This window comes from Bacteroides propionicigenes (assembly GCF_018390535.1).
Classification (GTDB): domain Bacteria; phylum Bacteroidota; class Bacteroidia; order Bacteroidales; family Bacteroidaceae; genus Bacteroides; species Bacteroides propionicigenes.
Genome location: NZ_JAHBBW010000002.1, coordinates 461374 through 519044, shown reverse-complemented (window position 1 = coordinate 519044; position 57671 = coordinate 461374). Strand labels below are relative to the sequence as shown.

54 protein-coding genes and 1 riboswitch (2 of these 55 only partly in view) are annotated in these 57671 nt (G+C 51.7%); of the genes, 25 read left to right on the top strand and 29 right to left on the bottom strand.

What is annotated here, in order from left to right; all coding sequences use genetic code 11:
* The 7 genes from KG118_RS05100 to KG118_RS05070 all read right to left on the bottom strand — a co-directional run.
* Positions 1 to 526, bottom strand: the 5' portion of a protein-coding gene (locus KG118_RS05100; RefSeq protein WP_004293571.1) for a hypothetical protein. The gene continues 41 nt to the left of window position 1, outside the view; 526 of the gene's 567 nt are visible here — the first part of the coding sequence; the start codon lies at positions 524 to 526; its stop codon lies beyond the left edge, outside the window.
* Positions 516 to 1409 (bottom strand): hypothetical protein, encoded by an 894-nt coding sequence (locus KG118_RS05095; protein ID WP_004293574.1) that lies wholly within the window; start codon positions 1407 to 1409, stop codon positions 516 to 518. Before KG118_RS05095 ends, KG118_RS05100 begins: the two co-directional genes overlap by 11 nt.
* Positions 1406 to 2338, bottom strand: a complete 933-nt coding sequence (locus KG118_RS05090; RefSeq protein ID WP_004293575.1) for a hypothetical protein — start codon at positions 2336 to 2338, stop codon at positions 1406 to 1408. Before KG118_RS05090 ends, KG118_RS05095 begins: the two co-directional genes overlap by 4 nt.
* Complete coding sequence (locus tag KG118_RS05085) at positions 2331 to 3008, bottom strand: hypothetical protein (RefSeq protein ID WP_004293576.1); 678 nt, start codon at positions 3006 to 3008, stop codon at positions 2331 to 2333. The genes KG118_RS05090 and KG118_RS05085 overlap by 8 nt, the downstream gene beginning before the upstream one ends.
* A gap of 110 nt (positions 3009 to 3118) precedes the next feature.
* On the bottom strand, positions 3119 to 3442 hold the full coding sequence (locus KG118_RS05080; protein ID WP_004293577.1) for a hypothetical protein: 324 nt from the start codon (positions 3440 to 3442) through the stop codon (positions 3119 to 3121).
* Between the two features lie 5 nt (positions 3443 to 3447).
* The gene (locus KG118_RS05075; protein ID WP_004293578.1) at positions 3448 to 3735 is read right to left on the bottom strand and encodes a hypothetical protein; all 288 of its coding nucleotides are present in this window, start codon (positions 3733 to 3735) and stop codon (positions 3448 to 3450) included.
* A gap of 51 nt (positions 3736 to 3786) precedes the next feature.
* The gene (locus KG118_RS05070; RefSeq protein ID WP_004293579.1) at positions 3787 to 8556 is read right to left on the bottom strand and encodes a hypothetical protein; all 4770 of its coding nucleotides are present in this window, start codon (positions 8554 to 8556) and stop codon (positions 3787 to 3789) included.
* Between the two features lie 91 nt (positions 8557 to 8647).
* Positions 8648 to 8835, top strand: a riboswitch (cobalamin riboswitch).
* Between the two features lie 157 nt (positions 8836 to 8992).
* Here KG118_RS05070 and KG118_RS05065 point away from each other — a divergent pair.
* The 9 genes from KG118_RS05065 (at position 8993) to KG118_RS05025 (ending at position 20544) form a co-directional block, all read left to right on the top strand.
* Positions 8993 to 9952 (top strand): DUF4465 domain-containing protein, encoded by a 960-nt coding sequence (locus KG118_RS05065; protein ID WP_004293580.1) that lies wholly within the window; start codon positions 8993 to 8995, stop codon positions 9950 to 9952.
* 56 nt (positions 9953 to 10008) lie between these two features.
* The gene (locus KG118_RS05060) at positions 10009 to 11817 is read left to right on the top strand and encodes a PKD-like domain-containing protein (protein WP_004293581.1); all 1809 of its coding nucleotides are present in this window, start codon (positions 10009 to 10011) and stop codon (positions 11815 to 11817) included.
* A gap of 1 nt (position 11818) precedes the next feature.
* Positions 11819 to 13945 (top strand): receptor L domain-containing protein, encoded by a 2127-nt coding sequence (locus KG118_RS05055; RefSeq protein WP_117917428.1) that lies wholly within the window; start codon positions 11819 to 11821, stop codon positions 13943 to 13945.
* A 71-nt stretch (positions 13946 to 14016) separates the two neighbouring features.
* The gene (locus KG118_RS05050) at positions 14017 to 15087 is read left to right on the top strand and encodes a glutaminyl-peptide cyclotransferase (protein WP_004293583.1); all 1071 of its coding nucleotides are present in this window, start codon (positions 14017 to 14019) and stop codon (positions 15085 to 15087) included.
* Positions 15087 to 15584 carry a transposase gene (locus tag KG118_RS05045; protein WP_004303978.1) on the top strand — a complete coding sequence of 166 codons (498 nt, stop codon included), beginning with the start codon at positions 15087 to 15089 and terminating at the stop codon, positions 15582 to 15584. Before KG118_RS05050 ends, KG118_RS05045 begins: the two co-directional genes overlap by 1 nt.
* Positions 15581 to 17638, top strand: a complete 2058-nt coding sequence (locus KG118_RS05040) for a TonB-dependent receptor (protein ID WP_004293585.1) — start codon at positions 15581 to 15583, stop codon at positions 17636 to 17638. Before KG118_RS05045 ends, KG118_RS05040 begins: the two co-directional genes overlap by 4 nt.
* A 24-nt stretch (positions 17639 to 17662) precedes the next feature.
* Positions 17663 to 18802, top strand: a complete 1140-nt coding sequence (locus tag KG118_RS05035; protein WP_213388365.1) for an ABC transporter substrate-binding protein — start codon at positions 17663 to 17665, stop codon at positions 18800 to 18802.
* Positions 18803 to 19783 (top strand): FecCD family ABC transporter permease, encoded by a 981-nt coding sequence (locus KG118_RS05030; RefSeq protein ID WP_004293587.1) that lies wholly within the window; start codon positions 18803 to 18805, stop codon positions 19781 to 19783.
* Entirely contained in the window at positions 19780 to 20544 is a 765-nt protein-coding gene (locus KG118_RS05025) for an ABC transporter ATP-binding protein (protein ID WP_004293588.1), read from the top strand. The genes KG118_RS05030 and KG118_RS05025 overlap by 4 nt, the downstream gene beginning before the upstream one ends.
* 85 nt (positions 20545 to 20629) lie before the next feature.
* On the opposite strand, the gene KG118_RS05020 is transcribed toward KG118_RS05025, so the two are convergent.
* The 4 genes from KG118_RS05020 to KG118_RS05005 are packed head-to-tail and all read right to left on the bottom strand — an operon-like array spanning position 20630 to position 26793.
* On the bottom strand, positions 20630 to 21940 hold the full coding sequence (locus tag KG118_RS05020; RefSeq protein WP_004293589.1) for a hypothetical protein: 1311 nt from the start codon (positions 21938 to 21940) through the stop codon (positions 20630 to 20632).
* A gap of 6 nt (positions 21941 to 21946) precedes the next feature.
* Positions 21947 to 24214 (bottom strand): hypothetical protein, encoded by a 2268-nt coding sequence (locus tag KG118_RS05015; RefSeq protein WP_004293590.1) that lies wholly within the window; start codon positions 24212 to 24214, stop codon positions 21947 to 21949.
* 3 nt (positions 24215 to 24217) lie between these two features.
* On the bottom strand, positions 24218 to 25906 hold the full coding sequence (locus KG118_RS05010; protein ID WP_004293591.1) for a hypothetical protein: 1689 nt from the start codon (positions 25904 to 25906) through the stop codon (positions 24218 to 24220).
* Positions 25903 to 26793, bottom strand: a complete 891-nt coding sequence (locus KG118_RS05005) for a hypothetical protein (RefSeq protein ID WP_004293592.1) — start codon at positions 26791 to 26793, stop codon at positions 25903 to 25905. Before KG118_RS05005 ends, KG118_RS05010 begins: the two co-directional genes overlap by 4 nt.
* An 81-nt stretch (positions 26794 to 26874) precedes the next feature.
* On the opposite strand from KG118_RS05005, the gene KG118_RS05000 reads away from it, so the two are divergent.
* Complete coding sequence (locus KG118_RS05000; RefSeq protein ID WP_224200102.1) at positions 26875 to 28065, top strand: toll/interleukin-1 receptor domain-containing protein; 1191 nt, start codon at positions 26875 to 26877, stop codon at positions 28063 to 28065.
* Positions 28066 to 28074: 9 nt separating this feature from the next.
* On the opposite strand, the gene KG118_RS04995 is transcribed toward KG118_RS05000, so the two are convergent.
* The 5 genes from KG118_RS04995 to KG118_RS04975 all read right to left on the bottom strand — a co-directional run bounded on the left by KG118_RS04995 (position 28075) and on the right by KG118_RS04975 (position 34870).
* Positions 28075 to 29400 (bottom strand): hypothetical protein, encoded by a 1326-nt coding sequence (locus KG118_RS04995; protein ID WP_004293594.1) that lies wholly within the window; start codon positions 29398 to 29400, stop codon positions 28075 to 28077.
* Positions 29391 to 30368 carry a DUF6046 domain-containing protein gene (locus KG118_RS04990; protein ID WP_004293595.1) on the bottom strand — a complete coding sequence of 326 codons (978 nt, stop codon included), beginning with the start codon at positions 30366 to 30368 and terminating at the stop codon, positions 29391 to 29393. The genes KG118_RS04995 and KG118_RS04990 overlap by 10 nt, the downstream gene beginning before the upstream one ends.
* A 12-nt stretch (positions 30369 to 30380) precedes the next feature.
* A complete protein-coding gene (locus KG118_RS04985; RefSeq protein WP_009316561.1) occupies positions 30381 to 34223 on the bottom strand; it encodes a phage tail tape measure protein in 3843 nt (1280 codons plus the stop codon).
* A gap of 93 nt (positions 34224 to 34316) precedes the next feature.
* Entirely contained in the window at positions 34317 to 34502 is a 186-nt protein-coding gene (locus KG118_RS04980) for a hypothetical protein (RefSeq protein ID WP_004293597.1), read from the bottom strand.
* Between the two features lie 11 nt (positions 34503 to 34513).
* Positions 34514 to 34870, bottom strand: coding sequence for a hypothetical protein (locus KG118_RS04975; protein ID WP_008860783.1), 357 nt, complete (start codon positions 34868 to 34870; stop codon positions 34514 to 34516).
* A 224-nt stretch (positions 34871 to 35094) separates the two neighbouring features.
* On the opposite strand from KG118_RS04975, the gene KG118_RS04970 reads away from it, so the two are divergent.
* The 3 genes from KG118_RS04970 to KG118_RS04960 are packed head-to-tail and all read left to right on the top strand — an operon-like array spanning position 35095 to position 37609.
* Positions 35095 to 36072 (top strand): hypothetical protein, encoded by a 978-nt coding sequence (locus KG118_RS04970; RefSeq protein WP_004303975.1) that lies wholly within the window; start codon positions 35095 to 35097, stop codon positions 36070 to 36072.
* Entirely contained in the window at positions 36066 to 36848 is a 783-nt protein-coding gene (locus KG118_RS04965; protein ID WP_008142932.1) for a hypothetical protein, read from the top strand. The genes KG118_RS04970 and KG118_RS04965 overlap by 7 nt, the downstream gene beginning before the upstream one ends.
* The gene (locus tag KG118_RS04960; RefSeq protein WP_004293601.1) at positions 36845 to 37609 is read left to right on the top strand and encodes a metallophosphoesterase; all 765 of its coding nucleotides are present in this window, start codon (positions 36845 to 36847) and stop codon (positions 37607 to 37609) included. Before KG118_RS04965 ends, KG118_RS04960 begins: the two co-directional genes overlap by 4 nt.
* Before the next feature lie 84 nt (positions 37610 to 37693).
* Here KG118_RS04960 and KG118_RS04955 read toward each other — a convergent pair whose 3' ends face one another.
* From KG118_RS04955 to KG118_RS04910, 10 genes are all read right to left on the bottom strand, one after another.
* Positions 37694 to 38185: a DNA N-6-adenine-methyltransferase gene (locus tag KG118_RS04955; RefSeq protein ID WP_004293602.1), complete on the bottom strand. Its 492-nt coding sequence runs from the start codon at positions 38183 to 38185 to the stop codon at positions 37694 to 37696.
* A 6-nt stretch (positions 38186 to 38191) separates the two neighbouring features.
* Positions 38192 to 38647: a hypothetical protein gene (locus KG118_RS04950; RefSeq protein ID WP_004293603.1), complete on the bottom strand. Its 456-nt coding sequence runs from the start codon at positions 38645 to 38647 to the stop codon at positions 38192 to 38194.
* A gap of 3 nt (positions 38648 to 38650) precedes the next feature.
* Positions 38651 to 40003 carry a DUF2586 family protein gene (locus KG118_RS04945; protein WP_004303973.1) on the bottom strand — a complete coding sequence of 451 codons (1353 nt, stop codon included), beginning with the start codon at positions 40001 to 40003 and terminating at the stop codon, positions 38651 to 38653.
* On the bottom strand, positions 40003 to 40350 hold the full coding sequence (locus KG118_RS04940; RefSeq protein WP_004293605.1) for a hypothetical protein: 348 nt from the start codon (positions 40348 to 40350) through the stop codon (positions 40003 to 40005). Before KG118_RS04940 ends, KG118_RS04945 begins: the two co-directional genes overlap by 1 nt.
* Before the next feature lie 75 nt (positions 40351 to 40425).
* Positions 40426 to 41475, bottom strand: a complete 1050-nt coding sequence (locus KG118_RS04935; protein WP_004293606.1) for a hypothetical protein — start codon at positions 41473 to 41475, stop codon at positions 40426 to 40428.
* Between the two features lie 126 nt (positions 41476 to 41601).
* Positions 41602 to 42840, bottom strand: coding sequence for a Clp protease ClpP (locus tag KG118_RS04930; RefSeq protein WP_004293607.1), 1239 nt, complete (start codon positions 42838 to 42840; stop codon positions 41602 to 41604).
* Between the two features lie 283 nt (positions 42841 to 43123).
* A complete protein-coding gene (locus tag KG118_RS04925; RefSeq protein ID WP_004293608.1) occupies positions 43124 to 43828 on the bottom strand; it encodes a hypothetical protein in 705 nt (234 codons plus the stop codon).
* Positions 43825 to 44403 (bottom strand): hypothetical protein, encoded by a 579-nt coding sequence (locus KG118_RS04920; RefSeq protein WP_008860784.1) that lies wholly within the window; start codon positions 44401 to 44403, stop codon positions 43825 to 43827. Before KG118_RS04920 ends, KG118_RS04925 begins: the two co-directional genes overlap by 4 nt.
* Positions 44384 to 45019, bottom strand: a complete 636-nt coding sequence (locus KG118_RS04915; protein ID WP_008142943.1) for a phage minor head protein — start codon at positions 45017 to 45019, stop codon at positions 44384 to 44386. The genes KG118_RS04920 and KG118_RS04915 overlap by 20 nt, the downstream gene beginning before the upstream one ends.
* Before the next feature lie 224 nt (positions 45020 to 45243).
* Positions 45244 to 46566, bottom strand: coding sequence for a phage portal protein family protein (locus KG118_RS04910; RefSeq protein ID WP_008142945.1), 1323 nt, complete (start codon positions 46564 to 46566; stop codon positions 45244 to 45246).
* 243 nt (positions 46567 to 46809) lie between these two features.
* On the opposite strand from KG118_RS04910, the gene KG118_RS04905 reads away from it, so the two are divergent.
* From KG118_RS04905 to KG118_RS04880, 6 genes are all read left to right on the top strand, one after another.
* A complete protein-coding gene (locus KG118_RS04905) occupies positions 46810 to 47307 on the top strand; it encodes a hypothetical protein (RefSeq protein WP_004303968.1) in 498 nt (165 codons plus the stop codon).
* Positions 47308 to 47317: 10 nt separating this feature from the next.
* Positions 47318 to 47656 (top strand): hypothetical protein, encoded by a 339-nt coding sequence (locus KG118_RS04900; protein WP_004303967.1) that lies wholly within the window; start codon positions 47318 to 47320, stop codon positions 47654 to 47656.
* On the top strand, positions 47643 to 48776 hold the full coding sequence (locus KG118_RS04895; RefSeq protein WP_004303966.1) for a phage antirepressor KilAC domain-containing protein: 1134 nt from the start codon (positions 47643 to 47645) through the stop codon (positions 48774 to 48776). Before KG118_RS04900 ends, KG118_RS04895 begins: the two co-directional genes overlap by 14 nt.
* Before the next feature lie 2 nt (positions 48777 to 48778).
* On the top strand, positions 48779 to 49216 hold the full coding sequence (locus KG118_RS04890) for a hypothetical protein (RefSeq protein ID WP_004293615.1): 438 nt from the start codon (positions 48779 to 48781) through the stop codon (positions 49214 to 49216).
* Between the two features lie 156 nt (positions 49217 to 49372).
* On the top strand, positions 49373 to 49612 hold the full coding sequence (locus tag KG118_RS04885) for a hypothetical protein (protein ID WP_004293616.1): 240 nt from the start codon (positions 49373 to 49375) through the stop codon (positions 49610 to 49612).
* Positions 49599 to 50042, top strand: a complete 444-nt coding sequence (locus tag KG118_RS04880) for a hypothetical protein (protein WP_004293617.1) — start codon at positions 49599 to 49601, stop codon at positions 50040 to 50042. Before KG118_RS04885 ends, KG118_RS04880 begins: the two co-directional genes overlap by 14 nt.
* A 151-nt stretch (positions 50043 to 50193) precedes the next feature.
* Here KG118_RS04880 and KG118_RS04875 read toward each other — a convergent pair whose 3' ends face one another.
* From KG118_RS04875 to KG118_RS04865, 3 genes are all read right to left on the bottom strand, one after another.
* The gene (locus tag KG118_RS04875; protein ID WP_004293618.1) at positions 50194 to 50826 is read right to left on the bottom strand and encodes an RloB family protein; all 633 of its coding nucleotides are present in this window, start codon (positions 50824 to 50826) and stop codon (positions 50194 to 50196) included.
* On the bottom strand, positions 50801 to 52048 hold the full coding sequence (locus KG118_RS04870) for an AAA family ATPase (RefSeq protein ID WP_004293619.1): 1248 nt from the start codon (positions 52046 to 52048) through the stop codon (positions 50801 to 50803). Before KG118_RS04870 ends, KG118_RS04875 begins: the two co-directional genes overlap by 26 nt.
* Before the next feature lie 534 nt (positions 52049 to 52582).
* Entirely contained in the window at positions 52583 to 53374 is a 792-nt protein-coding gene (locus KG118_RS04865) for a hypothetical protein (RefSeq protein ID WP_004293621.1), read from the bottom strand.
* A gap of 1923 nt (positions 53375 to 55297) precedes the next feature.
* Between KG118_RS04865 and KG118_RS04860 the strand changes: the two genes are divergently transcribed.
* The 6 genes from KG118_RS04860 to KG118_RS04835 form a co-directional block, all read left to right on the top strand.
* On the top strand, positions 55298 to 55870 hold the full coding sequence (locus tag KG118_RS04860) for a hypothetical protein (protein WP_117917425.1): 573 nt from the start codon (positions 55298 to 55300) through the stop codon (positions 55868 to 55870).
* 65 nt (positions 55871 to 55935) lie between these two features.
* The gene (locus tag KG118_RS04855) at positions 55936 to 56307 is read left to right on the top strand and encodes a hypothetical protein (RefSeq protein WP_004293624.1); all 372 of its coding nucleotides are present in this window, start codon (positions 55936 to 55938) and stop codon (positions 56305 to 56307) included.
* 270 nt (positions 56308 to 56577) lie between these two features.
* Complete coding sequence (locus KG118_RS04850) at positions 56578 to 56970, top strand: hypothetical protein (protein ID WP_004303960.1); 393 nt, start codon at positions 56578 to 56580, stop codon at positions 56968 to 56970.
* A 16-nt stretch (positions 56971 to 56986) separates the two neighbouring features.
* A complete protein-coding gene (locus KG118_RS04845) occupies positions 56987 to 57244 on the top strand; it encodes a hypothetical protein (RefSeq protein ID WP_004303959.1) in 258 nt (85 codons plus the stop codon).
* Positions 57245 to 57393: 149 nt separating this feature from the next.
* Positions 57394 to 57606, top strand: coding sequence for a hypothetical protein (locus KG118_RS04840; protein WP_004293628.1), 213 nt, complete (start codon positions 57394 to 57396; stop codon positions 57604 to 57606).
* A gap of 4 nt (positions 57607 to 57610) precedes the next feature.
* Positions 57611 to 57671 carry the start of a hypothetical protein gene (locus tag KG118_RS04835; protein WP_004293629.1) on the top strand. 179 nt of this gene lie beyond the right edge of the window, so 61 of the gene's 240 nt are visible here — the first part of the coding sequence; it begins with the start codon at positions 57611 to 57613; the stop codon falls past the right edge of the window.

Genomic DNA, 57671 nt, shown 5'->3' with positions numbered 1-57671 from the left:
CGATCTTGATCAGGTAGGTCTTGCCTGCTGTCTTATAGGTGTTCACCACATAGGAAAGCATATAGACCAGTTCCCGCGGAGGTATGGTGACGGGCGGGACGCAGACCATGAAGCTGACCTTGTTGATCAGCTTCTCTTCCGCCAGCAGGTAGAACGGACGGGGGCGTTCCGCCTCATTGTCCGTTGTAACCTGTTCCCCGTTGTACCATACGGTGAAAGGACGCTGGTATTCCGCCCCTTCGTGGTACAGGTCCACACCGACACTCGTGCTGTCCTTGATGAAGATGCGGTCCTTGCCGTCCTTGATGTATTTACCGAACCGGTAGTTCAGGAACCACTCGAAATAGATGACCTGTGAGGTCATGCGCGCCTCGATATGCCGTTCCCGTGCAAACGTACGGAACCGTTCGTTCAGGCTTTGCAAGGGATAGAGGCAGCTCTGCACGAAGAGGATGAACCGCCGTCCCGACAGGTAGTGCGGCACGAGCCGGTTCACCGAACGGTCTATGGGCAGCTTATATCTCATGGTTTTCGACTTTGAGCGTGATGGCTTCCCGGAAGGTCGGCAGTTCCGACTCCTCGTCCTTGCGCGAGGACTCTTTCAGGTAGCCCGAGGCGGTGTATGTCATGCGGCCGACACGTTGCAGGGGCTGGATTTGCCCGTCCGTATCGTGGCAAGCAATAAACACGCCCTGCTCGGGGATTGCCGTCTCGTCGATATAGACGTCTGTAACGTGTTCGGCACGGCGTATGGCATCCGTCAGGCGGGAGACATAGACCGCAGCGTCGAAGTCGATGCCCATAATGTAGTCCCGGATACGGGTCTCGATGCTGTCGTACATCTCCGCCTCGGGAACGGCACCATCGTAGAAGACCGTAAGACGCGGCACCAGCACGTCGCCTTTGGTCGAGATGACCTCGATGCGTGTGCCGGCGAATTTCAGCTTGCCGATATAGGCATTGATGGGCACCAGCTCCTCGGCGGGAATAGCTTCCAGATGTCCTTTCGTGCCGGTAGCGATTTTCAGTACCAGCTTGCTGTCGAGGTTGCTGTCGTCCGTGCTCTCCACATAGGAGACCTGCGTAATGATGCGTTTGGTCTCATCGACCTGGGCATACCCGAAAGCCAGTCCGTCCTCGCGGACGGTCAGCTCGTCGCCCTGCTGGTATTGCAGCAGCGCATTGGCGTAGTAGTCCGGCGTGCCGTTGATCCGGTTGTTGATGGCTTCCGAGATATCCACCGCGAAGACATCAAGCAGCGTCTCGAAACTGTAGATGACAGCGGCTACGGTCCATAGGATACCGTTCATGACAGACAGCTTCGAGTCGCTGGCGAACTCCGTCAGTTCCAGCCGCCGGTTGCGTTCCTGCACGGCTTCATTGTATATCTCCTTAATCGTCCGGCTCATTCCACTGTATAGGTTATATCGTCGATAATGAATTTCCACGCGCCACCCTCATTCCAGGCCTCCTCGTGCAGGATGACCCATACGGCTTCCATGCCCGAGGCGATACGGTAGCGCCCCGTTTCGGTATCCCGGTCCGGCTCCCGATAGGTTCCCGTCGGGGCTGTAGGTAAAATGACCGTGCAATTCCGTCGGTCGCCGTAATGTTCCACAAGGGTTGTCAGGTAATGATCTATGACTGTCGGTTTCAGTCGGGCGGCGGAGAGGTCGAGTGTCATCAGTTCCCGGCATTCGGCAAGCGGTGCAAGATCGGCCAACGCGCAATTCGACAGGTTCAGGCTGTAGGTTCCGGAAAGCAGCCGCAGGCTCTCCAAGGAGAGTGTGGCGTGCGTGAGCGTCAGCTCCTCCACCGGCAGTGTCTGCACCAGTACCAACGACCGCGGTTTGAGCCCGCTCCAGTCGATACTCCGGAAGCAGGCATCGGTAAACCAACGGATACGACGCCTGTCCCTGACTTTGTTGTCGAAGGTATGGGTGAGCAGCTGCGGCGTGTCCGCGAGGAGGACGGTCTCGGTGTCGCTGTTGTCGCCCCAGTCGATTTCCAGCTGTCCCGCACCGGAAACGGCACACTGCACGGTGATGATCCCGGCAGCGAGCGTGAGGACGACAGCAAGCGGCAAGGTGAACGTTTTGGGATAGACATGCCGTTCACCGTTAGCGGGGACGATGCCGTGCAACCCGTTATAGGCGACTACATCGGCGCGGATAACGAAATCGTCCGTGTAGACAAGTTCCCGGCCGGCAGTCAATGTCGTGGCGAAGGAGAGATCGGGGTTGTTGATGAGCAAATCCACGACTCCCTCGATGCTGCCGTACAGGTACAGGGCCACATCGTAGATATTCTGTCCGGCTACGACCCTGTACTTACCCATCGTTCTCCTCCTTTTCCTCGGTTTCTAAAAGCAGCTCTCCCGTGGCAGAATCCATATAGGCATTCTTGATGACGACCTTGTCCGACAGGAATTCCGACTGCAGTTTGGCGGCAAGACCGTTGTTTTCCAGACTCGAATGCAGGTAGTCGACGAGGCCGACACCTGTCGTAGAATGTTGGTAGAGATTTCCGGCTGAAGCTTTCAGCAGAAACGTCTCGTTCTGGGCTTTGGCGGCTCCTATTTCGAAGTCGGTCTCTGAGCCGCTGTACACGGCAAGGTAACCGTCCCGTGACAGCAGGTTGTAGACTCCCTTCTCATTGAGGGAGAAAAATGCGGCCAGGGCGATATCGGCCGTGCCGGCTTCCGTCTCCGCCACGACGGGAAACCAATGTTTGCCCGTCGCAGGATTTCTCAGGTACTCCGTGCCGCCCGAACCGCTTTCCATAACCAGACGGACCGTCAGGCGGCGCATGTCGGGCGTATAGGGAATCCTGACATGGAACCCTTTGCCGTCGTTATACGTGTACACGAAGCCGACGGGGACGGTAATCTCTCCGTAGCGGAAGGTGTCGTTGTCCGCACCCGCGACGGCATCGAGCAGGCGGAAGTCGTAGAAACTCTTGCCGGCGATATTGCCGGAAGTCTCCACCTCACCGTATTCGGCGTCCATTGTTATGTCCTGTCTTGCCATGAACGATACTTCAACAAAAAGCCCGACCATACATCAGAGTACGACCGGGCACTCTTTTCAAAAGAGTAGCGGCAGAAAGAAAGGATGGTTTACTTCTCCTGAATGAAATCGTAGATGCGCGACACGGTAGCCCACATATCGTCCGGAAGCTCCTCGTCCGAGATGCGTTCGCAGGCTTTCCGGAGATACTCCATCTCGTCCCCCGAGAACTCCACGGCAAGCGGTTTCTCCTTCTCCACATCCCATTCGATGCGCTTGTCCTCGGCATTCTCGTGAAGACCGATGGCTTTGCGCTCCTCGTCCGGAATGGCGATCTTGCGCAGAATCTCTTTTTTGAGGTTGAAGTCCTTGAAGTTGCCCCGTGCCGGCAAAAAGGACGGCAGGTAAAGGCGGTCTTTGACTGACAGTTCCATATTATTTATGCATTTTGTACGTTACTCTTTTTTATTTCGTCGATCATGGTATCGAAATCATGAAACAGGGGTGCAAGCGGCTCTCCCATAGGAATGTTGCATGAAATAACGCCTTGTTCCATGTAGATGATACCTATCTGCGGAGCGTTCCCCGAGCCATCCGTATCCTTCTTGCGGATGGAGGCGTGGACGCGGGTCAGCGCGTCATTGACGATGGAATATTCCAACTGGTAGTCGGCATTCTCCGTGCTCTCTTCGGCAACCTTGGTTACCGTTACGTTGGTGATGTTCATAATTCGCTTCTGTTTTTATTAAGTGTAGGGATATTCCCAGCAGAAAAGTTTTTAATAAGAGTGATTTAATATCTGGTAATGGAACGAGGGGTAATTGGCGCACAATACCGTAATGGAGTCTCCCTTGGCTAACGTGTAACTGGCAAGATCCCCGTTGTGGTTACGGATATTGGTGAATACAAGGCTATTCCCCCAGTTGTAGTTGTAAATTAGGGTAAATATGCAGGCGAAGTCCGACGGCAGAGTCGAGTAACCGAACATGGTGGCCACGGACGATGCCGACGGCAGGGTCACGCTGTACTTCTGGTTGGCATAAACGAAAAAGATGTTGAACTGCGAGAAATCGATCGTGTAACCGCTGCCTGTGAAATAGACATTCTTGATCTTGTTGCCGATGCAGGCAGGGGCTATAACAGAGGCATTGGACCATATTCCGTAGTTACGGTTACCGTTTTTGACATCGATATAAAGCCCGTAGTTGTTATTAAAGATGCTGTTCACCTTGTTGTTCACAATACGTCCGGTGGCACATGATCCGCCGGCGGATGCCGGTATGGTGTTGCTGCCGAACAGGACATACGAAATGGTGTCCCCCACGCGGAACAGGTCGTCGTAGATGGCAAGGCCGCCGCCTGAGCCGGTTCCTGTCGCCGTCGAGCCGATGCGCCCCTGACCGATGACGAATCCCCCGATGGTGCCGGCATTGGCGTTGATGGTGCCCGTCATCGTGACATTTCCCGAGGCGTCCCATTTGATATTCTGGTTGGCCAGATAACCCGATCCGTCATTGGCAAAGGAGATTTTCCCGCACCCGAACGTGGCGGAACCGTCCGTGTTCAGCGCCCAATAGTTTACTCCGGTGGAAGGGTTGTCGTGGTAAATATATCCTGAAGCCCCCATAACGATGCGGTGCCCCGAGGCCGGAGCCGAAGCGGTCAGGGCGCTTGTTCCGAGAATCCAGCCGCCGATCTTGCCGCTCACGGCCGTGATACCGTTCCTGTCCAGCGTGACCTTTACGCTATTGTTCGCATCCTTGACGGAGATGCTGCCGTTATAGCTGCTCCCTCCGACAGTCAGGGCGGAATCCACGATAATCTGGTTGGCGCGTACGGTTCCCGTGTAAATGCCGTTGGCATCGATGGTGGTCGTGTATTTCTCCGTGGAGGTAAGGTCGAAGACCGTGGCATAGGCCACATACCAGATGACAGGCGTATCGGAAGTCCCCTGCGTGCCGTCCACGTAGAAGAAATGGGTGCTGGAAAAATCGGCGGTGCCGCACACGACCTTGTAGACGTATTCTTTCCAGTCGCCCGTGCCGGCGTTCGACGTAAGCCACCGGTGCGAACCTCCCGTGCCGACGCTGTTCGTCGCCCAACAGAGATTTCTGCCGGCGGGGATCTTGGCGATAATGCGGGCGACGAGCACCTTGCGGTAACCGCATTTCGCCCCGAAATAGAAGCCTCCGTTGCGAGGGCTGGCACTGCCGCTGGTCTGGATTTTCAGGACATACTTGCTGTCATTGGGTGCCGTGGCATCCTGCTGCCGGGTAACGGTCACCATACCGTTCTGGGAGTTGTTGTAAACCACGACACCGTTGTTTCCGTTCCAGAAAGTCGGGTCGCGGTAGAGCATCTTCCCGAACGCCATGGCCGAAGCGAGTTCCTGCGCCGTCGTGATGCCCGTAGTCCACTGGGCGGATACGGATGCGGCAAAGGTAACCGTGCCGGCGGCATTCCATGAGATATTACCCGAGGCTATGTGCCCAGACCCGTCGTTGTTCAGACTCCATTTCGTGGAGTTGGCGATAGATCCGTCGCTGCCCAGCGAGATGTTGTTTTTCCAGATATGGTTGTGGTCGAAGGCCCACCCCGCGATACGGTTGTATACCTCCTTGCTGCCGCTTTTGGTATAGTTCACCGAGAGGCAGAAGTATTCCAGATTGTCCCATGACATCATCTGAAGACCTATGAATCCGGTCTTGACACTGTTGCCGGATGCCGCCACCTGCCCGAGGACGATATGCCCTGCATTGCTGCTCTGATACCACGTAAGGCATATACCCAGCGGCTTGTAGGCTCCCGTGTACCAGTAACCGCTGCCCGTGGAGGCGGAACGGATTTGCAACGGGATGGCACCCACAGCTCCGACGTTCCCTATGGTCATGTTGTCACTGCCGATGGAGAAACCGCCGATCTTGCCCTTCGTGAACGTGCAGCTGAGACCGTTGATGTAATCGGTATTGATAATGGACGACTTGATACCCACGGCATCGAGTTTCGAGGCGCTGATGCTGCCCGCGGCGATACGGTCTGCCGAAAGTGTTCCCGTCTTGATACTGCCGGCATCGATCGCCACGGCGTTGACCTGCGCCGCGGTAAGGGTGCCCGTGTAAATCCCTGTCGAGCCGATATAGGTCAGCGGGTGCGCCGCAAGCGTGCTGTCCGTGCTTTGCGCCAGAGCAATGAACCGATGGCGGCGGATCTCCTCCTCGACGGCAGCCGTGAGGGTGCGCGGCGCGGGGGCATAGGCTTGTGTGGAACCGCTCTGGAAGATAAGGTCGTTGCCGTAAGCGATTTGCGGAGCTGCCGGAATCGGCGAAGGACTATAACTGCTGCTCTCTATCGGCTGGTCGGAGTAGAGGTGGTACACGGCACCCGTATCGCCGCCGCCACGCAGGAAGACGGCGAACATGCAGTAGTTGCCGCACAGCTGCGCCCCGGCGAACATCCGGCAGTAGGTCTCGGAAAGGTCATAGATATCCCATGAATAGGCAATGCCACCCCAACCGCCGAAGTTGGTTTTGATAAGTACGATCAGACCTCCTTTGTGCGTGGATGTGTTCCACGAGACCGGAGCCTGCTCGGCATATCCCCGACGGACGAGAATGGTACGTTTGATGTTCTGGTCGCCACCTTTGAAAACGACTGGATAATAGGTCGCTTCGTCGCCGTTGATGATGAGTTTCTTGTAATATCGATAGCCGAAGTTCGTAACCTTGGCCGCTTCGATGTCGTTCTTCCATTGCAGCGATACGGAAGCCCCGAACGTAACGTTCCCGGCAGTGTCCCATGCAATGTTGCCCGAGGCGATCTGCCCCGAACCGTCGTTGTTCAGTTTCCATTTCGTGGAGTTGATGATCGAGCCGTCGCTGCCCAGCGACACGTTGCCCTTGCGAATGGAAGTCGTGTCGATCGTCCAGCCGGCTATGCTGTTGCTCGAACCCAGCTGTGCCACGCAGTACCCTGCACTGTCCGTGGTATAGAGCCCGAAGTCCGTGTCGCTGTTGTAGTAGAGCTGCACCCGCTGCCCGCTAGCGACACCCGAATTGGCCCCGTACACCGCGATGCGTCTGTTGCCGCTGTCTATCGAGATATGCGTGGCAGTGAGGGCCGAAGCCCCGATCATCCAGCCGCCGATTTTTCCTTTGGTGAAGGTACAGCTCAGGCCGTTGATATAGTCCGTGTTGATGATGGAGGACCTGATGCTGGCGGCATCGAGCTTCGAGGCCGCTATACTGCCTGCCGCTATGCGGTCGGCGGAGATGGTTCCTGCGGTAATCTGCGAGGCGGTGATACTGCCGGTATAGATTCCGTCGGCCGTGATCTTCGTCAGCTTGGGATAGCCGCTGCCGCCCAAAGCCGTGGTGAGGGAGCCGATAGGTGCCGTCCACAAGGCACTGACCGTCGAGGCGAACGTGACGTTGCCCGAAGCGTCCCACGCGATGTTGCCGCCCGCGACCGCTCCGGCTCCCGAGGCATCCAGCCGCCATTTATAGCCCCGGATACCGTTCGAGCCGAGCGTAATGCTACCTGCGGCAGAGGTGCAGCTCCCCACAGTGTTGTTCTTCGTACCCCGGTAAAGGGAGTCGGCATCCACCGTCCAGCCGCCGATTTTCCCTTTTGTAACGTTCAAGGTCAGAGCTTCGATGTTTCCGGCGGTAATCAAGGAGGCTTTCAACGCCGCCGTGTCGATGCGTGCCGCAGCGATAATCCCCGATGTGATCTGGGAAGCACTGATGGAAATCGTCTTAATCGTATCGGCCGAGAGTGTTCCGGTAAAGACGCCGTCCTTGTCGATGTAGGTCGCACCGACCCAGTTCAGACTCACTCCGCTGCCGAACTCGACCTTGCCTGTCGTGGCGTTATACCTGACATACTGGTCGCCATAACCCAACTGGGCGTTACCGCCGTTATCTACATAGAAGGTTTTGTAGCCATCCCTAAATCCATAGATGCCGTTTACCGCCTCTGCGGCGATCGTTCCCGAGGAGGTCTTCGTATTGAGTGTAAACGAGCCTATGGCTATCCCGGAGACGGTGCCGTCGCTGTTTTTTGTGCCCGCAAAGAGTTTGGGGGTGATGACCGTGTTGCCGTTGATGAGCGTCTTACCCGTATTCCACTCCTTGACCCAGTCGAGCATGTCGGCATCGACCCCGTCCTTGCCCGGGATACCCGCCTTGGCTTTCGACCAGACGAACGACAGATGATAGACAATACCGGAAATTGTCACGGGAATATCTATTGTTCCGTGGTCGGCGAGGGTCGTCGTACCGGCGGTGATAACGTAGGTTAAGGTCTTCGTGCCGTTATTGACGGTAACGGATGAGAATCCCGCCGGCTTACCCACCGCACCGATGGTAAAGGCCGTGAGTTCCTCGTCCCCGCACATCACCCGTACGGTCGAGGTGAGAGTGACGGACGAGAGAATCTTCCCCGTGTCATCCGCGGGGAACACGTATTCACCCAAAGACTGGGTTATGGTATACCCGTCCTTCTGGACATAGATGGTCGCCTGTCCCCGGGCGATGAGAATCTTTGCCATGAAACCTTTTTCTGAAAGTATAGTGCGGAATGATTCCGGCAGGTTGCGGATTTTTTTTCGTGTAAATGATATTATTATAAAAAATATTTGTATTTTTGTAATTGGAAATGGTTCCGGGCGGTTCGCCGCCACGGATGAAAAGGGAATCCGGTGAGAATCCGGGACAGTACCCGCTGCTGTAAGTCCCCTCAAGGTTGCCGCAACCTGCCACTGGTGTAATGCTGGGAAGGCGCGACGACTGGGACGAGTCAGAAGACCTGCCATGACCGGAAAAGGATTTACACCCGCGGGAGAAAATCGGGTTGCGATCAGATACGGAATGCCGTAGGAGTCATTCTCATATTTGAAGACAAACATAATCCCGTTCGTGTAAACCTGCGCGAACGGGATTTTTTGTGTTTGTTAAAAATATGTTTTATTAAAAAACAAGTAAGCTATGAAAAGAAATTTACGCTTTCTGGCGGGAGCTTTCCTGTTGACGGCAACCGCCCTGTTCACCGGCTGTAATTCAGACGATGACTTTTTGATGAATCCTCAAACTGATTCAGTAACTCCCGAAACCCGAGCCAACTTTAATGATGATGGCACTACAACCATTACATTCGATGACTTCGATGAAACATTCATGGCGGTTTCGCCTAAAGCAGAGAACTACTACACGCTTTATGGATATACTGCAGAGAACCAAATCAGGGAAATATACGATCCCGATTTTGTGTTTGTCTCCGACATGAATACTGTAACCAATTCTTATGGAGCGTATACTGAATTTTCCAGTGGTGCCATTGCGTTGTCGAAATACAATTATCGTTCTGATTCTGCTGCCGGCAAGACTTCTGGAACTAATTGGTGGTATACTTGGGAGAATCAATGTAGTGTCTATAATACAGCATCCACAGATGGGGCCAATACAGGGGCAGGTCACAGCGGTTCCAATTTTGCTGTTGTATACGGCTACTCTGATTTCGGAAATACGGAGTGGATGGCCAAACCTGAATTCTATTTTGACTCCCCTCGCAAATTCAAGGGTTTATGGTATTGTAACACAGCATATACCTATGGTGTGATTATAAATGGTAATCAGTTCGGAACATCGGGTGTTGCAACACCGTTGAGTAATCTGAAAGATTCTGACGGCAACAATATAGGATATTTCCAAGTCAACATCGAATGTTATGACGTAGATGGAAATTTGATCACCACTGTATCGAAATTGTTGGCCGACTACCGATATGATAAACCAACAGTGTCCCCCGTAACTACATGGACATATTGGGATATTAATGTAGCGGATGTGCAAAGTGTAAAATTCAATTTTGAAGGATCTGATGTCGATCCTATATATGGACTCAATACTCCGGCGTATCTTTGTATAGACGACGTTACAATAGAATAACAATTTAATATAGTTTGGCATAGAACTGATTTCAGTTCTATGCCTTTTTTCTTATTATGAAGGCTTTCATATTTAGTATTCTTGTACTTTTGTTTTTTATTACAAGCTGTAATAAGAACGATGTAATTACTGAAGAAATAAAACAAGCTCCTATAATTGAACTCGATAGTGAGACTGGCATTTACACTATCAAAGTTGGGCGTGAACTGACAATTGCCCCGACATATAAATATGCGAATAATGCACTTTATGCATGGACAGTAGATGGAAAACTTCTTTCATCTGAATCAATATTGAAGTATACATGGAATCAGGAACAACATCTATATATCAAATTGCGAGTTGATACACCAGAGGGTTATGCGGAAGAAGAGTTAAAAGTAGAAGTATTGGAGTTAACTCCACCTACAATTTCAATCATAATCCCCTCTAAAGGATTAAAAGTGCCTCAAAACACGGATTATATTTTATCTCCAGATATTCAACATGACGATCTTGAAAATTTTAGAATTGAATGGGTACGCGATGGAGAAATCGTCGGAACAGAAAAAGCATATACGTTTCACGAAAAAGAACTCGGTACATATTCGATAACAATCCGGGCATCCAATATAGACGGAGAAACAATCCGTGATTTCGACGTAGAAGTTGTGGAAACAATGCCTTATTCCGTACGGTTTCCGACACCATCCTATACACAAACTTCTACGGATCGTTATACTTTTGCAGGGCGTCCTGTATATTTGCGGCCTTTGCTGGAATATTTCGATTATCCACAGTATCAATGGCAGGTCAATGGAAAAATTATGGAAGCCGCTACCGACAGGGTTTTTAAATTCACGCCGACGACTCCTGGAGAATATTTCGTTGCTGTTACTGTTACAGAAAAAATGCCCAACACACAGCCACTTTCACGTAACATAACACGTAGTAATACTTCAATTACAACGACAGTTAAGGTTATTTGTGAAGAAAAAACGGAACAAGAACGCTATCGGCAAGCGACAGCGACAAGTTCAGGTATTTGGGATAAGGTTTATGAATTCATTCCTGCTCCCGGACAGTTTATTAATGAGTTATCCCAAAATACCGGATTTATAGGAAATGAAACGACGCCCCAACAAGCCATAGAGTATGCAACGAAACGATTGAACAAAAAAGCGCATGTTTCACTGGGATCTTTCGGTGGTTATATCATCATCGGTTTTGACCATAGTATTGCTCCGAGTGGCCGAGAATACGATTTTGCAATACAAGGAAATGCTTTTAACAGTTCGAGCGGTGGCTCAAATGAGCCGGGCATTGTTTGGGTAATGCAAGATATAAATGGCAATGGCCAGCCAGACGATGAATGGTATGAATTAAAAGGATCTGAAACCGGCATCGATGGTACAATACAAGACTACGAAGTAACTTACTATAGACCTGCACCCAGAGCACATACTCCGTGGGTAGATAGTGAAGGTAATTCAGGTTCTGTCGATATGAATGCATACCATGGCCAAGAATATTATTATCCCAATTGGATTAAAGAAGATAGCTATACATTATATGGGACGCGTCTGACTCCTCGCAACAATCAAGATCCCGTTACAGGATATTGGGCGAATAACGCTTATGAGTGGGGGTATGTGGATAATATGGGTTCAGATAATCTGGTAGGAGGAAATGTCATTGATGGTAGCGGTCAGCGCAACGGATTCAAAATAGCCAATGCAATATATCATGACGGGACTCCAGTAAAATTGCAATATATAGACTTTATCAAAGTTCAGTGTGGAGTATTATCGAAAAGTGGTTGGCTTGGAGAGATATCCACAGAAGTATTTTCATTTGAAGACTTATCAATAACTAATAATCAATAATATGAGACAGTTTTGGCTTTTACTATTCATTGCCCCATTTCTTTTTTTATCATGTTCAGAAGATAATCAGACTCCAGAAAGTCCTGCTGATGCCGATGACAATTTTATCACATCAGTCGTGATGACTGTGGCAAGTCAATCCTATACAGCGGAAATAATTGACAATATAATTACCATAACAGTTCCATATACTGTTTCGTTAAATAATGCTCAAGTCGAATTCAAATACACATCCTCGGCAACAATTATTCCCGATCCGGCAAGCATTACTGACTGGGATACGGAACGAACGTTTCGTGTAACCTCTTACAATGGAGAAGCGAATGATTATACATATAAAGTCATTAAAGACGAGATTCGCTATGAAGGGGATGTGGAATTGAAGACAACAGCGGATGTTACGGCTTTCATTGATACGGACGTAACGGTTATCAAAGGTGATTTGATTATCGGGTCGGATGCTGAGGATGCAGAAGAATTGTCGGATATCGCCGCATTAAAAATATTGAAGGAAGTCGAAGGAAACATCATCATTCGGAAAAGTTATGTTGGACAAGATCTTACGGGACTTGATAATATCACTTCAATTGGAGGTTTGCAAATAGGAACTGAAACTGCCTTTGCGACCAACAGTAAATTGCAGATGGTCAGTATGAGATCTTTGCAGCATATTACTGGCGACATCGTTGTCTGCAACAATCAAGTAGCATATGTGCAATTCGACAACCTTGAAACGATTGATGGAAATATAATATTCAGGACTTCATCTCTACAAAGTTTTGAATTCCCTAAATTAACCACTGTCGTAAAGGATTTTGATCTCCAGTGTCTGACAAGTGACGGAGAACCAGGAGGAGAAATCACATCTTTGAGAATTCCTGAATTGACAAAAGTAAACGGTCGCTTAGGGGTTAATAATTTAGGCAAAATGATTTCTTTGGAATTTCCGAAATTACAAGAAGTTGGAAGTGTGGATTTTGCTTCTATACCGATTCCGTTGGAGACCCTTTCATTGCCGGAATTATCGGTAGTAAACGGCGACCTTAATCTCGTTTCCAGTTATATTGCGTCCGATGCTTTTACATCTACGGGAAATAATAAATTACAAGAAATAGATGGACTGTCTAACTTGTCGATTGTTAAAGGCACATTGACAATATCTAAATTCCAAGTCTTGAAAAAATTGCCGGATTGGAGTAAATTAGAACAACTCGGAGGACTGACCTTGCTGCGTTTATTGGAGTGTTCTGATCGAATTTTAGATTTGAGCAAAGTAAATTTTGTACCTTTTGAGGATAACGAACCTTTAATTTCTATTACAGACGGGACTATATTCTCAAAAATTATCACAAAAGAGGATATGTCGCAAGTTAGCATGTTTCTAGCTCCGAGCGGTATTACCGGTTCAAGTGTTGGAATAGATCCAGAATTGAATTTTAAGAGTATTAAGAATTTTAAGTATTCTAGCAATATGACAACAGATCCTGTATTCCAATTTGAACGAGTTTACGGGAATATGGAAATTATAAGAGGTTCAAAAAAAGGCGTTTCAGCCCCTAACTTGGTAAGTGTAGATGGATATTTAAGCATCGAAACTACAATGGCAAACAATATCTCGTTCCCGAAATTGGAAATTGTCGGAGGTCAGTTATGTATTATCGGTAATCTGAACGCTGTTTCTAACTATGATTATGATTTTACGAATTTAAAGTCAGTCGGTTGTTCAAGCAATCCTCAATATATCAAAGAAGGGGTGATTAATAATATTTTATATGGTTCTTTAGATTTTATGGCATCAAATAAAGATTTTACATTTCCGTCATTGGAACATGTCGGGGGTGTTGGTATGACTGTTCGTGCCGTAAAAACTATTTCATGCCCCAAATTGCAGGTCATTGATGGAACACTTTGTGCTGCAAATGCAGCATCGCTTACGACTTTCAATATGCCAACTTTAACAAAACTCTCAGGAGTTCGATTTATCCGGTTGACACGGTTTGTTGATTATACGTTCTTCAAATCTTTTGTAGAAGAAGAGCAAATCAAGAAAGAAGACTGGCTTGTAACCAATTGCGGTTATAACCCCACCTACGAGGATATGCAAGCCGGTCGCTATACCCAGCAGTAACACCCATTATTTTACAAGGGAACAGGGTACTGGCCAAAAGACCGGTACTCTTTCCCGTTTATAACAAGCCAATGAAACATCTGATACGACATATCATTCTTCTATGCGGGTTGCCGCTGTTGCTGGCGGGCTGCATGGAGTGGGACTACGGAGATGCGGTGGAAGATTTCAACGCTACCGGAGCCGGGTTGTTCATCACCAACGAGGGCAACTTCCAGTACGGCAATGCCACGTTGTCGTACTACGACCCCGAAACCCAACAGGTGCAGAATGAAGTGTTCTTCCGTGCCAACGGCATGAAGCTGGGCGACGTGGCGCAATCGATGTGCATCCACGACAATAAGGGCTGGGTCGTGGTGAACAATTCCCACGTGATTTTCGCCATCGACCTCAATACGTTCAAAGAGGTGGGCCGTATCACGAACCTGACTTCGCCGCGCTATATCCATTTCCTCAGCGACGAGAAAGCCTATGTCACCCAATTGTGGGACAACCGCATCTTCATCATCAACCCCAAGAAATATGAAATCACCGGTTACATCCAGGTGCCGGACATGACGATGGAAAGCGGCTCCACGGAGCAGATGGTGCAGTATGGCAAATATGTCTATTGCAACTGCTGGTCGTACCAAAACCGCATCATCAAGATCGATACCGAAACGGATCAGGTGGTAGAAGAACTGAAAGTCGGCATCCAGCCCACCTCGCTGGTAATGGACAAGAACCACAAGATGTGGACGATCACCGACGGTGGGTACGAGGGTTCGCCCTACGGCTACGAAGCCCCGTCTCTCTACCGCATCGATGCCGAGACGTTCACCGTAGAGAAGCAGTTCAAGTTCAAGATGGGCGACTGGCCTTCGGAGGTGCAGCTCAACGGTACGGGCGACAAGCTCTACTGGATCAACAAGGACATATGGTCGATGGACGTGGATGCGGAACGTGTTCCCGTGCGCCCGTTCCTCGAATACAGCGGTACGATTTATTACGGCCTGACCGTCGACCCCGTGCGTGGCGATGTCTACGTGGCCGATGCCATCGACTACCAGCAGCAGGGCATTGTCTACCGCTACTCGTCCGAAGGTGAACTGATCGATGAATTCTATGTCGGGATAATCCCCGGCGCATTTTGTTGGAAGTGATGGGCAGGATACGACACCTATACCATCTCATCTTCGTTACCAAAGGACGCAAGATGACGATTCCGACAACGGGAAAAGGTTTGATGCTCGAGCGGATGACACGGATTTTTACAGGGAAAGGTTGCCGCGTACATGCCGCCAATGCCTTTCTCAACCACGTGCATGTACTTGTCGAGATTCCGAATTCCGGGGATTTCAGCAAGATCGTGAACAAGGTGAAAGGCGCCACGGGAACGGTATACCAGAAAACCCCGGAATATGCCGACTTCTCCGGTTGGGCTGCCGGATTCGACTCGTTCAGCGTGTCGTTCAGCGACCTTCACCGGCTCAGACGGCACATCGAGGAGCAGCATACAATCCATCAGGAGATCTCGTTCGAGGAAGAATACGGACAACTGCTTGAAGAGAATGGGTTCGACCCGCATCAAACGTCCGTGCCGGCATCCTCCACGGTACATTTTTCCGCGAATACCCACCCTAAAAACGGAATCAAATGATTTATACGAAATACATACTTTTCTCGCTACTGCTCGTCTGTCCGTCCGTATTGTCCGCGCAGGGAATCACACGACGCATCCACCAGATAGACGAGGTCACGGTGTGGGGCAAACGCCCGATGAAAGAAATCGGCGTGCAGAAGACGAAGTTCGACTCGCTCGCACTGAAAGAGAACATTGCCTTATCGATGGCCGACATTCTGACGTTCAATTCGTCCGTGTTCGTCAAGAGTTACGGACGCGCCACGCTCTCCACCGTTGCTTTCCGCGGCACGTCGCCCAGCCACACGCAGGTGACGTGGAACGGCATGCGCATCAACAATCCCATGCTGGGTATGACCGACTTTTCCACCATACCGTCCTACTTCATAGATCAGGCCTCGCTGCTTCATGGCACGTCGTCGGTGAATGAAACGGGCGGCGGACTCGGCGGACTTGTCAAACTCGGTACTACGCCGCAGGTCGGCGAGGGCTTCCATGCCCAATACGTGCAGGGCATCGGGTCGTTCCGCACGTTCGACGAGTTCGCCCGCTTCACCTACGGCAGCGACCGATGGCAGGTCTCGACCCGCGCGGTCTATTCGTCGTCGCCCAACGATTACAAGTACACCAACCACGACAAGAAGATAAATATCTACGACGAGGAGAAGAACATCATCGGACAGTATCATCCCAAGGAACGCAACCGATCGGGTTCGTTCAAGGACCTGCACCTGTTGCAGGAGGTATATTACAACACCCTGAAAGGCGACCGTTTCGGGTTGAACGCATGGTATATCAACTCCAACCGGGAACTGCCGATGCTCACGACCGATTACGGCGATGAGACCGCCTTCGAGAACCGCCAGCGGGAGCAGACGTTTCGTGGTGTCCTGTCATGGGACCATATCAAAGAGAAATGGAAAGTCGGCGTGAAAGGCGGTTATATCCATACGTGGATGGCCTACGACTACCGTCGTGAGGTGGCGCCGGACAACTGGGCCTCCATGACCCGTTCGCGGAGCAAGATAAACACGTTCTACGGACAGGCGGAAGCGGAATACTCGCCCGGCAGGAAATGGTTCTTCACCTCGAACGTATCCGTGTACCAGCATCTCGTGCGCAGCGAAGACAAGAACATCATCCTTCAGGATGGCAACAAAGCCGTCGTCGGATATGACAAGGGGCGTGTCGAGCTCTCCGGTTCTGTATCGGCCAAATGGCAGCCTGTCGAGCCGTTGGGCTTGTCGCTGGTCTTGCGCGAGGAGATGTCGGGCGACAAATGGGCTCCGCTCATCCCGGCATTCTTCATCGACGGACTGATTTCGCGCAAAGGGAACGTGATGGTGAAAGCCTCCGTATCGCGCAACTATCGTTTTCCGACTTTGAACGACCTCTACTTTCTGCCGGGCGGCAACCCCGACCTTAAAAACGAACACGGCTTCAGCTATGACGCCGGAGTGAGTTTCGATGTCGGCAAAAAGGGGGTATATAAACTGGGCGGCAGCGCAAGCTGGTTCGACTCCTACATCGACGACTGGATCATCTGGCTGCCGACGACCAAGGGGTTCTTCTCGCCGCGCAACGTGAAGAAAGTCCATGCCTACGGTGTCGAAGTGAAGGCCAACCTTGCCGTGCAGCCGGCAAAGGACTGGCTGATAGACCTGAACGGTTCCTATTCGTGGACCCCCTCCATCAACGAGGGCGAAAAGATGTCGCCCGCCGACCAGTCGGTGGGAAAACAACTGCCTTACGTGCCGGAGCACTCCGCCTCGCTGACAGGACGGCTGTCATGGCGGACGTGGGCGTTCCTCTACAAGTGGGCTTACTACTCGGAACGTTTCACCATGTCGAGCAACGATTACACGCTGACAGGCCACCTGCCCCGGTATTTCATGAGCAATATCTCACTGGAGAAAATGCTGTCGTTCAAACCGCTGGATGTACAGTTGAAACTTGCCGTCAATAACCTGTTCAACGAGGACTATCTCTCGGTGCTGTCGCGTCCTATGCCCGGCATCAACTTCGAGTTCTTCATCGGCATCACCCCGAAATTCGGGAAAAGCAGAAAATAATGTAAACGTAAATAAGGTAATGATATGAAAGTATTAAAGAATTTGAGCCTGATGGTGCTGCTTGCGCTGGCATTTGCAGGCTGTCGTGGCAAGAGTTCCCAACTTGCCGATTTCAACAAACAGCTTTACGCTCCCGAATATGCCTCGGGATTCAAGATTGAAAGAGCAGACGGCAGACAGAGCGTGCTGGTTTCCGTCATGAATCCGTGGCAGGGCGCGGATAGCGTCACCACCCGGTTGTTCATCTCCCGTAACGGGGAACCCGTTCCCGAGGGTTTCGACGGGCAGGTCCTCGAAGGGGATGCGCAGCGCATCGTGGCGATGTCCTCGACCCATATCGCCATGCTCGACGCCATCGGCGAGACGGCACGTGTGGTCGGCGTTTCGGGACTCGACTATATCTCCAATCCCGACATTCAGGCACGCCGCGACAGCATCGGCGACGTGGGTTACGAGGGAAATATCAATTATGAACTTCTGTTGTCGCTCGACCTTGACCTTGTGCTGCTTTTCGGCGTGAACGGGGCCAGTGCGATGGAGAGCAAACTCAAGGAGCTCGGCATCCCGTTCATGTATGTCGGCGATTATCTCGAAGAATCTCCGCTGGGCAAAGCCGAATGGCTGGTGGCGCTTTCGGAGGTCGTCGGGAAACGCGCGAAGGGCGAAAAGGTATTCGCGGATATTCCGATCCGATACAATGCGCTGAAACAGAAAGTGTCCGGTGCCGTTCTCGATGCCCCGTCGGTCATGCTCAATACGCCCTACGGCGATTCGTGGTTCATGCCCTCGACGGAAAACTATGCCGTGCGGCTGATTACCGACGCCGGAGGCGACTACATCTACAAGAAGAACACGGGCAACTCTTCGACGCCTATCGACTTGGAGGAGGCATACCTGCTCGCTTCGGAGGCCGATATGTGGCTGAACGTCGGCATGGCGAACACACTCGACGAACTGAAAGCCGCCTGCCCGAAGTTCGCCGATACCCGCTGCGTCCGAAACGGCTATGTCTATAACAACAACGCCCGCACCAATGCCGCCGGAGGCAACGACTACTACGAATCGGCCGTCGTGAATCCCGACCTTCTTCTGCGCGACCTCGTGAAGATATTCCACCCCGAGTTGGTCGAAGAAGATTTCGTATACTACAAACAACTGAAATAGATGCGTTCACGCCCCGTCATCCTGTTCACCGCGTTGTCCGTGCTTACGGTCGGCCTCTTCCTGTTGGATTTGGCTGTGGGCGCGGTTCGCATTCCCGTCGGCGACGTATGGGCGGCCCTGACGGGCGGCGACTGCCCGCGGACTACGGCGAAAATCGTACTGAACATACGGCTGATAAAGGCGGTTGTGGCTCTGCTGGCCGGGGCGGCGCTATCGGTCAGCGGCTTGCAGATGCAGACATTGTTCCGCAATCCGCTGGCCGGCCCCTACGTGCTGGGCATCAGCTCGGGTGCAAGCCTCGGCGTGGCGCTCGTGGTGCTGGCAGGCGTCGGCTCGTCGATAGGCATCGCCGGAGCGGCTTGGCTGGGTGCGGCCGTCGTGCTGCTCGTAATCGCTGCCGTCGGACACCGCATAAAGGACATTATGGTGATATTGATTTTGGGTATGATGTTCTCGTCAGGCGTGAGCGCTGTCGTGCAGATATTGCAATATCTGAGCAAAGAGGAGGCGTTAAAGGCGTTCGTCATCTGGACGATGGGGTCGCTCGGCGACGTGACGGTGCCGCAGCTCGCCATCCTCCTTCCGTCGGTCATCGTCGGGTTGCTGCTGGCCGTATGGACGATCAAACCGCTCAACCTCCTGCTCTTCGGCGAGGAATATGCCGTAACGATGGGACTGAATATCCGCCGTTCGCGCGGTCTGCTGTTTCTCTCGACGACGCTGCTGGCCGGCACGGTAACGGCTTTCTGCGGCCCGATCGGCTTCATCGGTCTTGCCATGCCTCACGTCGCGCGGATGCTCTTCCGCGAGGCCGACCACCGCGTGCTCCTGCCGGGAACCCTTCTCTCGGGGGCGGCGGTATTGCTTCTTTGCGATATCGTTTCCAAAATGTTCACTTTGCCCGTAAATGCCATTACCGCACTGCTGGGAATCCCGATAGTCGTATGGGTGGTTTTACGCAATAAATCGATGACGGTATGATAGAACTGTGCGATTTTTCCATAGGCTACGCAGAGAAGAGGCTTCTCGATAAGGTCGATGCCTCTTTCAAAAGAGGACAGCTGACTGCCCTTATTGGCAGGAACGGCACGGGGAAATCTACACTTCTCCGTGCCATAGCCGGACTGAATCATAATTATTGCGGTAAAATCCTGCTCGACGGACATTGTATCGCAAACATGAGAACTCCGGAGAAGGCAAGGCAACTGGCATTTGTCACGACCGAGCGCACACGCATCGCCAACCTGCGGTGCGAGGATGTCGTGGCTATCGGCCGCGCCCCTTACACCAACTGGATCGGCCGCATGCAGCCTCAAGATAGGGAAATCGTCATGCGGTCGCTCTCTTCGGTCGGAATGGAGGCGTATGCCGGCCGCACGATGGATAAGATGTCGGACGGTGAATGCCAGCGCATTATGATAGCCCGTGCTCTGGCTCAGGAAACGCCCGTCATCCTGTTGGACGAGCCGACCTCGTTTCTTGACATGCCCAACCGTTACGAATTGTGTTCCCTGCTCGCACGGTTAGCGCATGCTGAGGGCAAATGCATTCTGTTCTCCACTCACGAACTGGATATAGCCCTCTCGCTGAGTGACAGAATAGCCCTTATCGATACGCCCGTCCTTCACTGTCTGCCGACCTCCGAAATGATCCGCAGCGGGCATATCGAGCGGCTGTTCAACAATGCCGCCGTACAATTCGACCCCGTGAGCGGGATCGTGAAATCCATGCCAAGAGACTGACTTTCCTGTCGGGAAACACGTCAGACGCAATGAGGGTGTCCCAAAAAGTATTTGGCACCCTCGTATTCGTTGTAAGACATGTCGTTTATTTCGATACCTCGCACATCAGCACGCCTTTCCCCGTCACATCGGCTTTCGAGACCGTGATGGATTTTCCCGTGTAGGTCTTCACGACGGAAGTCCCGGCAGAGTTCCACAGTTTCCATGTATAGGTATAAGCTGTCCCGCCCGTGTCGATTTCCTCACCGCCCCTGTATAACACGGCTTTGGCATCCACGTCATTGCCGTTGTTCTTGATGGTGAACCCCTTCTGGCTGACCAGATCAACCGTGATGGGGTCGGACATATCCGTGAAGGAGATGATGTCGCAGACGACCTTGTTCGCCGAGGCGTTGCCCGCCGAGGTGTCCGTATCCTTGATGGCGCACTTGAAGGTCTCGAAGTTGAGAACGGCATCTGCCGTAATCGTGATTTCGTTTGTCGTCCAGCCTGCCGTCACGCCCCGAGGATTGGTCGAGGTAAGGCATGCCCAGCCGGCACCCAGCATGGAGTTGTAGTAGGGACACGAAACGGCGGCTCCCGATGCGGCTGCGGCACTCAGTGCGGAGGTCAGCGTCACGACCTTCGTGGAGGCGTTGACTGCCGAAATGGTGTACTGTGCCGATCCTATGGTTATCCTGCCTCCCGCCTCCATGTTCATTACCGAAGCGACCGTTATGGTCGTGGCTCCGGCTGCCGCGGCAGCTGTCAGTGTCGTGCCCGCGAATACCGCCGAATCCTTGATGCCCCACGCGTAGGTGACGTTCGTCGTGTCGATAGAGGCTCCGCGCCACAGGTCGCAATGCGCCCTGAGCGTCGCCACCTCGTCGTTCTTGAATACGATGCCGTCGGGTGCATACGCCACGGCGGCGATCATCGCTCCGGCGTTCAGGTGCTGCGTGAACTGAATCTCCGCCCGGAACGGAATCTCCAGCCCGTTGGCGTCGATGTAAACCGCCTCGAAAGTATAACGCACTTGCGGAGCGGAAACGGTCATGTGGTTGGCTTTGACGGTAAGGGCATACTTGGCCGATGCCGCGCCGATGGTGCAGCTGTCCTGTCCGGAGACGATCGCCGTACCGTTCTTGTACCACTTGGCCGAGCCGCTCTTCACGCCTGCCGTAAGCGTCGCGGCATTGCCTACCGAGGTGATCTGGTCGGTCGCCGCCTGACCGCTGACGAAGAGCGAAGGGGTAAGTACCAGATAGGGAGAAGCCGCCCACGAAGGGGCATAGGCATTGTTGTCTCTGTTGTACACCTGTGTCAGGGGCTGCGAGGAGCCGATGAATGCCTGCAACGATACCGCGTCGTTCTGGTCGATGATGGTGACCTGCCCGCGGGCTACTTTTACTGCCATAATAGATTATCGGTTATTTGTTATTTCCACTTCGCAATCGAAAACGGCCTTGCGCCACACGTCCCCGCCGGTTATCTCTATCTCCCTGCCGTAACGCGGTGCGGCGTTCCATATCCTGTCACTCTCCGTATCGCGGCTCGTCCGTATCCAGCGGAAATTGCCGTCGGGAATGAGCGATGTAATCTCTTCACCGCCCCTGTACACCCTGGCACGGAGTACCGTCGAGACGATTCCGTTGCGGAATGTCGTGCCGTTTTCAGACTCCACATAAACAGTATAGGAGGGAGATCCGTCGTAAAGTTTGAAAAAGGTATGGGTCGCACTGATTTTTTCATTACGGTATGTTGCCGTGTAGCGGAGGGTCAGCACGTCGCGCCCTTCCCAGCCATGAAACGGGGGTGTCATTTCAAATACGGCGGCATTGCATCCGGCATCTTTCCATATGCCGTCAACGGCAAGGTATTCCCACTGCCGACTTTCCGGCTCGAAATTGTATTCGGTCGCCACAAGCGGGATATTCTCCGGCTCGCATGCGCCTGAAAGCTCGTCCTTGAAATGGAACGCCGTGCCGCCTGTCAGGGAGACGGAACGGGGCTTGAGCAGTTCCTGCGCCTCCTCATCGAGGTCTTCCCAGCGGATGGTCACATCGCGCAGTTCGATGGTATCCTTGCCCCACTTGAACCGTCCCGAGGCGAAATGGCCCGTCCCGTCCGGATGGATGACGAAAGAACCGTCCCGTGAAACGATCGAGCCGTCTTCGTTCAGCCGCAACAGGGGATTCTGTATGGTACCCCCGATACCTCCCTTATTGAACCAGGCACCGTAATCGTCCGTGTAGGACAAGGCTTCATCGGTCGCCTGATAGGGGGTCACGTTCCTTCCGGCCTCCAATTGAGGGGCGGACAACGACAGGGGGACGGAAGCGGCAATGCCGAGACACATGACGGGGGAATCTGACCCGCGTATGAGGAACGGGACATTATAACGGACCCATCCTTTACCGGCAGCCACCGTCCGATCACCGACAAGATGTTCATCCTGATAGAACCGGATGGCTGCCGTATCTTCCGCTTTTATCCAGACTGAGAAACAATAACAGACTCCTGTATGAGCCTCCCGCCAGGCGGCACTTTGCGCACCAAGAAGACTGTCTCCGGCTATCCGTACACACCGCCCGAGTCCGGCGGGAGATGTTTCATCCAGCTCTTCCGAATGGCTGAACCGGCAGGACAGGCTGTCGGGTATGACATTCTTGTGGATTTTGCCCACATAAAACGTGCTTGAAAAACCGTTCTCGTCTCCCGCGGTAAGCGTGCCGGCTATATTGACATTGCGTGTGGCATAGAGATTCTGGAAATAGGCCCCGTAACCATCCAACATGCCGAAGACCGGATCGATGATGCCGCTGACCTTTCCCACACGGGCCTTGCTCGCCTCGCTGAAAGCGGATACGGAGGCAAGACGAACAATGTTCAGGTCGGCGACCTCGCACCAGTCCCCCTCGGAGGCCAGGCTTGATGTCAGGTCAAGAAACAGGCTCCGGCTGTACTGTGCCGGGTAATCCACGGTGATGACCCATAACTTGTACTTCCATTCCCGGCCGATGGAGATTTCATCTTCCGCATCCGTCTTTTCACGGTTCGTATAGCCGAATCGGATCGGTACGGAACCTGATGTTTTGGAAGACCTGACCTTGAACGATACCAGCAGGCGCTCCGGGTATCCGACCGGTTCTTCCAATGTCAGCATCAGCCCGAAGGAAGCGTTTCCTGCCGGTTCCGCGTTGCGGATAATGCGGACAATGCGTGTCGCTTCCGAATCGGCATCCAGATATTCCGTTTGCAGCATGCTGCCATAAACGGCGTACCTGGACTTGTCCGGCACTCCCGCCATGCCTCCGTCCATGACGGGATAGCACAGGGAGCGTTCGGTCGCCATGCCGTCGATGACATCCATATAGGGTGAATCGCTGTCAGAAGCCGTCAGGTACAAGGCGCCGCTACGTGCCGTATCGAACAGGTTGGTAATCCGCACGAAGTCCAGCAGTTCACCGCCCTGCGGTTCGTCCCCGTCCAGCAATGCCCCGATGAAATAAGGGGCGTCCTTGTCTCCGACAAGCTCCGTTCCGGTTTCTGTCACGCACATCAGCGAATAGACGGTACGCTCCCGTTCGGCATATTGCCTGCGGATGATATCCCCGGCTTGCAGTCCCTGTGTCTTCTGCGAGTCGGGGGCAATACGGATCTTGTATGTCGGATAACGGAATACGGACATGGATTATGACAGTTTTTCCACGGTGTCTCCCGAACAGCTGTCGCTGATCCAGAAGGAACCGTTGGTTACCGAAGTCTTTTCGACCTCGAACTCATAGGCGCGGAACTTACGGCGGGCCACCACCTCGTCGAATGTGGCGGAGACGCCTCCTGTCGTCCGGTTCCGGCGGACAGCCCATCCGCTTCCGGAAAGGCCCGGGGAAAAGAACTCCGAAGAGAGCGACCCGGTAAAGACGCTGTTTCCGTAATGCCGGATACCGTCCTCCACCGCTTGCAGGCGTAACGCCTCTGTCAAGTATAGGATTCTGTCAGTAATCCGGGTGGGCGACGCATGGATTCCGATATGCCCGGCTGCTTCCAACGGAACAGCGACCGTAACGAAATCGGCATCGGTGCGGATATGGAACGATTCGCTGTGACGGTTCTGCGGGGCATAACAGCTCACGGACGGACGGTGTGAAAAATCCGTGCTGTGAGGGATAGCCGTCCTTACGTCCTCTTCCTCGTAGATTACCTCGGAAGAAAGCGATACGCGCTCCCTGTCGCCTGTGAACATAAATCCCTCTGCTGTGCCCATCCGCAAGCGCTTGTGGATAACGATACCTTCATCGGAAGTGTCTACCCGGTATGAGGAGAGCAGGTCGGCGCCGTAGTTGTGGCGGACAGTCAGCGAGCCCGGAAAACAAGCCTTTCCGTAAGGGGAAAGCATCAGACACTCGCCGTCCACGTCCGATATGCCGGAGAACAGGCGTATCTTCGGGGTATGGTCGCCGCCTAAAAGAAGGTCACCGCCGATACTCCCGAACTGTATCTTGTCCTTGTCGGTACAGAGCAGTACGGGAACATCTCCGATCCGGATGCCGAATCCGTCCAGGAACGAGAGGAACCCGCCGAGCGCGACATCCTCTTCCGAAAACGAAAGCAGACATTTCCCTTTGTCGCCCAGTTCCACGCCTTGCAAGGCTTTCAGTCCGCCATCCATGACCGTACTCCCTCGCACCGTCAGATTCCGTCTCACCATGCCGTCCCGCATCGTCCAATCCACCGTGTCCGTATTGGCGTTGCCACGATGATAGACATCCTGCCCGCCCACGGCCAGCCGTGTCGGGGAGATGGATATTCCTGTATCCTCGTCCCCGATAATCCATGCCCCTTTGGAATGTACCGTCGCATCCAGAAAGTCTATATGGGAAGCGTTGATTGTAGCGGTGGCCTTGTCCGCGTCGTAACGGAGCAACTGCCTGCCGCCGATATGCAGGCTGTCGCCCCCGACTTTCAGGTTGCCGGTAATCCTGATACCGTACTCGATGGCAGTTACCACACCTTCCGGATCGGTAATGTCCTGCGAATAGGTTTCCAGGATACGGGTGTTTCCAATGCCGGCTTCGAAACCGTAATTGGCACTGAGCTTGCCGGTCATGTCACCGCCCGATTTCTTCAGGTAATCCAACAGCAAGCCACCGCTTCCGGAACCGCCTTCTCCCGTAACGGCTCCGGCAATGGCGGATGCAAAACCGTAAGCGGTATTCTTCAGTCTCAGGCTGGTCTCGTCGCCTTCCTCGATGCCGTAAGGATGCTCGTCGTCCTTTTTCTGCTGGGCATTGAAAAAGTTATGGTACAGCTGTGCATAGATGGAATAGCACAGGCTCTCCTTGTCGAGGGTTTCTATATCGGGATGCAGTTGTACGCTCATTTGGTATAGCTGGTCTTGGAAAGAAATTTCTGGATACGTGATGTCAGCGAGATGAAGTTCGGCATATTGATCGGCGACATCGTGCCCATCAGTGTGGGAGTCATGATTTTCGAACATTCCGTCAGGAAGTCGAGCATCAGCCGGGCAAGCTCATTACCCAGAACCAGCGGCTCGGTGGCATTCTCGTCACCGAGCGTCACCTTGTTGTCGGCAACGGCAACGGTCGTGGAATTGACCTTTTGTACCACTTTATCTGCTGTCTGTCTGACTTCAGACTTGTCCACCGTATGCGTGATGCTTTCCGCATCGATAACGGTTGTCGCTTCCTTGTCCTTGTCATTCCTAACGGTTGTTGTGACGGCCGTCGGCGTATAGTGGGTGGAGGTCTCGTTACCGGTGGTTTCCAGTTCGTCGTAGTCCGGGGAAGAGTCGTTTTCCGGATCCAGTTCCTCCATTTCGGTCACGCCGATGACGGTTTCCGTGCGGGCATTGAGCCGCAGGATATCCACATGGGAGAAGTTAACCACATAGGCATAACGGGTGGCGGCATCCATGAAGATGGTCACGTCGGAAAAAAGTGCGGGGACGATCAGGAAGCCGCCTTCGCTGTTGGTGGCGGCCGAGAGCAACACGCCTTTATGGATAACAGGTTCGGCGGAGGCCGTCTCGTCCGGGTACTCGCCGACATCAATGGTACCGCCGTAGTCGGAAAACTCCTCGTCCGAGGGGTTGTCGTGTATCTTGGCGACATAGCCGTGTATCATGCGGGCCGTACCGATACCGGACATGCCTCCGGGAGCCAGATTGATACGCTCCATACTCCGTCCCAAGGCTATCTTGCGGATAGCCTCACGGATAAGCAACTGGTTGGATTTGTCTGAAGACATGAGTTTTTTGAAAGAATAGGAGGAGCATAGTTTATTGGTTGCCAATTATTTTGTACTTTTGCAAAGACAATGATATTACTTATGAAACAAGAAATTTTAGAATCCTATATTACATATATATTTGATTTCTTTCAAAAATCAAGATGCTTTAAAGCCGGGCAAGGTAACATGCTCAGAAATTTTAGATTTGCAGCTGAAAAGCAATTTACTCGTAATCAATTGGGTATATTGTATTTCCTGGTAAATACCCTCATTGATAATGGCTATCTCTACTTAAAAGATAGAGATTTTATAGCTCTTACGGAGAATGGTGCCGATGTTATAAATGGGGGAGAGTGTGTTATTCCTAAAATTTCCCTTGAGCGGACAATTTATGAAAAAGAGACCAGTAGATCAGATATATATGAACAGCTTTGGAATATTATCGGATCGAACAAAGAAAATGATTATGCGCCGCTGTATGTAGATGGACCATTGTTTTATAATACAATCAGGCCATATTTAACAACATTGTCGTTACCTCATACATATGGGGAATATATGGCAGAATTGCGGGAAAAGGAAGAATTTACATCAAGAATTAAATGGTATAGGACTTTATTTTTAGCTCTTGATGAGAATGATGTACAAAAATTCCTCAAAGATTTGTCTATCAAAATAAACAGGCTGCTGCTAATGAATACTCCAAAAGATGCGATACAAGAAGCTTTGAATCCTTGGGCAGATGTAGACATTCCTACAATCGATAATACGCCTCTGCCTGAAATTCTCAATAAAGTGGCGGAAGAACCAATTGTGAATAAAAACAAGCCGTTTGTGTTGATTTCGTATGCGTGGGAGGTAGAAGACAATGTCTTTATGAATTGGATTCAAACTTTCGCCAAAGATTTGCGAAGACGAGGGATTGATGCTCAAATAGACCAGTATCAACCTCATGGAACTGACTTGCCTAAATTTATGCTTGAAAGCATCCGTAAGGCAACTAAAGTTCTGTGCATTCTGACTCCAAAGTATAAAGAGAAAGCTGAATCCGGTAAAGGAGGTGCCGCTTATGAAGGGGGTATAATATCACATGAAATATATAACAATCAGGGAACCACTAAATTTATACCGGTTGTACGCAAAGGGTCTTTTGAAACTTCGACACCGGATTTCATTAGTGGAAGAAAAGGTTTTGATTGCTCTACTGACGATAAATACAATAGCGAACTTCCGAATATTATCAAGGTAATAAACGAAGAACCATTGATAGAAATTCCTCCTGTTGAATAACGGTAAATCTTATTTCCTAATTTTATACGGAATACTCAGTTGTTGCCTGTATCCACCCACCCCGAAAGTAGTCGTTACCTCTTCCACGAGGTATACGCCGTTCTTGGAAGGATTACGGTAGTCGATCAGTTCCACCTGTACGGCAGGAGACAGTCCGAAATCCCCGAATACTGTCACATTGCCGGTGATTCCGTTCAGATTGTAATTCCGAAAGTATTCCGTCGTCTCTTCTACAAGCCGGTCGGAATTGATTCCGACATGAGGTGACATATATGGTACGATGGTATATGTGGATAAATCCACCTTGGTCCTGGTCTTCGCTCCTGATGCCGTCGTGTTGCCCGTTACTTTGTGCGTCTTTTTTGAAATCTGCGTGGCATTGACCGTCTGAAACTCCTTGCTGCCCGGCGTCGCCGGGTCGTATTCAGGATTCATGCGTACTGTCACCTCAAAGAATTTTTCATCCGTCCCGAGTGCCTTGCCCGTCACCGCCAAAAACTTCGGATCGGTCTTGACCACTTTCAGGTTGCTCTGCGCCACATGCTCGTTGAAGTATATCCTGTACGGTCCTGTCGATTCATCCTCCGGGAATACCGGCTGAGCCTTGCTGGACGAATAAGGACGCCCGACGGCAATGGACGGTATGGCCCCGTCATCATCGGCATCGTATTTTAAAAAACAGTAGACCTTGTACTTCGACCATTCGGAAAGGATATCCGCTACCGTGAAGTTGTCCGTGACCTTTACCTTGCCGATATGTATCTCAAACCGCTTCGTATCCGAGTGTATCCTGAAGCCGGTATCTTTCAGGATATTATACTTGCCTTCCAGCACCTCGTTCACCGTCGTCCCTTTCGCCGGGGTCTCGAAATGAGGTGCCTGTTTCAGTTTGAGTTTGTAGGCCATATTCTCACACTGGATTTCCAGCGTGCTGTCCGAATTGTATCCGGTAATGTATCCGTCGAACATATTTTTCAGCACGCCGTTGTAGCCCAGCTTGATATTGATGCGCTGTCCGACCTTGAATGTCGTCTCGTCAACCAGACGCTGCGCGCTGCGTTTCTCGATGATGACACCGTCCTGCATCACCTCCGTCGTTATCCTCGACACGTCCTTGCCCTCCAATGTCACGTTCCCGATAATCGTGGAGCGGCATACCGACCCTTTCGGGAATATCACTTTGGCCGTTCCGATCAGCTTCTTGTAACTCTCGTTGATTTCGAGCGACTGGACTTCCGTAATCTCCACGCCGTTCTGTATCCTCATCGGATTGGATGGGTCGGCATCCCCGATGGTGATGCGACAGCAGAGGATATCCATTGCAGCTATACCCATAAACGTGTCAGTTTAAGCAACGAGGCGGGGTCGATGACCTCCGTACCGAATTTAACATACTTGATCCACTTGTTCGTGTGCTTGATGGCCGTGTCCACCTTTTCCTGTTCCGCCAGTTTCAGTTCCACGGCTTCCGATGGCTCCACGGCGACACAGTTCAGCGAATACGGCTGCACGTTCCGGCAATCCGTAGGCTGTAAGGTATAGCCCTGTATAATCAACCGTGAAATGTTGAACTGGCGCAATACCGTGTTGTCGCAATCGATGACACCCTTGTATTGTACCAGCCTGATAAACTTGGACACTTCCGCCTCGGGATACACGTCCGGGTATTTGGAGGTGATCTTGCCGTTGATGGTAATCTCGAGGTCACCCCCGGATATATATTCCTTGCGGGTATAGTCCCGCCCCTGTACCCGGGTCAGCAGGATATTGTTCCGGCTGCTGACCTGTACCTGCGGTCCCAGGTCCACGAATGTCACCAGTCCATACCGGCTGTTCGGCAAAACCTTGCACTCGCTGTTGTCATAATACTTCCCCTCCTCTGATATGGACAGTTCCAGAAAATCCGCCACTGTCCGGCCGACGATGGAATCGATATGGTTTTTCTTCTGCGCCACCGCCTGCTGTTCCCTGATGAGCTGGTAGTACTGTCCGGTCTTGTTCGCAAGGCTGGACTGCGACTGTGTCTGAAGATATTTGTCCCGCACCTGCTGTTCCCAGTATTTGAGGTATCGGGGATAGGAACGTAGCAACCCGTAAGCCGTCTGCGAGGCAACCTGTATGGCTGCCCGTTTGAGCAGGTCATGGTGCCTGGAGAAGTAATGTACCTGCCCGTCCTGCAATTCGGCAAGCCCCATGCCCAACGCCAGACGCGTGGCGTTGCTGATGTATCCGCCAAGCGAACCGTGGTTGAGTATGCCTCCGCTCAACAAAGTCGAGGCCGCGATTTGTATCAGTCTTCCCATAATCCTTTCATTTTATGCGTTCCAGGAGGCATCGAAGTCATGCACGACATCGATGAGCGCCTGTGCCAGTTGTTCTTTCAGGTTCTGTATCTCTTCCGTCTGCCCCTCCTTCGACTTCATCAGGTCGATGGTCCTGACACTGAGCAGGCTCTCTATGTTCACGATGACCTGTTTAGGTGCCGCCGAGGACAACCGCCCCGTGCCGGAATAGTTGCCGCCGGCCCCTCCGTCATCCAGATGCGTGTTGGTAATCGGGTTGGCAGCAAACGGACGTGTATCGTTGGAATCCGGTTCGTTGCCGTACTGGTCGGGAGTGAAGCCCGCCACGCGGAGGATGTTCTCGGCTGCCTCCGCCGAACCTCCGAAAGTCTGCCGGAGCGATGAAAAGAACTTCACGAGTGTCGTATGTGCCAGCTTGCGATGCGCGATGTTGTCTATACGCTGCGCATCGGTGGCGTTCTGCCCCAGTGCCCGCTGTTTCCATAGCCCGTTTTCGTCCTGCTCGAATCCCCAGGCCCTGAACTGGTCAAAGTCGAACCCTCCCTTACGCATCAGCTCATGCGCATTGGCGGCACTCGATATGGCATTCCGATAAGCGGTGGCGGCACGCACAATCTCCGGAACGGTCTGCGTGTTCATGTACCGGGCATAGTCGTATGTGCGGGCGGCAACCGCTTCCGACCTGTCCCCGATATCATTCACATAGACGGCCTTGCCATCCTGCATACGCCACAAAGACTTGTCGAGATCCTTCTCCTGTTGCCCGAAACGCTCCTTTACCGTCTTGAGGAAAGCGTCCACTTCCAATACCGTACCCATCTTCCCGAACTCGGCGTACGCGGCATCGATACGTGTCTGGCTGTCGCGTTTGGCAAGGGTGACAAGCGCATCCCTTATGTCATCCTGACGGGCTTTGTCCATGTTATACACATGGTCTCGCGATACCATCCCCTCAGATGAAGCGATGGCAAATTCCCCCAAGAACCCGGCCCACCAGTTGGATGTGAAGGCTCCGATTTTATGTCCCGAAGCCTCTTCGATACTTTTGCCGGCAACGACCTCGTCCACGGCACGCTTTGTCTTGACAGCCATGTTATAGGTCTCGCTCAGGGAGGAGTAAAGTGCCTCTATGGACGGATAACGGTACTTGCGGTTCGATTCGATCTCTTCCAGTACGGCATCCTTCGCCTCCTTTATCTTCCAGGTCTTGTAAGCCACCCATCCCAAAGTCCCGACCAATGCGGCTATACCTGCCGTGGCGGCAACCGCGCCTGTACTGATGGCACTCAACGAGGCGGCAGCACCGGTCAGTCCGCTGCCGGTAGCCACCTGTGTGGCAAACAGCGACTGCAGGACTCCTTTGGCTCCGATGACACCGCCCCCGGCCATCAAGGCGCGGTTCATCGCTCCCCGTCCCGCCACGCCTGCGGACTGCATGGCCGACACGATGGCCCGCTTCTGGGCAAACGAAACCTTACCGATACCACCCGCCCCCAGCAGCCCCTGCACGACACTGATTGATGTCGTGGCCGCAGACTGTTTGCCGATAAACCCCATGGCGATGCCGATATTCGTCAGGGCTCCCGCCACCTTGAACAGCCGGGTCGCGACAACGCCTGTAAAGACAAGCGGTTCTATCCAATGGAAATTGCGGGTCACCCATGCGCCGATATTGCCGATCACGGTGAAGATGTCCAACAAGGCATTCCCGATGGACACCAGGCCACGGGTAAATTCCGGAGCCTTGAACTTTGCCAGAAAAGTGCGGAGCACAGTGCGGATAGAGGGTTCCAACACCTCGTATGCCTGCATGAACCCTTCGGTCAGCTGGGAGGTCACCTGCGCCCACAATCCCTTGGTCGTATTCTGCTTTACCAATGCCAGTTCTGAGGAAACGCCCTGGGACCCCCGGTTATATGAAGTCAGTTCTCGTAGTTTGTCGTAGTTCTTCAGGAACATCATCGCCGCGTTACCGCCAATTTTCCCGAAGATTGCCTGGACATCCGCCATCGACGCGCCCTTCTTGTTCAATTCCTCGAAAATGTCCGCTATAGGACGGAGTTTCTCGACCTGCACCCCCTCGATGTCGCGCATTTCCGTGAACCGGATGCCCAGGCGGTCCAGAACTTCCTGTGCCTCCTTGGTAGGTTTGGCAAAACGTGTGGAAAGAGCACGCAACGAGGTTCCCGCCAGCGTTCCCTTCAGACCCATATTGCCCAAAAGACCGATGGCGGCACTGCTTTCCGTGAAGTCCACGCCCGCCATACGCAGGTAACCGGCAGCCATCTTGTATGACTCCGCCATCTCCACGATATTCACATTCGAGCGGGAAATGGTGGAGGAGATAATGTCCGCCACGCTGTCCATGCTGTCGTTATGGATATCATAACCGGCCATGATGTTCGTGGCCAGGTCGGCGATATACGACACGTCGTTGTCACCGATAAGTGCCAGGTTCGTGATCGGGCGGATGGACTTGTTGATTGTCTCGATATTCATGCCCGCCATCGACAGGTATTTGACGGCACCGGCAATCTCCACGGCTGTGTATTTCGTGTCGATGCCGATTTTACGGACATGACGGGCCATACTGTCAAAACGGGTCTCGAATGTCTTGAGGTCGCTGTCCGCCACACGGAGGATGGAATGTGCCGATTCCATGATGTTGGAATAGTCGATGGCCTTCGTCAGTTCCGAACGGATCAGGCTGTAACCCATATAGGCATTGAGCATCGAAGCGAACGGGAGGTTCCTGAGTGACGGCGCTTTCGAATACTGGATACGGTTGATGGCGGCACGGCGTTTACTGCGGTAGAGCGTACCGGCTGCAGTATGTTCCCGCTGCATGAGCCTGACGGACTGCATCGCATTGCGCTGTTCCTGCCGTCTTGCAGCCTGCTCGGCCTTTATACGTTCCGTTTCTGCCTTACGGCGTGCCTGTTCTGCCTGCCGGCGTATTTTCTCCGCAGCACGGGCGGCATTCTTGCACTCCCGTTCTTTAGCCCGCGCTTCATCGGCACGCCGCTTTTCCGCCGCGGCGGTTTCTGCCAGAGCCGCCTTACGGCGCTGGTCTGCGGTAAAGAGCTCCTCCGCGTGGACCAGTTTCTGGCGATGCAGCTGCTGTCCTGCATAAAGCCGTTCCATCAGTTTTTGCCGGGCCTTTTCGGGCATTACGAAGGCCTGCGGAGCATATGGCACCGGAACGGAAGGTGTGAGTCCTTCGGATGGTATGCCTCCCTGCATGTTGAAAGAAATGACAGAAGCACTTTTGATACGACCCAATAGGGAAAGTATCTGCTGCAACCTGTTTTCCGCCGTCCCGGTCTTGATTTGCAGTTCCCGGTCACGTTCCATGGAAACCAGGGCGGAGTTGATTTTCCCGATGGCTTTGGTAATGCGTTTCTGCGCGTCTGCCATCGTGCCAACGGACGAGGCGGCATTCTTTTCGATCTCCGCTTTGCGCATCTCGGCAGCCTTTTTCTCGTAAAGGCTTTTGGCGTTGGCCTTGATTTTCTTGCTGTCCAAAGCCTGACCGGCATTGATGGTCAGGCTGATGCCTTTGGAAAGCGTGGAAATATCCGTGAGTAACCCCTTGATACGTTCCAGCTTCTCTTCGCTTTTTTTCGTATCGATGGTCAGGCGGTAATCGAAATTACGTTTCTTGCCGTTCTTGGTGCGGAACACGCGGTCTATCTCGTCCATCATATTCTTGATGTTCGTGACGGCCGGAGTCAGGGACGCTTTCGCCTGTACCAGCTTGCCTACCGCCTCACCGAAGGCGATAACCTGCTTGGTGCCCTGAGAGGCATCCACGTTGATGGAGTAGTTGACCTGATAGTTCTGTTCCTGAGCCATGGTAATGGGTACTGCGTTAAAAGAATAGTCTTTCCGCAAGGGCGGAGATTATGAAACGAAGGCCGCCGCAAACCGGAAGCTTACGGCGGCAGGTCAAGGAGTCCTCTCCGGCAATGACATCGGAACGGGCATACGGCTGATGAGCATCTGCTCGTGCAGCCACAACGCCTCTTCGGAAAGCATCGCGAACTCCTCGTCGGAAATCGTGTCGAGGTTGACGCCGGGAAAGTAGTGGCGGACATAGATCATCCGCTGGCGGATGCGCTGCTCGTCGGTCACTACCCACCGGCTTATAAGTTTACCAGGACACTCTGGCGGGTGGTGATCAGCTCGGAAAGCTGTCCCATCAGACCGAACAGGAAGAGCGACTCGTCGTCCACGAGTTCCTTATCTCCGTCCACGAAGCAGTCGCGGGCCAACGTGCGCATGGCGATTACCTCGTCCTTTTTGGAAGCGGCCATGAATTTGCTGAACTGCGGAAAGCTCGGTTCGGACATGTAGGCCACATAAATCTCTTTCTCGCCGTTTGCGGTGTCTCCGAAAACGACCATCGGACAAATCTTGCGGAGTTTCTTCTCCTCTTTCAGTTTGAGGGCTTTTTCCTTGATCTTGATCTCCTGTTCCAATGAAAGCATTTTTTCGTCCATATCGAATTTGTTTTGATTCACCGAAAGAGTAGGACAAAGAATCGTGGAAAGGTTGAAGACACGGTTCTTATTCACTTGTAATCCATATGTTATACAAAAAACTTCTTTGCTCCTGATATTCCCAGATCAGTCTTTAAAGGAAATTTCGCTGAATATATTTCATATATTTCTTTGATATATAGTATATAATCGTTAATTTTGCATATTCTCAAACATAAATGATTATGTGCAAAATAGATGATTTTATAGATGTGACAAGCCGGTACATCGCTGAATTGCTTGATTTGAGGGCGGACATCAGGCCGGTCGAAAAGGATGTCTTGCATACATTCCCAGCCAATATTACTGCCGGTTATACATTTTGTACGGCTAACTTGTTGGGGCATGACGTAGTTCTTCTGTATAGTGCAGACAGTTCTGCATATACTCCGGGGCAGATGCGGAAACAAAAAGAACTGGTTGAGCGAAAAGCCCAATGCCCGGTAATATTTGTATTGCGTACAGTGGCGGCCTATAATGTACGGCGTCTTGTCAGACATCGTGTAAATTTCATCATACCGCAAAAGCAAATGTTCATACCGGATTTGTTGATAGATTTGAAACCGCATAAAAATAATATCGGGGGAGGTGAAGAAACGCAGATTCCTGCAATTGCCCAATGCATAATCCTTTATCATCTTGAAGTAAAGTCTCTCGAAGGGAAAGGAACTTATGATATTGCAGATCTTTTCAACGTGTCGTATGCCAATGTAAACCGGGCGGTCAGATGGCTGAAAGATAAAGAAGTTATCGCTTTATCCGGCGGCAAGACAAAGAGTATGATATTTCAGTTCAAAAAGCGTGAATTATGGGACAGGATGTTGCCGTTCCTGGCGAACCCCATCGAGCGGATTGTATATACCGATAGTCTGCCTGATGAAGTATTTTGTATTAGTGGAGTAAATGCCTTGTCGGAATATTCAATGCTGAACAAGGAAAAAAATGACACTTATGCCATTGCAAAAGAAGAAGCTCGACGGTTGCAAATCCGGACAGACAAGGAATATGGCGAGACCCGCATAGAGATATGGCGTTACAATCCATGTTTTTTCTCAAAAAACGGCATTGTAGACAAATTGTCTTTATTTCTGGCCATGAAGGATATGGATGATGAACGCATTCAAATAGAATTGGAAACTATGATAAATAATATGATATGGTAAGAGGAATTGATAAATTCAGGGAGTTTTTCACCGGATATGAAGGAAACTATGTCATCATAGGTGGTACTGCCTGTGAAATGCATGAAGAAATATATGCACAAACTCCAAGGGCGACCAAGGACATAGACATTATACTGATTGTGGAGGCGCTGTCTTCGGATTTTGCTGCAAAATTCTGGGAGTTTGTAAAAACCGCAGGGTACAGACAAAGGAATAAGGGAACCGGGAACGGGGAATGCAGGCATGAATATTACAGGTTCAAGGAACCGGGAAATCCGGATTTCCCGTATCAGATAGAACTCTTTTCACGAAATATCGGGGTTGTCAAATTCCCGGACGATGCCCACATTACCCCCATTCCGGTTGATGATGACCTGTCAAGTCTGTCAGCCATTTTGATGGATGATGACTATTATTATTATACCATTGAACACAGCACGTTGGAGGAGGGCGTACATATTGCGAACATTGAAAGTCTTATCTGTCTGAAATGCAGGGCCTATTTAGAAATGACCGAGCGGAAAAGCAATGGAGAACAAGTGGACAGCAAACATATCGTCAAGCACAAGAAAGATGTATTCCGGCTGGTTGCCATGCTTGCTCCTGCCGACACCTACGAAGTTCCTGATTCGCTTAAACAAGATGTTGACAGGTTTTGCCTGGCTGTCAAAGAAGAAGTGCCAAACTCTGATTTTTTCAAATCGGCAGGACTTAAAAGCATTTCCGGAGAACAGTTATTGGAACAACTTGAAGCCAATTTCATAACACAACAATGAGAATCCAATACGCATCCGACCTGCATCTCGAGTTTCGGGAGAACAGCAGTTTTTTGAAGCACAACCCGCTGGCTGTTGCCGGAGAAGTGCTTGTCCTTGCCGGAGATATAGGATATATCGGAGATGAGAACTACTCCAGACATCCGTTCTGGGACTGGGCTTCCGGAAATTACAGCCGGGTCATCGTGGTTCCCGGAAACCACGAGTTTTACAAGATGTTCGACATAGACAAGCTGTATAACGGCTGGTCGCTCAAAATCAGGGAAAACATCACCTGCCACTATAATGCCGTTATCCCATTGGGTAACGATATAGAATTGATCGCTACCACACTGTGGTCACATATCCTGTTGCAGGATGCCTATGAAACTGAGGCAGCCATCACAGATTTCCGCAGGATGCGTTACGGCAGCGAACCGCTGGACTGGACAAGGTTCAATGACGAACATTCGCGCTGTTTCCGTTTTCTGGAACAGAGCGTAAAACAAAGTACTGCCAGACATCTCATTGTCGCCACTCATCATGTACCGTCATTCGAACTGATGGCGCCGGAGTTCAAGGGCAGTCCGCTCAATGGGGCATTTACCGTGGAGCTTGGCGGTTTCATTGCAGACAGCCCGATTGAATACTGGATATATGGCCACTCGCACCGCAATATCAATAAGGTCATCGGAAACACCCGGTGCATATGCAACCAGTTGGGCTATGTGTTCAGTAACGAGCATACGTCATTCGATAAGGAAGCGCATATTTCGATTTAAGTCTGCCATACATAAATCCCGTCTGTCAGCCAAGGTCAATATCCGGCAAACAGACGGGTTATTATGTAACAAATTTATGGTTGACTATTGAAGTCGTGGCTTCACCAACTTCCCGTCGATACCGCATGTTTCCAGAACCGCGGTATTTTCTTTGTTGAAGGCGATCAGGCATGACGGCGCTCCGGCCGTACCACCCTGTTCCCCCGTAACATGGTAAAAACTGAGCCGTCCCTTGATAAAGAGTATTGAATCGGCGTTTGGGAATATCAGTTCGTGGAACAGGCGCGTGTCCGTGCGGGCAAAAGTGAGCGCGACGGCATTCCTGTGTTCGACACACCTGCGGATAAACCGGACAATCAGTGCAGTGTCATAGGGAGGATTGCAGAACACACGTCCGAACCAGGGTTGTTGCAGGCCGTCATCCTCAATGGTATAGTGATGTCGCGCCGTATCCCATGGGCGGTTTACGGGCGAACACGGATCCAAATCGAACGGCCCCAGCCTCCGAAGCAGGCAGGGAGGCGTGAGCCATTCGTTCTTTCCGGTAGAAGATTTCCCCTCGAAAGTTACATCCATGACAGCTTAGATTGTATCACCCGAGCCGATTTGGATATCGAACGGGTTGAGATCGAATTCATGGGTGATATTGGTATCATCCTGCTGTGACTCGAGACAATCCTCCGTGAAGATGCAACCTTTGAGCGTTACGGTCGTCGTTGTCCAGTCCTCGCCGGCCATCGGGTTGGCAAAGCTGATAATCAGGTCGAACTCGCCGATTTCGAGCAGCGAGCCGTACACCGAACGCAACAGCTGTTGCGTGGCATAGTCCATCGTGATGCTCGCCGTATAGGTAATGTTCCCGAACCCCCTCGACACCGGCCGTCCTCCCATGCCGTAGTTACTTTCGACCTTGCGCTTCTTCGACCATTTGATGGCCGACACGCCTTCAAGGGTCGTGGAACCTTCATCGATTCCCAGGGCGGTCGATGACAGGGTTATCATCGACCACGAGTATGCTACATTGTTGATTATTGCCATATGCTATGTCTTATTTGCGGTTAATGACAGTCCTTCCTCTACATAAATCTTCACGGCCACGCCCACCGGGACAAGGACATAGGAGATGCGCAGCGTGTCGTCCACCAACACGTTCTGGTTCGGGTCGATAGTGACGGCGTATCCTGAAATTTCCTGCGCCGCCTGCATCTTGGCCAGTATATCCCCGATGAGTGTCTTGAAAGCTGTAATCTTCGACGGGGCGAGGAACCCGGTTGAAGGATTGACCATCAGCGGTGAGTTCACATACGGCAGCAGGGCTGCACGCACGGCACGGCGGCTCTTGTTGATGGTGCGGTTCCGGGCAATGGTACGGAAATCCCCATGTGAGCATGTCTGGTCTTTCGAGATGTAGATCCCGTTCTCGCGGCCGGCATACTTGATGGGAAAAATATACCCCTTATCGTCGAGTTCGTCCAGCAGTGACGGGGAGAGTGACTCGTACCGGTTCAGGCTGAGGAAGTTCTCCTCTGCCTCGTCGAGGTTGATGTCCCCGAACCCCAACTCTATTTCCTGGAAATCGTCCGCGAAGAGATTGAACTGCTTGACCCATGCGATGGATTCGTGCACGTTGGCCTTTGCTATGGCTCCCATAACCGCTCCCAAAAATCCCACGGGCGTATGGTTCCTGTTGCACATCTGCATCGTGGAGATCTTTTCGTGATGCGCCTGGCCGAATATACAGCTGATACGGCTTGATTCACAGATGCATGAAGGTATTTTATTCAGGTCAATCTGACGCCCCTCAGTCGTATCCGCCCCCGTATTGGAAGGATTGGCGGAAAGGATGAGCGAGAGCGGCTGGTTCTGCTCCGCAAGCCCCACGGCCACGTCGTTGAGCCCCTTTACCAGATTGAGGTTGTATTGTTCCGATGCGCCGTTCGCTTTCCACAGCGGCTGTTCCGTCCATATGCCTATCTGGTTGATCATACCCCCGGCAGCACGCTGCATGATTTCCAGCGCATCCCAGTTCGCCGAACAGTCCGCGAACATCACGTAGAGTTTTCCTGAACCGCCCGGATTGCCGGACATGCGGAAAAATTCACGGATATGGTATGCCGGGATGCCGTGCAGGAAATTGACATTCATCTCCTCCTCGTCGGTTGCCTCCACACGTTCGATGATACCGAAGTCGTTCACGGCGGACTTGAACGAGGTGATGTAGCAGACATCGCCAGGCTTGAGCCTGGTCTCATTGGTTTTACCATACCCCTCCGTGAAAAGCGTCGGCTGGAGGGACACGTCGAACAGCAGTCCCGTCACCTTCTCGCCCGACGAGCCGGTATCGTAAGGAATATTGCCGTCCACATCCTTGATAAATACATTACCGAGTGCCATTATGATTTCTTTTTAAGTTCGTTGTAGAAAGGATTCCTGTAGAGTACGGCCTTGCCCCTGATGGCGGCCGCCGTGTCCGGCGCATAGGTTCCTCCGTGCGTGTCGATGTACAGCGACGGATATGCCGGGAACTTTTTCAACAGGGACAGGATGTGAGGCTCTGTCGTCTCCTCCGACCCTGCATTCCCTTTCCCCGCGGTCTTGGCCGGCAGCCTGTCTTCAGTCTCGCCGCCTGTCCCGAGGTTTTCCGATGCCGTTTCCGGAACGGGCACCGCCTGAGCCTCCGGTGCAGGAATATTATTGTTGTCTGTCTGCGGAGTTTCCTCCGTGTTGATTTTCTTTGCCATAACAGTAGAATGAAAATGGGGAACGGGGCCTTGCCTCCGCTCCCCGGGTGGATATTGAGAATGAAGAAAGGTGTGTTATTCGCTCTTCTTGTAGGCGGTATGGACCACGATCTCCGCCGGGCGGACGATGTTCACGTCCATTTTCATGCGCATCTGGAAAAAGAACAGCTCGGAGTTGGCCTGCAGACGGTCGATTTTCAGGATGTCCGTGTCGTTCGCGTAATCCACCCCCATCCACAGGTTGGAGTCCATGCCGGTGGAGAACTCGCCGAGCACCATCGTGTGTTCGGGGATTCCCACGACCGGGACGATGCGCTTGCCCTTGAAGCGATAGCGGTTGACCTCGGTATTCTCGGAATACTTGACCTGCTTGTCCGAGATATATTGGTCATACGCGTCCCAGGCGTCCCATCCGACCACAAAGGTCAGAGATGTCTTCTTTCGGATCTGCTTCGGACATTTCCTCCACATCGCATAGAGCGCCGCCTCCACCGCGGCCCCGTCCGTCAGCTCGGTCGTTCCCGAAATGATGCACTGCCCTCCGGCAACCACCTCGGCATCGGAGGAGTTCACATTGTCGAGGATCCGTTTGATGACCCCGTCAAAATATTTCTCCTTGTTGGCTCCGATTTTCGTGCAGCCTTCCGGTGCGGTAATCTTGGCCACCGTCTCTCCTCCGCGGGCGGAAGTCCAGATGGCGTTTCCGATATACTCGTTTTTCTTGTCCATAAGGAGACGGAGCATCGTCGCCTGGATTTTCGGGTCGAGCTCGCGGAACACGAGATTGCCTTCCGGCTGCGCGAAACGCCAGTACTTCTCGTAGTCCCTCGGGTTAAACTCGAGATAGACCATAAAATCGGACGGCTCAAGATGGCGTTCGGTGAACTGGTACTCGTTCGTGCCGTCATCGCCCTTGGCTCCGTGGATGGGTTGTGGGGTCGGCACGTTGTCCTGGATAATGTTGCCCAGCTTGATGGCAGGAAGCGTATAGCGGTGCTGGATGCCCGTCTTGATATGAATCAGTCCCTCGCGGACTGTATCATTGCCCTGCACGGTATAGGTCAGCAAGTCCTCAAGTACTTCGCCGCTATACCCGTTTTGAAGAAAGTTTACTGTATCAGCCATTGTCGTTTTAAGTTTTCCGTTGAAGAATGAAACTCGGCCGACTGGCGGATACCTGCTGTTTCCGCGCGAGACACTGCGGTCTCCGGCATGTCAGTTAAAATCGGGCGGACGCCCGCGGATAGTCTGTCAGAGCTTTCGGAACTTGAAATCCGCACCGACCACTTCCGCCACCTTCTCGGCCATCAGCTGTTCGGCGGTCTTTGTCGCTTCCGCCGTGGCCTGGATGTTGGCAGGGTCATCGGCGATTTCCTTCGAGATTTTCTCCCGCGCGGGAATGGAAGCCAGCGTGCTTTCCGCCAACTCGAAGTTGGAACCGGCCATCTCCACCCACTGCGTTTTCGCCTCACGGTCAATCTTGCCTTCTGCAATGGCATTCTCCACCAATGTCTCGATACGGGAAGCCTGCTCGTCCTTCTCTTTCTGCTCGTAGGCGGAAAGGCGTGCCGTCGCTGCGGCCAGGTCTGTCTGCAAGTTCCGGATGGAGGCGTCTTTTCCGGCGATGACGGTCTGCGCGTCGCTCAGTGATTTCTGTATTTCTCTGTATTTGGGTTCCATCGCGGCCAGTTCAGAGATACGTGCCATCACGTCCTTGACCTCACCGTCCTTCATGCCCAGCGAGGCTGCAATCGCCCCGTACTCAAAGCCTTGTGTCTTGTTTTCGTTTGCCATATCGTTTTCCGTTTCTGTAAGAGTAGGTTCAATGCCTTTGAAAGGTTTATTTCCCGCGCTGACACGGCTCATCAGTTCCTGGATGGCGGCCGTATCGGTCAATCCTTCTATCTCGTCATGCACTTTACGGCAAAGCTGCTTCGAGGTATGGATGACATGCTCCGCAGGTATGATGCCGGCCTTGACGGCAGCCTGTGCGTCGAAATAGGTCCCATCCTTTCCTGCCTGTCCGTCCATGATGGCCCGCACATGCTCCGCTTTCAGGCCGAACCGTTTCCGGTAAATCGTCTCGATCTGTTTGGTAAAAGCCGTTACCATGTCCGACGGTTCCCCTCCGTCATCGTCCGGCAACATCGGGTTATGAATCATCAGTATGGCATAATCACGCATGAGAGAACGCTTGCCCGCCGCCCAGATGATGGAGGCCATCGATGCCGCGACCCCTTCGATGATACATTCCGTATCCACCGTGGCATTGGCGATGGTGGAATAGGTGGACATGCCGTAAAGGACACTGCCGCCCTCCGAGTTGATCAACACGCGGATACAGGAGGGACGGATGATATTTTCCAAAAAGTCGAACTCGTCATTGAAACGTGAGGTCGTCTCTTCCGTCACGCGACCGAAGAAACGGATAACAGCCGGCTGGCCTGCCTTCGCCTCTCCGACGACATATTGAAGTGTGTTCATATCCATATGCAAGGGTTATTTGAACAAGAGTAGGCGGTGGAAAAAGAAAAGGTTTTGCACTGCTATTTATGGAAGTGGAAATATGAGAATCCATCCATTTATGGAAATGCGATTATCTTTACAGTATAATAGATTGTTCAAATTACAGACCGGTTGCAACTATTTGTATCAAGACCGGCATGCTGAACATTCTAAATTCAGCAAGTACAGAAAATGTATCATGAGTCTTGTATTATCTGCTGATTCATGTCTGTTTATACGCAGTGCGGATAAATCTCCTGCATGGATTTCAATTTTCCGATCCAGTATCCGAAAAACCAGATACTTCGTCATGTTCCGGACGCGGATGGAAGCCGTGTCCGCCGCTGTCATGTTGCGGCGCATCGCTGTGTTGGGTGAACGGGGGCATGACCACATACCTTTTTACCCAGTCCCTGTATTTCCACGCGGAAGATTCCCTGAACCATACCTCGTAGTCTATCCAGTACGCCTGCAACATATTGGTTGAAAGCGGCATGTCGAAATAGGTCAGGTTGCACCGCTCGCTCAGCGCCGGCTCATGGTTCTTGGCATCCTGTATGGCTACATTGAGCCGCTGGAAGACCAGAAACGCCTCGCATTCCTTGTCTTCGTCCGCATTGTTGAGCGTATTCAGGATAAACCGCACGCGCATGGTGGCGCGTCCCTCACCGATACGCTGTTGCTGTACCAGGTACCTCACGTTGATAAAGTGGATGAACACGGCAGGGAACACAGTCTCATACTCCGTGTTATCGTCACGGACAATGCGGGCGAACTGGCCGTTGTCGATAGCGACGGTTTTGAACAGGGGCGGCGACAACGGGTCGTCCGGATTCTCCCGCAGGGTCAGGACAGCCCGCTTAACGGCCCGGTATATCTCCACGAAAGGGTTCGCGGAAACTTCTTCAGGCAGGCTCTCCGCCGGTGCCGACGGTTGTGCGGGCTGTGGTGCTGGGTGTTTGTCTTTTATCATAACGGCTGGTGTGGAAATCCTTTAAAAATCATATCTATGAAATGGGCGGCGATATAGTCGTCCGTCTTCGGTGAGAATCCGATGAACTGCCGGTGTACGGGACGGCGCGTGGAATACTGGTTTACCGTGTACAGCCCGAACTTCGGATCGGTATTGTGTATGGCGGCATAATGCCCGTAACGCTCCTTGCTGCGTCCCCGCTTGCCCTTGACTGGAAAGCTCTTTTCCGTAGTCCACATGCAATACCTGGCGCCTTTCCGGAAGATGCGCGTACGGTCCGAACGCCGTCCCACTATGTCTGTCCGGCCGGCTTCCGACTGTATGCTCCGGGCCAGAGTCCCCGTATCGTTCATGAGAGGATGGGTGAACCTCTTTCCCCATTTGGAGGTACGAGGCGCCCATTTGCTACCGTTGAATCCCCCCGAAGCGAATGAGGACACGAACTGCTGCCTGGTATAGTCACCGGCAGCAGTTGCGAAGTCGAATACGTTGAACTCCAGCCGGCTGGCCATGACGCGCGTACTGGTCCTGCTTACCCAGTGGCTGCAAAACTCATCAAGCGTTATCTTGGGCATAGGCGAACTTTCCTTTAATGCGTTTCACAATATCATTCATGTAACCCGGAAGCGGGACGGAGAAATAGCGGTGCGCATCGGAAAAGATACGCCCGCCGGTTGCCAGGCTCTCCCGGAAGACCGGATCCACCTTTTCCAGATAGTCTCCCTTATCCGGCAAAGCCGCCCGGACAGCGGCGAACCCCTCCGCGACCAGAAAGCAGCGGCATCCCCATTCGATCGGCGGTATCAGCTCCGGAGGAAACTCGGATTTGCGGAAGGAAATCCCTTCCAATGAAAGATGCCAGGCACGTACCCGTTCATCGCCTTGTGTCATGTAGGTAAGCACGGTATCCATATCCACCGCCATCCACCATGCGGCCATCGAGGCCGCGAAGAATACCTGGTTGTTCTCTTCCTCCGCATGGACGAGGTTATACCTGCGGCATATCTTTTCGTATGCTTCCATGTCCTGTTCATCCGCTGTCTCGGGCAGTTCCCCGAGCATGGCATACTCCTCTGCCGCGGCAAAATCCACCAGGTTGTCTATAGCTGCAATCAGGATGTCACGCTGCTGCCGTTCCCTCTCTGTTGTAAAGGAGTTGTGATTTTTCAGTATCTCCAATGCCCGGTCCATATCGATTCGCAGACCTGTCAGCGCACGGTCTATGAGGAAAGAGGCACGCAGGGTGATGATGTCCTCTATAATGTCGAGACGTTCCGCGCTGTTCTCCCAATAGAGGATCAGCCTGCGGAATGCATCGAAAATGACACGATACTCCTTTTCCGTATCGGATTCCGTGGTTGCAGATGCCCTGACAGCCCTGAACGGAGCGTTGTCCGGGAGCGGAAGACGGGCTTCTATTCCGCTCCCCGCAGAAAATTTCCGACCTTCGCCCCCCGGGGGCGTCCGTAACGCCGGAAATACTCCTCGTCCGACATGATGCCCCGGTCGTTGTGGCTGAGACCGGATGAGCCGCCTTCGGCTCCGAAACCTAATCCCGGGATAACATTGAGCTGCCGGCCCACATTGATACCGAACTCTTTCTCGATCTCATCGGCCGCCACTTCATATTTGTCCGTGATCAGCGAATAGAGCTTGATGCGGTCCTCGTTGCTCATCTCTATCCGGTTCGAATACCGGAACTCCAATCCTCCGGGGATATACCCGATAGCCACCAGGCGGGGGATTATCTCCTCGTTCATGACGTTTTCGATATACCGACGGTAGACTTCGATACGGTCGCGGAAAATGTCCTGGTGTGCTTTCGTGGAACCCACGTACGACTGCATCCCTCCGGCCATCGACTCGGAGCCGAGCACGAGGTTGGCAACTTCCTTGTTCACAAACTCGATAAGCCCGGTATATATCTTTTCCGAGTTGGACATGGTGAATGTCTTGATATCGACCTCGTCCTCAATGCCGGTAACCACCACCTTGTTCTGTGCCGCGTTGGCTATCTCGTTAGCCAGCCTCTTGCGGTCGGCGTTGCTCTCGCTGACCGTCTTTCCGTGGATAATCGGCTGTCCGTAAGTATGGGAAAAGTTCACATAGTTGGCCACCGTGAATTTCTTGGCCAGTATCAAAGGGGTCGTGGCGGAAAAAAGTCCCAAGTCGCCGGAGTTTACCAGTACATAACAACGGTAATATGCCGGGTCATGTAAATCCCAATGCGGCTCCCACAGTCCCTGCCGCTTCAGTACCGTTTTCTGGTCCGGCAACACATTACGCCGTTCGATGATGTTGACTTCCGCCAGCCTGCCCGTTCTGGGGTCAGTATGCGGCATGATTTCAAGCAGGGTGTACCCGTAGAGCTTGGATTCCACTATGCCCTTGATTATCTTGTCGAACTGCGAACCCTGTATCTTCAGGGAGTTCGCCACGTCCTTGATGTATTTTCCCTTTTCGTTTACACGGGCAAGCATATAGCGGTCGCCGAGAATCTGGCTTTCCAGTGTCTCGACAACGGAACGTATATGAGCGTCCTGTTGCAGGCAGGCTTCATACAGGTCAATGAGCCGGGCGCGGTCATCGAGAATATATCCCGAGCCGGTATCCTGACGGCATGAACGGTAGCGGTTGTTGCGCTCGATTTCGCGGACATACTCCTGAATTGTCTTTTTGGAGGTCTTAAAAATACTCTCCAAGAGTTCCCCGTTAAATGATTTGTCCGATGTAGCCATAATTTTTTTGTTTCTTGTTCAAAGAGTAGAGACAATCCTCAAGAGAGGTTTTTACGGCTAAAAGAATATATGGAGAACGGGACTCTTAATGCTTGATTTACAAACCGAAATATACAACTTAAATATATAGATATTTCGGTTTTATTTATGTTGTAAATATCTTATTATCAGTGATTAACAATTTATTAAAAGTGTAATTTATGTATATATTTATAGTGTATTTCATATTAAAAAGATATATCTTTGCACCACGTTAGATACAAATCCAAGAACAATGAAAAAGAGAACATGAAAGAAGAAAAGATTCCCTGCCGGATAATCCGGTACAGGGAGTTCCCCGATCTGCTTTTCGGAACGTTACGGGAAGACGGACCGGTCTATTTCGACGCGACACGCTTCATCCAGGCCAAAGGAGATGCACGCCGGCATAATGTCCGTGATTTCCGTGTCGCTTTCCATCACTGGGCAACGGCGTTGGCAGACGCCTACGGAATAGACAGGGAAAAGATGATCATCCGTGACGAGGCGTCGGGACACCTGTTAATTGATGAATGTCTGGCTCTATTATTTGTCGTTTACATCGATCCCGCGTTCGGTGTCTACCTTCTGGAGCGCGTGGACGAACTGCTGTCCGGTGGATTTACGGTTTCAGACACTTGGCTGGTACAGGCTGCCGGTCTTAGATTTACAAAGGAGGAATTAACGCAAATTTTAGAACAACATGAGACGCAGCACATTTAAACGACCCAAGATGGTGCTCATCTTCAACGGGGCACAGGTTCTTGTAGCGGTCACGCGCTCGCTGCACAGCGCGGCGGAATTGACAAAAGGCAACTTGCAGGCTATCTCATTCTGTTGCACGGGCAAGTATGTATGCAGCGGCGGACTCTATTTCAGGCATCTGCATCCGGATGTGGAAATCGAGCTGGCCGACCTCGGCACACTGATGCTGAAAGATTATGACGCCCTTTGCGGCGAGAAACGCACGTACTATCCGGTGCGCAAGATGGCACATAAGAGAGCCTTGCTTGAAAACAAACGTAAGTCTGATAACCAAAAGAAAGGAGGAAATACCTATGAGGGAAAATAGGAATGTTCCGTTCCGGGACTGGAACATAAGGGTTTCCCGGAACCATAACGGCCAGCTCCATATCTGCGCCGTGGATATATGCGATATACTCAAGCGGGACGAACTGCTTGAAAACGGCGCCATCGCCCGTGTTTGCCCGACGGCATTGAAAATCAGTTTCCGGAAAAACGGCAGGGAACAGTGGGGTTTCCGTCCCATCGATATGCGCCGGCTTTTACAACTGGTACGCAAGGAGACTATTATACCCCGTGACCTGCTTGATGAATTGGAAGTGTGGGGCAACAAGCTTCTGGAACTGGAAGCCGGGGAGCTGCACGCCGTCCCGCAGGACGACATCGTCATGCACTTCGAGGAAGGGTTCCCCGTCACGTTCCGGCGTGTCGGCGACAAGCTGATGGTCAACGCCACGCAGATCACGATGCACTTCGGGAAAATCCCGTCTGAATGGCTACGCATCGCTTCCACGGATATGCTCCGCAGGGAAATGGCCGGCAACGGACATACCGGGAAATACGAGTCGCAAGTCTTCACCACACGGGGGCGGGGGCACGGTGCGACCTGGTTGGAATCACCGCTTGTCATACCGTTGGCCAGATGGATCGCCCCTGACCTGTCTTTGGCGGAATGGTTGGGCGAGGCTATCGGCAAACTCTCCGTGAAACGAGGGAAGACAATCGTACGCGAACGCCCCAGGGTGGCGGCACCCGGTCTGCCCTGTATGGATTGTCCCATGCCGCAGGATATGGAATCGGCGACGAGACTGATTCTGGAACTGCGGAAGGTGGTGAGTGAATCCCTGCCGAAAATCGTATTCTACGAGGAGTTTATCGAGAACAGGGACTGGTTCAAGAGCACGCGCATCGCTGACGAACTCGGCATATCGCCGCGACAGTTGCACCAGTTCCTTGCCGAAGAGGGCATCTGCAAGTACGAGAAGCGGCAATGGGTGGTCTTTCCTTCCTGCCGGGCCTGGCAATGCGATGTGCCTTACACGTGGGAGAACAGCCGGGGCAAGGTATATACTTTCGGATCCACCAAACGATGGACACAGGCCGGACGGGAGTGTATCATAGAACTGTGGCGCAAGAGGAACCCTGAATACTGCCCACCGGGTGCATAGCGATGGAAACGGCATTACAGCGGATCATCCGCAAGACAGGAAGACGGCCGGTAGAGTGCCGTTGCCGTCTGTGCAGGCAGCAATGCCGGATACCGTGCCTCGGTACGCCGGAAGACATCCTCCGGTTGCTGAAAGCCGGATACAGGGAGCGTCTTGCACCCACTCGGTGGGCGGTAGGCCTGCTGTTAGGAAAAATCCCGTATATCGTGCCGATGGTACAGGCGAAACAGGAAGCAGGCGGGTGCACATTCTTTCAGGACGGACTGTGTGAACTGCATGCGGCAGGGCTCAAGCCCACTGAAGGCAGGTTGTCGCACCATACCATCACCATGGAGAACCTGAAGTTCGGAATGTCGCTCTCGTGGAACGTGGCCAAAGAATGGCTGGACGAGCGGAACTTCGACACGATACGGGAGATTGTCCGGATAATGGGAAAATAGATGAGGGACGGTTTCATGAATGAAGTATCAGTATAACCGGTTGATTCCTCCTTTGCCGATTTCATGGAACCGCCTCTTATTAATTCATACCATTTGCAAACAGTTCGTATTAGTCGCGGCTATCCTTTATCAGGAAAACATTTAAACGCGAATGATATGAAACTGAAAAGCAGAATGACCGTCGGGGAGATGTCGGAACACCTGACGGAACATACCGGCAAGTTCGCCAACCGCGTATCCGTGGGGCGTTACGCCAAAAAACTGGGATACGCCGTGTATAAACCGATGATAAACGGCAGGATATGCCAGTTCTATGTCAATCCGTCGATTAAGGATGACGGGGAAGCGGAAACATTACGGACGAACGAACGCGAAAACGGACATGAAAGGGAATGACGACAAAAGGCAACACGTGATACCGTTTATGAAATGCTTCACCGGGCTGGTCGGCGCGTTCACCCCGGAAGAGGTCATCTTCATGCTGTACATGGCAGACCGTACACGCCTGCGTGAAAAAGGTTACGACACCTTGCGCAGCAAGCGGTACTACATGGAGAACATGGAGATGGGTTCGCGGATTTTCGACAAGTGCGTGGAAAAGACAACGCGTATGGGATTGCTTGAACGGGTGCCGGTCAGCGGGATGTACGATTACCTGTGGCACATGGATTCCTACAACCGGCTTGTAGGGATATTGGCGGAACTTGGAAATCCTTTTTCTACCAGGGCATTCTGTCATCGGATGTTCGATGTGGAAAAAAGGACCGTGGCATCCGTCTCTGACGAAGAGGTCAGCCAATGGAAAGAGAGACACCGAAAAGTTTGAGCGTATCTGTCCACGGAACGTAAATGAATAAAAACAGACGGCATCGTTGTGATTTGCCGTCTGTTTTTGTGTTTTTGCGACATAAAATCCGATAAAACCGGAAGGAGGTGGTAGCCGGGTACAATATTATCCGGGCAAACGACAGAATATGCTAAATATACTTATTCAGTTCTTCCACAAGAAGATGCACCGTTGTCGAAGATTCCGCCTGTGCCGGCGGTATTCCCTCCATTCGGCGCAATACGGCTTTTGCGTTCGTGATGGCCTGAGCCTGTTTACCGCCCAGCTCCCTGAAAACACGACCGCCTGTACCGGCTTCCTTGTTGTAGGAGAAGCCCAACAAGCCGGATAGCTTTGTTTCATATTGATTTCTGTGCATCGGGCCTTGTACCAGGTTATAGTGCAGCAAGAACCAATACTCGAAAGCCTGGTTGCTGTATGCCACCCTCATGCCACCGGCTTCCGCCATACCGATAGCCCGGTTGAAATCCCGATCGGGAAAGTCATCCTTGTCAAATACCACCCAGCACTGGTCATACTCGCGTCCTTTCTTCCGCTCTTCTTCTTTCATCCGTAAAGCCTTTTGGACAAGACCTACCGTATTGAGTCCCTGGCCTACCGCTTTAATATTGGCGGAAGTCAGGCGAAATGCATTGAAATAATCCGGTTCCGTATTTACCCCCTCGCAGATGATCAGGAAGGATTGTTTGACCTCACGGACAAAACTGATACGCCTGAGTGTCCGTGCCGCGCGTGGATCACGCTTGTTCGTCCGTGCTGCCATATTCTTCCTCCCTCAGGTCAAATAACCGTTCAAACTGGCCGATGACAGGGATACCGCCATATTTCCCCATCAGGTACTCCTTTTCGAAAGGTGCACTGTTGCGAACCTTGTATTCCGCCAACGAATAGAGTTCCGAGGCTCCAAACGAATCTTTCTGTGTAAACCAGATCTGATCCCTGCGGAACAGGCTTGCATTAAGCAGGTTGGTGTCATGTGTCGTGAAAATCAACTGTGCATTCCTGGGATTTGTCACTCTGGAATTGAACAGCCCGATGATGCGACTTGTCAACAGAGGGTGCATTTTCGAGTCGAACTCGTCGACAACCAGCCTTTTGCCATGATCCAACGCGTCGATTATAGGATAAGCCAGCGAGAAGTATTTGATCGTACCCTCCGACTCGTTTACGCGGAACGGGAAAGTGACCGTCTTCGTGGCGTTGCCCTCCTCGTCATATTGCTGGTGTGAACTGATGACTGTATTGTCAACCTTGCGTATGTCGTCGATTCCGAAGTCTGCAAACCGGGCAAACTCCACAATACGCCTTTTCATGGACGGATCATCGATCTGGGCTATCGCCATTTCCCAAATCCGCTCGTCGCTGCTGCCAAGAACAATCGTGGTGTTGGCCAACCATCCCATGATTTCCACCGAGACGCTTTCGTTGAACTGTGCTGCCACGGAAAGAAGCAGCGCATTGTCGCGCACCATTTTTTTGGCGACAACCTCTTTGCCGACCGAAAATTTGGGATGCAGTTCATACTCATCGCCGTCACGCAGGAACAGTTCCACCTCCTTTGCCTTGCGCTTGTTGCCCTTTTGATAAAGCCACTCCCGGTGTACACGTTTTTCATCGACTTCGAACCCATAGCGGTATTGGACCGTTTCGTCGGCAAAGACCGCCTCAAAATAACTGGGCTCCTGTTCCGTCCTCCGGTTGAGACGGAAACTTTCCACCCGTATGCTTTCGCCGGACTGCACGCCTTTGGAGGAATTGATGACAAACCATTTGAAGAAATCGAGCGCTTTGACCAGATTCGATTTCCCGCTGGCATTGGCCCCGTAGATGACCGCACTCTTCAGCAAAGAGAGGTTCGTACCTTCAAGCTCAAAAACAATCTCATCGGACCGGGTCTGTTTTTCTTTCAGCGCGGAAGCAGCCAAAGACAAGGTCGCCGGCTCCTTGAACGAAAGGAAATTTTCGACTGTGAACTGAATAATCATATTATATCGCAGTTATATGTAAATTTTATGCAAATATAGGGGATATTTTTCATATATAGATGTTTTATCGGATCTCTTTTTGCGGTTATTTTCCTGCACGTGAAAATCAGACCGTTTTCGTTCTTGCAATGCTGCCCTGCAAAAGGCGACTGCAATTTTCCGAAGCGGCAACATCGGCTTGCGATTCATGCTCCCGATAGTGGAATTTGGGTGGAAAGACGCGAAATTCGCCACATCTTTCCCCTCAATGTGGTACAAATGTACCGTGTATCTGACAGGAGGGGTGTTACAAATGTAGCAACAATACTATAAGTAGTATTATACAAGAAGAAAGAAGAAAGATGTACTTTTTTCTTTGACGCAAAGAAAAAAGATACCAAAAAAGAAACAAATCATGACAGACGGCACGCCGTCTGTTTTTTTGTTTTTTTGAATCGGAAAGTGTTGAAAACGGATAAGATGAGGATTAAAGGACCACTTCCTCCCCAGATACAAGAGAGAGAAACAGAACGAATACCTTATACCGTCACCCTCTTACCGTCTGGCATCCTTGTCGCGGTTCAGCCTTACGACAGAGCGCACGCAGTCACGTACCAGTTCGGCATCCCTCCGCTCCATGAAATAGTTCCCGCATTCCAACCGTTTCCTGTCCGCCGGCCTGTTGTTGTCCCTGCATTCACGGATTTCCAGTATGTCATTCAGGTAATAGTACTTGTCACCGCGTCTGACACGTGTTGCCAGCCGTTCGAGTTCCTTCAGCCGTCCGTTCCATGCAAGCCCTTTCTGGCGTAGAGCATCGGAAAGCCTGCTACGGCCACTGGTTCCGATAGGCAGTATCTGGAGATTCACCGCGTACCCGACTGTTTCATGCAGGGAATAGCGCAGGCTCCCGTCTTCGTCCAGCAGGCAATACAGCACAACACGTCCTTTTGCGTCGATTTCCTTGAAAGCCCCCAGTATTACATGCTCATCCAGGATACTGAGTTTTACCAACTGTCCGTCTTTGGGAGCATAGAGAGATTCCGAACATACACCCCGGCGCTTGTCCCATGCAAGATGGCCTTCGTTCAGCAGGCGTTGGAGGGCAATCTTTTGCTCTGCGCTCGCTTCCCGGCAATCATTCAGAAACATGACCGCGTCATCGGTAACGAGTTCTCTGCCCGCAGTCATCCTTACCGGAACCGACACGCAATTACCCGTGACATCTCCCACAAGTCCGGTTTCCGATGTCCCACCGTTGAAGACGACCATTCCCTTGCGAATGGACGACCCACCCGTGCTGTCTTTCGGAATACTCCCGATTTTCTTCTTATGATATGATTCCATTCTTTCGATTCTTTATCCAGATATTTCCTGTAACAGCAAAATGCCATACTTCATACATAAGTGGATACAATACGGCAAATATACGTATAATTCACCAAAAAGGCAGGTGACTGAACCCCATTTCTTCTGCATTTCCACGGTTTCCTGTATAAAGTCACAAAAACCGTACAAATAAGTCGGAATCCATGTGGATAGCTTCGTTCTGTATATTCTATATGATTAAGGAACAAAACATTACAAGATTGTCCGATTGTGAAAAGCATATCCGAACATACTGAATGACAGGAATACACATCCTCCTTTTCCGTCGTCCAATCCGGTTAAGAACAGTCAATATACCGACGTGTCTCTATATATTTTTTGATGCGTTTTCAGCGTATCTAAAAAACAACTTCAAGCCGGAACCCGGAAATCGTGCAGAAAGTCTGTACACCCGTGAAAATTGAAAGGACAGGCATCCACAAATGAGAATATTTCAAAAATATGGGACATGGTGAACACCAGCACCTTAAGCAACCATGATAAATACAAGTACTTTACTGTATATTTTTTGATACCTGCTTACAGTTTCAATCCGAAAGCCGCATTTTGAGCCATTTTGGAAAACCGGACTTGAAAAAACGGCCCGAGGACAGAGACCGAATCCGCACCCGAGGGTACACCCTCCCTAATCTTTTTATTTTTATTACACCATTGAATATCAATAATTTATTAGGTTTACTTTTGTATAAAGTAAGCCTAAAAACGTCTTTTACATTATCTTTGCTTACAAATTGAAAGTAAAAAAATCTTTTCAGTCCTATTTTATCCATTTTAAGCAGCTAATAATCTGATAATCAATAGACAAAACTGATTTTGATTTTATACATACGTTGAAACGGGGCTTTTTTGATTTTTGCAAAGGAAAAATTTTTTTCAAAGAAAATCATTTTTTCTATTTTATTGATATTCAGCTATTTACAAATTTACTTCGCGCGCGTGCGTTCCATATTCGCAAAAAGGCTGTTTTTGGAACGTTCCAAATTTTTTTTCTCAAAAAGTTTTGCAGTTCTGAAAAACGGTTTTATAATAGTCATGTACTCGAAAGCCAAACAAACGGCAAACAAGTACGGAGAAAAACGAATAAAAAAATAGATAGTAAAAAACAGAATTAAAAAACAGAAAAGCAAAGACCGCCGAGAGCGAGAAACAAAAACGGCGTTTACACGAAAGTGAGTTGTTGAGCCGTCAAAGGGTAACACCCGAAACAACACCGTGTGCGTTTAGGTACGCTTAAAGAGTGCGTTAAATAACCACGCTTCGCACGGGGCAATAATACCAGTATTGCCAACCTACGAAAGTAGGGAAATTTATGGAACGGGATAAATCGTATTTATTCCGAGTGCCGGAAATACGTCAAGACTTTTGCAAGTCGCTGGGAGTATTGAGAATACCGCCACTGAAAAGGACGTGCAAGAATAATGCCATAATTGCGCCCTTGTGCGCACGGAGATAAAATGCACGGTAGCGGAAAAACAGTCCGCACGGAGCTTGAGAAAAGAGCATTGCCAATGTTATGCCCATAATCACCAGCCGCCCACCGCCTTACTGTTAGCTGCCGGATTGGAAAAGATCCGGAACGTGCCAGAGAAGCGTCTTGCCGAAATTGGAGTAAAGCAGCGCAGAGCCACGACACGATGAGTAGAACTCGTGCAAAGATACGATATGCCGAAAATGCGCTCATTTGGATAGCTCTGCTATGGGGTACGTTTTAAGTGCGACAAAGTTACGAAAAATTTTGCCGTGCAGGGTGAAATGCACGGCAAATTTTTGGGCGCGTGGCAGGAAATGCCACACTTTGCGCTATGGTGCAGAGTTCGGGGTTCGACTCCCCGAGTGCCCGCAATGCGTGATTTTGCGCAGTGTTTCTAAAATTTTATCATTATGGCAACTTCTAAATTGAACAAGGAACAGTATGCAAACATCGGTTCGTTTGCAGGTATCATGTTGGTTTACAACTCTACCAACAAGGACGGTGAACTCGTGCAGACGGCACAGCACTTTTTCGGTGCGGACTTTGAGCCTGCCGACATGTCGGACAACGAGATTTTCCGTGTGATTAAAAACATGGTCGCAACTATGTGGCACACCATTGCGGAGGAAAAGAAACTGCGTGCCGATGCCGACGGCATACGCTCGAAATTCCGTGCCACAACCCCTGCGGAAATCATCATCTGCGAGAAGTCGGGAAATCGTATCAAGAAGTACGACCTTACCGACAGCGTTTGGGCGCGTATCGGTCTTGTGCCGACCAAAGTAGACCTCGAGAAGTCAAACCGTGATTTCCAAAAGACAATCCATGCCGCTGCAAAGGCTATCCGCAACGCCATGAATTTCGCCCCGAACCTCGCCAGCCTCGAAAAGCCTGCCGAGAAAACGACCAAGACCGGCAAGGCTGAAAAGGTGGCGGAACAGCCTGCCGGAACGGTTGCCGACGAAAGCAAAAAGGCGGCATAAGGGCAACGGAGTAACTGAAACCTGCCCGAAAAAGGCAAAAGGACGGCAGGCAGCCCGCTGAACGTGTGGGACTGCCTGCCCTTTTCGTATCTGCCGTCGTAAGCGCGTGTTCTTGTGACGTATGCCACGGATACGCGCTTTTCATTTCGGGCGAAAGCAACTGTAACGTGATAGGCGAAAAGAATTTCCCGGCAAAAAACGGTGCCGGGACTGTACCTCCGCCGCAGGACGGGGAGTACACCGTGGACGACCTGAAGACCGCTCTGGAAGAGTCCGAGCGGTCGCTGCATGATGCCGTCTTCATAGCCCGCCAAGTGTGGGAGAAGGACTGCGATGCCGTGAAGTTCGACATCGACGACCTTGTGCAGATAGAATCGGCATTGCAGGAGATATGCAACATCACCGCAGGAATTGACAGCGGGGACGATGGCGAGTGACATGACGCGCACACGTGCTGCGGAAACTGCGGGGCGTGCGCGCTTTTTCGGGCATTGATATACACTGTGTCAGGATTGCACCCTGAAATGCCCGCACTTTTCTAAAATTCCCTCCGATATGACTTCCTTGCGCCGTGAGGCGTTGTGCCTACCTTGTATATAACACGGTTAAGCACGGTCTGGCGTTCTGCGGAACCGCCTGCCGTGCTTCCGCTGTTATCCTGTGCGGGGAAGCGGAGAACGGATGTGCCAATAATAAAACGAATAAATATGATAGAAGTGTTTGACGCAAAGCGCACCCGCAGTTACGGGTGCTTTGCCAGTTTCAAGGCTGCCACCGATACGCTTGACAGCCTTGCCGCGACGGGACAGCTCGGAAGTGTGCCCGCTGTCAGCGTGGCGGCGTATTGCAGCGGCGTGTTACAACGGGAATATGAAGCGGTGTTTGTCGGTGGGAAATGGCGTGTGCCGAAATCTCCGAAAAGGCGGATGCCGGAAACGAGACCTGCCCGTGGGAGACGTCGGCGAAAATGGTGCAAGGAGTACGCTACGGCGGAGCTGATGTTCCGAGAAGGGTTTCCCGACCATTTGAACCGCAGTTATCCGCTCTCGGCGGACAGCCTGAGACGGTGCAACCGGAAATGCAGAATTTATATGCAATAATAAAAACGCAATGAGTATGAAAACATTAGCAGACGTGAAACGGAAAATGACGCTTGGCTCGAAGTGGCGGTGCGTCCGGCTGTTCGAGGGCGGAAAAGACCTCGGCGTGCGTGAGGTCGGGAAAGTGCAGGGTAATGCCGTGGCATTCCTCAAACCCGACGGGAAACTCTCGTGGCTATGGTGGCCAAAGGCAAAGGACGTGCAGGTGGAAGAAAACGCCTTCACCGTGCTCCAGAACGGAGTGCCCAAGCTCAAGTACATCTATGCCGGATAGGTGTTCCGGAAAAAATCATGCAAAATAATATGAATTAATAACAACTATGGGGGCGGAATGCCCCTATGCTTTTATAAACGGATAAAGAAAATGACAGAAATAACGAGAAAGCAGATATCTGGTCTGCGGGTAAAGATGTATTAACGGCTATGGGAGAGGAACATAGAATCAACGAGATAAAAGGTGTCATCATCAGCCGTGCCCTGCTCAAGGAATACGGGTATGATGGCGATATGCCCACCGACAAACAGATGCAGGTCATCGGCAACGGGTTACTTGAATACTGGGGCGTAAGCGACGGTTTCAAGGAAGCCCTCGCCAGTACAATGGAGAACATGTTCGGTGTAAAAGCAAAAGATTAGGTCTATGGAAACGAAAGAACTTACTACCCACCAGCGTGGTGTTATTCTACGCGGCATCTGCGGCG

Bases quoted from the DNA above. Each gene is read 5' to 3' on its own strand.
- KG118_RS05075 (WP_004293578.1), bottom strand. From the start codon at position 3,735: ATGAACATCACCAACGTAACGGTAACCAAGGTTGCCGAAGAGAGCACG.
- KG118_RS05050 (WP_004293583.1), top strand. From the start codon at position 14,017: ATGAAACATCTGATACGACATATCATTCTTCTATGCGGGTTGCCGCTG.
- KG118_RS04940 (WP_004293605.1), bottom strand. From the start codon at position 40,350: ATGGCAAAGAAAATCAACACGGAGGAAACTCCGCAGACAGACAACAAT.
- KG118_RS05090 (WP_004293575.1), bottom strand. From the start codon at position 2,338: ATGGGTAAGTACAGGGTCGTAGCCGGACAGAATATCTACGATGTGGCC.
- KG118_RS04975 (WP_008860783.1), bottom strand. From the start codon at position 34,870: ATGGACGAAAAAATGCTTTCATTGGAACAGGAGATCAAGATCAAGGAA.
- KG118_RS04935 (WP_004293606.1), bottom strand. From the start codon at position 41,475: ATGGCTGATACAGTAAACTTTCTTCAAAACGGGTATAGCGGCGAAGTA.
- KG118_RS05035 (WP_213388365.1), top strand. From the start codon at position 17,663: ATGAAAGTATTAAAGAATTTGAGCCTGATGGTGCTGCTTGCGCTGGCA.
- KG118_RS04930 (WP_004293607.1), bottom strand. From the start codon at position 42,840: ATGGATATGAACACACTTCAATATGTCGTCGGAGAGGCGAAGGCAGGC.
- KG118_RS04920 (WP_008860784.1), bottom strand. From the start codon at position 44,403: ATGCCCAAGATAACGCTTGATGAGTTTTGCAGCCACTGGGTAAGCAGG.
- KG118_RS05095 (WP_004293574.1), bottom strand. From the start codon at position 1,409: ATGAGCCGGACGATTAAGGAGATATACAATGAAGCCGTGCAGGAACGC.
- KG118_RS04880 (WP_004293617.1), top strand. From the start codon at position 49,599: ATGAAAGGGAATGACGACAAAAGGCAACACGTGATACCGTTTATGAAA.
- KG118_RS05030 (WP_004293587.1), top strand. From the start codon at position 18,803: ATGCGTTCACGCCCCGTCATCCTGTTCACCGCGTTGTCCGTGCTTACG.
- KG118_RS04865 (WP_004293621.1), bottom strand. From the start codon at position 53,374: ATGGAATCATATCATAAGAAGAAAATCGGGAGTATTCCGAAAGACAGC.
- KG118_RS04965 (WP_008142932.1), top strand. From the start codon at position 36,066: ATGGTAAGAGGAATTGATAAATTCAGGGAGTTTTTCACCGGATATGAA.
- KG118_RS04850 (WP_004303960.1), top strand. From the start codon at position 56,578: ATGATAGAAGTGTTTGACGCAAAGCGCACCCGCAGTTACGGGTGCTTT.
- KG118_RS04915 (WP_008142943.1), bottom strand. From the start codon at position 45,019: ATGGACCGGGCATTGGAGATACTGAAAAATCACAACTCCTTTACAACA.
- KG118_RS04885 (WP_004293616.1), top strand. From the start codon at position 49,373: ATGAAACTGAAAAGCAGAATGACCGTCGGGGAGATGTCGGAACACCTG.
- KG118_RS04970 (WP_004303975.1), top strand. From the start codon at position 35,095: ATGTGCAAAATAGATGATTTTATAGATGTGACAAGCCGGTACATCGCT.
- KG118_RS04995 (WP_004293594.1), bottom strand. From the start codon at position 29,400: ATGGGTATAGCTGCAATGGATATCCTCTGCTGTCGCATCACCATCGGG.
- KG118_RS04960 (WP_004293601.1), top strand. From the start codon at position 36,845: ATGAGAATCCAATACGCATCCGACCTGCATCTCGAGTTTCGGGAGAAC.
- KG118_RS04870 (WP_004293619.1), bottom strand. From the start codon at position 52,048: ATGATTATTCAGTTCACAGTCGAAAATTTCCTTTCGTTCAAGGAGCCG.
- KG118_RS04945 (WP_004303973.1), bottom strand. From the start codon at position 40,003: ATGGCACTCGGTAATGTATTTATCAAGGATGTGGACGGCAATATTCCT.
- KG118_RS04890 (WP_004293615.1), top strand. From the start codon at position 48,779: ATGGAAACGGCATTACAGCGGATCATCCGCAAGACAGGAAGACGGCCG.
- KG118_RS05085 (WP_004293576.1), bottom strand. From the start codon at position 3,008: ATGGACGCCGAATACGGTGAGGTGGAGACTTCCGGCAATATCGCCGGC.
- KG118_RS04985 (WP_009316561.1), bottom strand. From the start codon at position 34,223: ATGGCTCAGGAACAGAACTATCAGGTCAACTACTCCATCAACGTGGAT.
- KG118_RS04895 (WP_004303966.1), top strand. From the start codon at position 47,643: ATGAGGGAAAATAGGAATGTTCCGTTCCGGGACTGGAACATAAGGGTT.
- KG118_RS05015 (WP_004293590.1), bottom strand. From the start codon at position 24,214: ATGTCCGTATTCCGTTATCCGACATACAAGATCCGTATTGCCCCCGAC.
- KG118_RS04875 (WP_004293618.1), bottom strand. From the start codon at position 50,826: ATGGCAGCACGGACGAACAAGCGTGATCCACGCGCGGCACGGACACTC.
- KG118_RS04860 (WP_117917425.1), top strand. From the start codon at position 55,298: ATGGCAACTTCTAAATTGAACAAGGAACAGTATGCAAACATCGGTTCG.
- KG118_RS05055 (WP_117917428.1), top strand. From the start codon at position 11,819: ATGAGACAGTTTTGGCTTTTACTATTCATTGCCCCATTTCTTTTTTTA.
- KG118_RS05005 (WP_004293592.1), bottom strand. From the start codon at position 26,793: ATGTCTTCAGACAAATCCAACCAGTTGCTTATCCGTGAGGCTATCCGC.
- KG118_RS05060 (WP_004293581.1), top strand. From the start codon at position 10,009: ATGAAGGCTTTCATATTTAGTATTCTTGTACTTTTGTTTTTTATTACA.
- KG118_RS04910 (WP_008142945.1), bottom strand. From the start codon at position 46,566: ATGGCTACATCGGACAAATCATTTAACGGGGAACTCTTGGAGAGTATT.
- KG118_RS05080 (WP_004293577.1), bottom strand. From the start codon at position 3,442: ATGGAACTGTCAGTCAAAGACCGCCTTTACCTGCCGTCCTTTTTGCCG.
- KG118_RS04955 (WP_004293602.1), bottom strand. From the start codon at position 38,185: ATGGATGTAACTTTCGAGGGGAAATCTTCTACCGGAAAGAACGAATGG.
- KG118_RS05040 (WP_004293585.1), top strand. From the start codon at position 15,581: ATGATTTATACGAAATACATACTTTTCTCGCTACTGCTCGTCTGTCCG.
- KG118_RS04900 (WP_004303967.1), top strand. From the start codon at position 47,318: ATGGTGCTCATCTTCAACGGGGCACAGGTTCTTGTAGCGGTCACGCGC.
- KG118_RS04840 (WP_004293628.1), top strand. From the start codon at position 57,394: ATGGGAGAGGAACATAGAATCAACGAGATAAAAGGTGTCATCATCAGC.
- KG118_RS05010 (WP_004293591.1), bottom strand. From the start codon at position 25,906: ATGAGCGTACAACTGCATCCCGATATAGAAACCCTCGACAAGGAGAGC.
- KG118_RS04925 (WP_004293608.1), bottom strand. From the start codon at position 43,828: ATGATAAAAGACAAACACCCAGCACCACAGCCCGCACAACCGTCGGCA.
- KG118_RS05020 (WP_004293589.1), bottom strand. From the start codon at position 21,940: ATGGCAGTAAAAGTAGCCCGCGGGCAGGTCACCATCATCGACCAGAAC.
- KG118_RS05025 (WP_004293588.1), top strand. From the start codon at position 19,780: ATGATAGAACTGTGCGATTTTTCCATAGGCTACGCAGAGAAGAGGCTT.
- KG118_RS04845 (WP_004303959.1), top strand. From the start codon at position 56,987: ATGAAAACATTAGCAGACGTGAAACGGAAAATGACGCTTGGCTCGAAG.
- KG118_RS05045 (WP_004303978.1), top strand. From the start codon at position 15,087: ATGGGCAGGATACGACACCTATACCATCTCATCTTCGTTACCAAAGGA.
- KG118_RS04990 (WP_004293595.1), bottom strand. From the start codon at position 30,368: ATGGGAAGACTGATACAAATCGCGGCCTCGACTTTGTTGAGCGGAGGC.
- KG118_RS05000 (WP_224200102.1), top strand. From the start codon at position 26,875: ATGAAACAAGAAATTTTAGAATCCTATATTACATATATATTTGATTTC.
- KG118_RS05070 (WP_004293579.1), bottom strand. From the start codon at position 8,556: ATGGCAAAGATTCTCATCGCCCGGGGACAGGCGACCATCTATGTCCAG.
- KG118_RS05065 (WP_004293580.1), top strand. From the start codon at position 8,993: ATGAAAAGAAATTTACGCTTTCTGGCGGGAGCTTTCCTGTTGACGGCA.
- KG118_RS04950 (WP_004293603.1), bottom strand. From the start codon at position 38,647: ATGGCAATAATCAACAATGTAGCATACTCGTGGTCGATGATAACCCTG.